This window comes from Bacillus sp. ISL-34 (assembly GCF_018613325.1).
In the GTDB taxonomy this organism is placed as follows: Bacteria; Bacillota; Bacilli; order Bacillales; family DSM-1321; genus Peribacillus.
Genome location: NZ_JAGGQJ010000005.1, coordinates 1 through 57,671, shown reverse-complemented (window position 1 = coordinate 57,671; position 57,671 = coordinate 1). Strand labels below are relative to the sequence as shown.

Genomic DNA, 57,671 nt, shown 5'->3' with positions numbered 1-57,671 from the left:
ACGTCCTGATGATTACAGTTGCCAGTCTAGTTGTGTTCATACTTGCTGTGCTTGGTACACGTAAGCTTGCAATGAAGCCAACTGGCATGCAGAATTTCATGGAATGGATTATGGATTTCGTTAAGGGTATTATTAATAGTAACATGGACTGGAGAACAGGTGGTCAGTTTCAACTGCTTGGTATGACTTTGCTGATGTACATTTTTGTGTCCAATATGCTAGGTCTTCCGTTTGCAATTAGTTACGATGGAGTGCTTTGGTGGAAATCGCCAACAGCCGACCCAGTTATCACATTGACTCTTGCAGTCATGGTTTTAGGTTTAACGCATTATTATGCTATAAAAATGAAAGGCGCCAAGGGTTACTTTAAAGCTTATAAAAACCCAATGACACTTGTAGAGGAATTTACAAACTCCTTGACACTTGGTCTGCGTCTATATGGTAACATTTATGCTGGTGAAGTTTTGCTGAGTCTATTAGCGGGATCTCTAGCATTTAGTGGAGCTGCCGGATTTATTGGTGCAATTGTGCCTACATTAGTATGGCAAGGCTATAGTATTTTCGTCGGTAGTATCCAAGCGTTTATCTTTGTCACGTTAACAATGGTTTATCTGTCTCATAAAGTCAGTGACGACCATTAATTATAAGTTCATTTAGAACTAAAAAAATAAATTTTGATACAATCTAAGGAGGATATTTATAATGACAGGTTCAGTAGGTCTTCTTGCAGCAGCAATTGCAATTGGTTTAGCAGCACTAGGTGCAGGTATTGGTAATGGTCTTATCGTTTCAAGAACAGTAGAAGGTATCGCTCGTCAACCAGAAGCTCGCGGTATGCTTCAAACAACAATGTTCATCGGGGTAGGTTTAGTTGAGGCGATGCCTATCATCGCGGTAGTAATTGCGTTTATGGTATATGGTGGTTAATAGAACCTTCAAAAAGTTCAAAAATGGCGAAGTTCGTTCCATGTGAACCTTCGCCTTTCCTTTATGTCCACAATCCTGTTTTTATACAGTTTAAGAGCATAGTTTTCTAAAGTTCATATATAATGAACGCTTTAAGAAGTGAAACTCGTGAAGGGAGTGAACCAAGCGTGTTAACAAGCAGCTTTGTACTTGGATCAACGTCTCATGGCTTTAATGGCGGAGACATGTTATACCAATTAGTAATGTTTATCATTTTGTTAGCGTTGCTGAAGAAATTTGCATGGGGTCCTCTAATGGGCATCATGACTCAACGTGAAGAACATGTTGCAAATGAAATTCAAGCAGCTGAAGCTAGCAGACAAGAAGCACTTAAATATTTAGAAGAACAACGTGAAATCGTAAAACAATCTCGCACTGAAGCGGGACAACTTATAGAAAACGCAAAACTTCAAGGTGAAGCACAGCGTGAAGAGATCGTGAATCAAGCACGCCTTGAAGCTGAACGCGTCAAAGAAACGGCTAAGCGTGAAATCGTACAGGAAAAAGAAAAAGCCATTACGGCATTACGCGAGCAAGTGGCATCTTTATCCGTACTTATTGCTTCTAAAGTAATAGAAAAAGAACTATCCGAAGCAGATCAAGAGCAATTGATCAATGACTACATTCAAGAGGCAGGAGAAGGGAAATGAGCGATATAACAGTAGCAAAGCGTTATGCCGTTGCCCTTTTCCAAATTGCGAAAGAGCAAAATCTCATTAACCAACTTGAAGAAGAGCTTCGCATAGTGAATGAAGTTTTTACAAATGATAATGAGCTATTAAGCTTCCTGGCTCATCCTAAAATGACTAAAGATGCAAAAGCCGCTTTGATTGCAAATGCATTTGCAAGCCTTTCTTCTTCCGTTCAAAACACTTTGATGTTGATGGTGGAGCGTCATCGTACAGATGAAGTGACAGCAATGGCACAAGAGTTCATTGAACTTGCGAATGAAGAAAACTCAGTAGCTGATGCAACGGTCTATACAGTGCGTCCATTGACTGAAACGGAAGTGGAAGCTGTGTCTTCATCTTTTGCAGCGAAAATTGGCAAAAGAAATTTACGCATTACTAATATTACGGATAGCAATATCCTTGGCGGCATCAAATTACAAATCGGTAACCGTATATATGACGGGACGATTAGCGGTAAGTTAGATCGCCTTAGCAAACAACTATTAGGTTAATATTCACAGATAGGGGTGAAATTCATGAGCATCAAAGCTGAAGAAATCAGTGCGCTGATTAAAAAGCAGATTGAAAACTATCAGTCGGAAATTAAAGTAAGCGATGTTGGTACGGTTATCACTGTTGGTGATGGTATCGCACGCGTTCATGGTTTAGATAATGCAATGTCTGGGGAGCTCTTAGAATTTTCCAATGGGTCAATGGGATTAGCACAAAACCTTGAGCAAAATAACGTAGGTGTTGTTATTCTTGGACCATTCAGAGACATTAAAGAAGGCAGTGAAGTACGTCGTACTGGCCGTATCATGGAAGTGCCAGTTGGAGAAGAATTAATCGGACGTGTCGTGAATCCGCTTGGACAGCCATTAGATGGCCTGGGCCCGATCGCTACGACAAAAACTCGTCCAATCGAAAGCCCTGCAACAGGCGTAATGGACCGTAAATCAGTACATGAACCTTTACAAACAGGTATTAAAGCAATCGATGCATTAGTTCCAATCGGTCGTGGACAACGTGAGTTGATCATTGGTGACCGTCAAACTGGTAAAACATCAGTTGCGATCGATACAATTCTTAACCAAGCTGACCAAGATATGATCTGTATCTATGTAGCTATCGGTCAAAAAGAATCAACGGTTCGTGGAACTGTTGAAACACTACGTAAAAATGGTGCTTTGGATTACACAATCGTTGTATCTGCATCAGCTTCTCAACCAGCACCACTTTTATACCTAGCTCCATATGCTGGTGTGACTATGGGTGAAGAGTTCATGTTCGCAGGCAAGCACGTTCTTGTGGTGTATGATGATCTTTCTAAACAAGCATCTGCATACCGTGAACTTTCCTTGCTACTTCGCCGTCCTCCAGGTCGTGAAGCATTCCCAGGGGATGTATTCTACTTGCACTCCCGTTTACTTGAGCGTGCAGCAAAGTTGAATGACACTTTAGGTGCCGGTTCAATCACTGCGCTTCCGTTTGTTGAAACACAAGCAGGCGACATCTCTGCTTACATCCCAACAAACGTAATTTCCATCACTGATGGACAAATCTTCTTGCAATCCGATTTGTTCTTCTCAGGTGTACGTCCTGCGATTAACGCTGGTCTATCCGTATCCCGTGTTGGTGGATCTGCACAAATTAAAGCGATGAAAAAAGTTGCCGGTACATTACGTCTTGACTTGGCTTCATACCGTGAATTGGAAGCATTCTCTCAATTCGGTTCTGATCTGGATGCTGCAACACAAGCAAAACTTAACCGTGGTGCTCGTACAGTTGAAGTTCTAAAACAGGACCTAAACAAACCGATCAAAGTTGAAAAACAAGTCATGATTTTCTATGCTTTGACTAAAGGTCATTTAGATGATATTCCTGTATCGGATATCCTTCGTTTTGAAGAAGAATACTATGTGTTCCTAGATCGTTCTCATCCGGAATTATTAGATCACATTCGCACAACTAAAGGTCTTCCTGAAGACGCTGCTATCGTTGCTGCAATTAACGAATTCAAAAAGAACTTCGTTATTTCTGAATAATAAAGGTCTAACTAATTTATAAAAGGGTGGTGAGAATGAATGGCCTCTTTACGCGATATTAAGTCTCGGATTACTTCAACGAAAAAGACGAGTCAAATTACAAAAGCGATGCAGATGGTATCTGCTTCTAAAATGAACCGTGCAGAAGCTAATGCTAAAGCATACGTTCCATATATGGAAAAAATTCAAGAAGTGGTATCCAGCATTGCGAACGGAAGCACGGATGCATCACATCCAATGCTTACTTCACGTCCAGTTAAGAAAACCGGTTACTTGGTAATCACATCGGACCGTGGATTGGCTGGGGCATACAATAGTAGTATCCTTCGCCACGTTCATAAAACCATTCTTGAACGCCATAAATCCAATGATGAGTTCGTCATTATCGCAATCGGAAGGGTTGGCCGTGATTTCTTTGTCAGCCGTAATATGCACGTAGAGCTTGAAGTAATTGGGGTTCCCGATCAGCCGTCTTTCGCTGACATTAGCTCCCTTGCAAAATCAACAGTGAATTTATATCTGAATGAGCTGTGTGATGAGCTTTATATGTACTATAACCATTATGTCAGCCCAATCCAGCAGGAGGTAACGGAAAAGCAAGTCCTTCCGTTAGCTGACTTCAATACTTCCAATGCAACATTGACTTCTTATGAATTTGAACCGAATGCAGAAGAAATCCTTGAGGTATTATTGCCTCAGTACGCAGAAAGTTTGATTTATGGTGCTTTGTTAGATGGTAAAGCAAGTGAGCACTCTGCACGTATGACTGCAATGAAAAGTGCAACCGATAATGCAAAAGAATTGATCGACTCACTTTCATTACAATATAACCGTGCACGTCAGGCAGCGATTACTCAAGAAATTACAGAGATCGTCGGCGGTGCAGCAGCTTTAGAATAAAAACATTAAAGGGGACGGTCGGCCCGGACGAAGCTTGGCCGTTCCATAAACTCGATAGTCGTTATAAGCAACGTTAGGAGGGAAAACAATGAATATAGGACGCGTTACTCAAGTTATGGGTCCGGTTGTTGACGTGAAATTCGAAGACGGACAACTTCCTAAGATCTATAACGCGTTAAGAATCGAAAATACAGCGTCTGGTACAGGACTAACTCTTGAAGTAGCCCTTCAACTAGGTGATAATACAGTTCGTACTGTAGCAATGTCTTCCACTGATGGTTTAACCCGTGGTGCAGAGACTGTTGATACAGGAGCTCCAATTTCCGTTCCTGTAGGTGAAGTTACTCTAGGTCGTGTTTTCAACGTATTAGGGGAAAACATTGATCTATTCGAACCACTTACAGCAGAGGTGCGTCGTGATCCAATTCACAGACAAGCGCCGTCATTCGAGGAATTATCAACGTCTGTTGAAATCCTTGAAACGGGTATTAAAGTAGTAGATTTACTTGCTCCTTACATCAAAGGTGGTAAAATCGGTCTCTTCGGTGGAGCCGGTGTTGGTAAAACTGTACTTATCCAAGAACTTATCAATAACATCGCACAAGAGCACGGCGGTATCTCGGTATTCGCTGGTGTAGGTGAGCGTACTCGTGAAGGTAATGACCTTTTCTACGAGATGACTGATTCTGGTGTTATCAAGAAAACTGCGATGGTATTCGGACAAATGAACGAGCCACCAGGTGCACGTATGCGTGTCGCTCTAAGCGGTTTGACAATGGCTGAATATTTCCGTGACGAACAAGGACAAGACGTTCTTTTCTTCATCGATAACATTTTCCGTTTCACACAAGCAGGTTCTGAGGTTTCTGCCCTACTAGGCCGTATGCCTTCAGCGGTAGGTTACCAACCAACTCTGGCTACTGAAATGGGACAATTGCAAGAACGTATCACTTCAACAAATAAAGGTTCGGTTACATCCATTCAAGCGATCTATGTACCTGCCGATGACTATACGGATCCGGCTCCAGCTACAACTTTCGCTCACTTGGATGCAACAACTAACCTTGAGCGTAAACTTTCTGAAATGGGTATCTACCCTGCAGTTGATCCATTGGCGTCTTCTTCTCGTGCCCTTAGCCCAGAGATCGTTGGAGCTGAGCACTATAAAGTGGCTCGTCAAGTGCAATCGACTTTACAGAAGTATAAAGAACTTCAAGATATTATTGCCATCTTGGGTATGGACGAATTAAGCGAAGACGAAAAAGTAATCGTTGCCCGTGCTCGTAGAATTCAAAACTTCTTGTCACAAAACTTCCACGTGGCTGAACAATTCACTGGTCAAAAAGGATCTTATGTACCAGTTAAAGAAACAGTCCAAGGATTCAAGGATATCCTAGCTGGAAAATATGACGAACTTCCAGAAGATGCTTTCCGTCTAGTTGGCCGCATCGAAGAAGTTATTGCTAAAGCAAAAGAAATGGCTTAATTAAAGGGACCTAGGAGGGAATGAAATGAAGACCATTAAAGTCAATGTTGTTACTCCCGATGGCCCAGTATATGATGCAGAAGTTGAAATGGTAAGCACTAAAGCTAAAAGCGGTGAGCTGGGAATCATGGCTGGACACGTTCCAACTGTAGCCCCGCTTACCATTGGTGCTGTCCGTCTTAAAAATGGAAGCAACACAGACTATGTAGCTGTAAATGGTGGCTTCTTAGAAGTTCGCCCTGATGTGGTAACCATTTTGGCTCAATCTGCTGAAAGAGCTGAAACTATCGATCTTGCACGTGCTCAAGCAGCAAAAGCCCGTGCTGAACAAAGATTGCAGAACAATGATGGATCAAATGATGCCAAAAGAGCTAATTTAGCGCTTAAACGTGCCATCAACCGAATCCAAATTGCAGAAATGCGATAACATTAATTGATGAAAACACCTGATTAAGCCATTCGTGGTAAGATCAGGTGTTTTTTTTATCCAAAAGGTTGATTAGTGACATTGAATATCGAAATTAAAAGGTTGTGGATTGAAAAAAAAAGTCGAATTATAGTGTAAAGTATTTTCCATTTTAAACCTTAACTCGTCGACATGCTTTTATCCTAATGTTATAATGTATACGCTTACATTTATTGCTTCATACCCCCTCCTAGTCACGTTGCTTCTAAAAGAATGTCACCCTGCATAATATTTATAAGGTATCCAAAAAGAAGACAAGCAAATTTAAATTGTACCCATTTAACATGATTTATCCATAAAGGGAGATGAACATGGGACAGCTGCATATTTACCAAAATAATTATTTAATTGTATTTGTTTTCCTTTGTCTCGGCATTTTATTACCTGTGATCGCTTTATTTCTTGGTAGACTGCTAAGGCCTTATAAACCGACAGATATGAAATATACGACTTATGAAAGCGGAATCGAGCCTTTTCAGGATTCAAGGGTTCAATTCAATGTCAGGTATTATCTATTCGGATTGATGTTCGTCATATTTGACGTAGAAACCGTTTTTCTTTACCCATGGGCGGTTGCCTATGATGAACTCGGACTGTTTGCATTGATTGAAATGCTATTTTTTGTCCTGATCCTTATGCTAGGGCTAATCTACGCTTGGAAAAAGAAGGTGTTAAAGTGGAATTGAAATTGGATGAACTTACCCCTGAAGAAATGGAAGAAATGCGACACAGTATTTTTTTATCAACACTAGAACAAATAAAAGGCTGGGCTAGAAGTAACTCACTCTGGCCAATGACATTCGGTTTGGCATGTTGTGCAATTGAAATGATGGGTGTCGGCTCCTCTCATTATGATTTGGACCGATTTGGTTCATTTTTTCGGACATCACCCAGACAATCGGATGTCATGATTGTTTCAGGAACTGTAACGAAAAAAATGGCTCCAATAATAAGTAGATTATATGAACAAATGCCCGAACCGAAATGGGTCATTGCAATGGGATCCTGTGCAACTGCTGGCGGGCCTTATGTTCACTCTTACTCAGTGGTCAAAGGGGTAGATCAAATTGTACCTGTGGATGTATATATACCGGGTTGTCCTCCAAACCCAGCTGCACTTATTTATGGGATCAATAAATTAAAAGAAAAAATCCGTTACGAGGCGAAAACCGGAAAGCGGGTGATATAGATGAGTGAAAAGGAAGACTTAGCGAAACAAAAAGCAGCGGCAGCGGCCAAGGCGAAGGCTGTAGCACTGGCCCGAAAACAGGCGAAGGCTGAGAGTACGGAAAAGCCGGAAGAAGAAACGGAAATAGCGAAACAAAAGGCGGCGGCAGCGGCTAAGGCGAAGGCTGTAGCACTTGCCCGAAAACAGGCGAAAGCTGAAAGTGCGGAAAAGCCGGAAGAAGAAACGGATATAGCGAAACAAAAGGCGGCGGCAGCGGCCAAGGCGAAGGCGGCAGCACTTGCCCGAAAACAGGCGAAAGCTGAAAGTGCGGAAAAGCCGGAAGAAGAAACGGAAATAGCGAAACAAAAAGCGGCAGCCGCGGCCAAGGCGAAGGCGGCAGCACTTGCCCGAAAACAGGCGAAAGCTGAAAGTGCGGAAAAGCCGGAAGAAGAAACGGAAATAGCGAAACAAAAAGCGGCAGCCGCGTCCAAGGCGAAGGCGGCAGCACTGGCTCGAAAACGGGCGAAAGAAGAAGCGGCGGAAAAGCCGGAAGAAATGGATGCAGCGAAGCAAAAGGCGGCGGCAGCGGCCAAGGCAAAGGCAGCAGCCGCTGCCAAGGCAAAAGCGACTGCTGCTGCGAAGAACAGGACTGCCGTAAAGGAAAGCGAGGAAGTTAACGTCTCTAGCGAACCTCCTCCAAATCAGTCTAAACTCGATCAAATTGTTTCTGCTATTGAAAGCCATTTAGGACAAGGGGCATTATTAGAGCACTATATTAATAGGTTATCAAAAGATGTACCCACTTTAGTGGCTGATCCAGATACATATTTCTCAATAGCAAAATTTCTGCGATACGATGAACAGCTTAACTTTTCGTATTTATCGGAACTTCATGGTACGGATTTTGAATCCCATATGGAAATCTATGTGCATGTACATTCATTCAAAATGAACCAATCAGTTGCCTTGAAGGTGAAGCTTGATAGGGATTCTCCCGTTATTCATTCATTGGTCCCATTATGGTCAGGAGCAAATTGGCCAGAATGTGAGGCATATGATTTATTAGGTATTAACTTTTATGAACACCCTGATTTAAAGCGAATTTTACTAGGTGATGATTGGAAAGGGTATCCCCTTAGAAAAGATTATCAGCCTTATGATGTGGAGGTGTAAGCCCAATGTTAAGGACGGAAGAAATGCTTCTAAATGTCGGGCCGCAGCATCCGAGTACACATGGTGTTTTTCGGCTTGTCATCAAGATTGACGGTGAAATTATAAAAGAGGCTACACCTGTCATTGGGTATCTGCATCGCGGTACGGAAAAACTAGCGGAAAATCTGCAATATACACAAATAATCCCATATACCGATCGGCTCGATTATCTAGCGGCAATGACAAATAATTATGTGCTTTGCCATGCTGTTGAGACAATGATGGGGGTGGAGATTCCCGAAAGGGCAGAATATTTGCGGGTTATTGCAATGGAATTGGGCAGAGTTGCAAGCCACCTTGTCTGGTGGGGTACTTACTTGCTGGATATAGGTGCGACGAGCCCTTTCCTATACGCCTTTCGAGAACGTGAAATGATCGTTAATTTATTGACTGAATTGTCAGGGGCACGCCTTACATTCAATTATATGCGTGTCGGAGGTGTGAAATGGGATGCTCCTGAAGACTGGATTGCGAAGGTTGCCGAGTTTGTCCCTTATATGAGGGAGCAGCTTGCCGGTTACCATGAGCTTGTGACAGGGAATGAAATCTTTGTGAATCGGGTTAAAGGGGTGGGCATCTATACGAAGGAAGAAGCGTTGCAGTATTCACTTAGCGGTGCCAACTTAAGGTGTACAGGTGTGAAATGGGATTTACGAAAAAATGAACCATATTCGATTTATGACAGATTCACATTTGATGTTCCTACAAGGGAAGAGGGTGATGCCTTTTCACGCTATCACTGTAGAATGGAAGAAATCGAAGAATCACTGAAAATCATCGAGCAGGCGGTTGAGCAATTTCCAGAAGGGCCGGTCCTAGCTAAGGTTCCTAAAATAATAAAGGTTCCTAAGGGTGAAGCATTTGTCCGAATTGAGTCACCAAGAGGGGAAATCGGCTGTTATATCGCGAGTGAAGGGAAAAAGGAGCCATACCGTTTGAAATTTCGCAGGCCTTCATTTTATAACCTGCAAATACTACCGAAATTATTGGAAGGGGAAAATATGGCGAACTTGATAACGATATTAGGTGCAATCGATATCGTTTTAGGGGAGGTGGATGGATAAATGATCAAGGACCTTCTCCACTCCGCTCCAAGCCTGCTGAATTTTGGCATTTTTTTTGGTTTGGCAGTCCTGCTCCTGTTCGTCGTATTAGGGTTTGTAACCTATGGAATCCTTTCTGAGCGAAAAATAATGGGGTTCATGCAGATGCGTGTCGGCCCAAATCAAATTGGGGGGAAATGGGGTCTCTTGCAGACCGTTGCCGATGTTTTGAAACTTCTGATCAAGGAAGATACGATACCGAAAAAAGCTGATAAGCCGTTATATATTTTAGCTCCCGTAATTGCTTTTGCTCCTGCTTTCATGGTCCTTGCCACCTTGCCGTTCACCGAGGCCTTCCAATTTGCTGATATAGGTGTCGGACTGCTTTATTATATGGCGATTTCCGGCATATCGACCATCGGCATCGTCACTGCAGGTTGGGCATCCAATAATAAATATTCTTTGATTGGCGGAATGAGGGCAGCCGCGCAAATGATATCTTATGAGATTCCTTTGGTGATGTCGCTAGTGGGAATCGTCCTTATAACAGGCAGTTTAAACTTGAATGATATAGTTGCGGCCCAGGAAAGGGTTTGGTTCATTTTTCTTCAGCCGATTGCGTTTATCGTATTTTTTATTGCATCGGTTGCCGAGTTGAACAGGGTTCCTTTTGACCTTCCGGAAGCGGAATCCGAACTTGTTGCAGGCTATCATGTTGAATACTCTGGATTTCGCTGGGCCTTCTTTATGTTATCCGAATATGTGTATATGTTTGCAATGGCAACGCTAACCACTGTATTATTTTTAGGGGGATGGAATTCTATTCCGTTTTTGGATTTTATTCCGGCAGCCATCTGGTTCGGTCTGAAGTTCAGTGCCGTATTCTATGTATTGGTCTGGATTCGTGTAACCTTTCCTCGTATAAGGGCCGATCAATTAATGGAATTCGGATGGAAGGTGCTGCTTCCGGTTGCATTAGCCAATATATTTTTGACGGCATTAATAAAAGAATTGATTAACCTTTTTTAGAAACTTAAGCTGGTCGGAAAGCGAGGGATTTATATGCTTGGTTTAGCAAAAGGTTTAACCTATACATTAAAGAACTTGACGAGGAAAAAAGTGACCTATGACTACCCGAATGAGCCGCTTCCACTTCCTGACCGATTCCGCGGAATCCAGAAATTCTATCCTGAAAAGTGTATTGTATGCAATCAATGCGTGACGATTTGCCCAACGGATTGCATTCAATTAACTGGTAAGAAACATCCGGACCCGTCGAAAAAAGGGAAAATCATCGATACGTATGACATCAATTTCGAGATTTGTATTTTATGTGATTTATGTACGGAGGTCTGCCCTACAGAAGCAATCGTGATGACGAATCAATTCGAGCTGGCCGAGTATAGCCGTGATCATCTATTTAAAAATCTGGAGTGGCTGGATGAAAATGATCAAAATATCCGGAAGGTGAATAAAGTATGAGTTTGTCGGGTGAATTAATTGCCTTTATTGGTTTGGCACTCGTCGCGATATTGGGCGGGGTGCTGCTGATTACCTTAACAAAAGTGGTGCACATGGTAATCGCACTTGTTTTTACTTTCTTGGGCATTGCAGGGATTTATATGTTGCTTTCGGCCGAGTTTGTCGCCATTGTCCAAATCCTTATTTATTCAGGGGCAATTACGATCGTAATGCTATTCGGGATTATGCTGACAAAACACCAAGAAAATGATGCACCCGCTAAAGGGGGCTGGGGGAAATTCTCCTTGCTGGCAGCGATTGCTGGATTCGCCGTAGCGGTTTATCTGGGGATTTATAATCTGGATATACCTGTTCAGCCAACGGTCTTGCATGAGGAAAATACAAAACAAATAGGAATCGAACTTTTTTCAAAATATGTGATTCCATTTGAAGTGATGTCGGTACTCCTGCTTGTTGCTTTAGTCGGTGCCATCGTATTGGCTAAAAAAGATGATGAGGAGGGAGATCGATCATGACGGGAGTTCCCTTGTCGGCTTACCTTGTATTGGCACTCGTTTTATTTTGCATAGGGCTGTATGGAGCCTTGACGAAAAGAAATGCGGTCATTGTTTTAATTTCAATCGAGCTGATGCTGAACGCAGCGAATATCAATTTAGTTGCCTTCAGTAAATTCGGGGTAACGCCTTCCATTACGGGTCAAGTTTTTTCCTTATTCACGATTACGATCGCTGCGGCCGAGGCAGCTGTAGGGCTGGCCATATTAATGTCCCTTTACCGCAATCGGAAGACGGTCAATGTCGATGAAATGGAAATTATGAAGCATTGAAGGTTTATATAAATGAAGAAGGGGATTTGATACGATGATGGAGTACGCATGGCTCATACCGGTCTTTCCACTCGTCACGTTTCTGGTTCTGCTTCTATCAGGCGGGCGGTTGCGGGAACGAGGAGCTTTTATAGGAATAATATGTACGTTGGCTTCGTTTGTTTTATCGTTGCTTGTCCTGATGGAACGATTTAAAGAACCTACTTATAATATATCGATAGATTGGCTTTCCTTCGGAGGGACGCAACTTACAGCAGGATTCGAAATCAATCAGCTTAATGCCTTGATGCTTGTGGTCGTTTCCCTTGTCAGCCTGCTTGTCCAGATATATTCGAAGGGGTATATGAAGGGTGAAGTGCGATTCTCCATTTTTTATGCTTATCTGGGCTTCTTCACCTTTGCCATGCTTGGACTTGTCATGGCACCAAATTTATTACAACTTTATATCTTCTGGGAATTGGTCGGGGTGGGTTCTTTCCTGCTCATTGGGTTTTACTTTTATAAACTTGAAGCTAAAGCTGCAGCGAAGAAGGCATTCATCATGACCAGGATTGGGGATGTAGGGCTCTTAATCGGCATCATTCTGCTATTCTGGGAAACAGGCAGCTTTGAATATGGAGAGATCTTTCAAGCCGTTCAATCAGGCATGATATCAAGTGAAAAACTGACTTTAATCGCTATTTTGATTTTTATCGGTGCTGTTGGGAAGTCTGGACAATTTCCACTTCACACATGGCTTCCGGATGCAATGGAAGGCCCGACTCCGGTTTCCGCATTGATACACGCTGCAACCATGGTTGCTGCAGGGGTTTACCTGGTCGCGGCCATGTTTCCGTTATTCATGGCTAGTTTTGCTGCGATGCAGGTCGTAGCGATAACAGGTGGAATTACAGCCATATTTGCCGCTAGCATTGCCATAGTGCAAAAGGATGTTAAGCGTATATTGGCCTATTCGACAATCTCTCAGCTTGGCTTTATGATGCTTGCTTTGGGTACTTCGGGATATGTGGCCGGGGTGTTTCATTTAATGACCCATGCCTTTTTTAAAGCATTGCTGTTTTTGGCAGCAGGCAGTGTTATTCACGCTATACATACACAGGATATGGAAAAGATGGGCGGCCTATGGGGGAAGTTGAATTGGACTGGGCCGCTGTTCTTGACTGGCACTTTGGCGATATCGGGGTTTCCATTGCTCTCGGGCTTTTTCAGTAAAGATGAAATTCTAATGGCAGCCTGGGAGAATAATAGTTATCTATTGTTTGGTCTAGCGGTGGTTACCTCCTTTTTAACTGCGTTTTATATGTTCCGGCTGTTTTTCATGATGTTTGCAGGGGAATCGCGCAGTCAAGTAAAACAGGTCAAGGAATCACCTTCAATCATGTTAATTCCCATGATGGCATTGGCATTACTCGCTGTAATCAGCGGGTATATCCAAACACCGTGGTTTGGAACTTTCCTTGGGGAGTGGCTTGTGGAGGGAAATGAAACACTTCTAGGCGCCAGCCATAGTGAGGGGCCCGTTTGGATAATGTTGATGGCCGTGCTTGTATCGCTGGCAGGGATATACCTTGCTTATATGATATACGCTAAAAAGAAGTTACCTCGGGAATGGCTTGTCAAAGAAAACTCCGAGGTATATCGGGTTTTGGAAAATAAGTATTACATTGATGAAATTTACCGTTTTACTGCAGGCTATGCAGTCAAAGGCTTTAGTATATTCCTTTCTTATATTGAAAGGTTCATTGTCGGTGGCCTGGTTTCCACTCTAACAAGTTCGATAGAAGGGTTGGGGAAAATAGGGTCTAAACTGCAAACGGGACAGGTACAGCAATATGGCATGATAGCCTTTCTGGGACTTGCGGTACTGTTGGTGATTTTTGCAGTAACTGGGGGGTATCTAAGATGAATGTCTATTTGCTCTCGCTTTTAGTGTTCTCACCGCTGTTGGGCATAGTGATGATTGCCCTTATGCCGAAAAAAGAGGAAAGGACGATTAAACAATTTGGCTTTTTCGGAACACTGCCTCCCCTTTTCCTATCGTTCTTTCTATTCAGCCAATATTATTCGGGTGTGGCCCTTTCAATATTTGACATTAAGTTAAATTGGATCAGGTTTGGGAATTTGGAGATGTATGATCCCAAGCTCTTCACGGTTGACTTTGAGTTGGGGCTGGATGGATTAAGTCTTATCTTCATTTTACTGACGACAATCATTTCATCACTGGCCGCAATCGCATCCATTTATATAAAAAAAGAGTGGAAAGGGTATTATTTGTTATTTTTGATCCTGGAGATTGGAATGCTCGGTGTCTTCACGGCAGAAAATTTGATCCTTTTTTTCATCTTTTTTGAAATGACTTTGATTCCTGCTTTCTTTTTAATTGGTAGATGGGGTTTTCTGGAGAGGGAGAAAGCTTCTTATATTTTTCTGATTTATAATGGCATTGGTTCGGCTGTTTTATTGGTGGCTATTTTGATTTTGTTTGCCAGGACTGGTACGACCAACATTGCTGCATTGACACAGATGATGACAATGGGGGGTGTTTCGCTTTTTGCACCGATATCCGGTTCGATGAAATATGGTTTATGTCTCGCCTTTCTCGTTGCATTTGCGATAAAGCTGCCCGTCTTTCCCTTTCACAGCTGGATGGTGCGGGTACATGCAGAAGCACCTCCATCCATAGTCATGATACATGCGGGTGTCCTATTGAAAATAGGGGCATATGGAATCATCCGGTTTGGAATGGGGATATTTCCTGAACAATATAAAAGCTTGGCCTTTACCATTGTCCTATTTGGGGTCCTAAGTTTTTTATATGGTGCATTTCTAGCGTTGGTACAAACGGATTTCAAGCTCGTTTTAGCCTATTCATCGATCTCACATATGGGCATCGTCATGATGGGGCTGGGAGCCTTGAATGAAGCGGGCATTCAGGGAGCTATCTTTCAAGTCATCTCACATGGGCTAATTGCTGCTTTGTTGTTTTTCTTGGTGGGTGTTTTGTATGAGCGGACGGGAACCACCATGCTTCCTAAGCTTGGGGGATTGGCCAAGTCGATGCCGATTTTTTCAGGGTTTATGCTAGCTTGCGGGATGGCTTCACTCGGTTTGCCTGGCATGTCCGGCTTCATCAGTGAATTCATGGTATTTCTTGGCTTATTCAAGAGTCAGCCGTTGCTTGCGGCAATAGGCGTGATCGGGCTCGTATTAACCGCTGTCTATGTACTGAGGGCGGTCATGCAGATGACTTTCGGGAAAAATGATAGCTTGGTAGAAAAAGAGAGACGAGACCTTGGAAGCTGGGAGTTTGTGCCGGCATTGGTTCTTCTAGGTTTGATAATATCTGTTGGGGTATACCCCAATTTGTTAGGCGGGCCTCTTCAAGGAACGATTGAAGCCATGATGCTAGCTCTAGGGGGGCGATGAAGGATGGATTGGAACACGATGCTTTCTTATGATTGGGGAGCGATGATGCCGGAATTCATCATCCTTGGAACGACCATGATTCTTTCGATATTGGATTTATTCTGGCCGAAGCACTTTAATCGGAGAAAACTGGCATGGCTCGCGCTAACCGGAATCATTTTGGCCTGTTTGTCACTGATTAGCCTGCTATCCTTTGAGACAGTCAGTATCTTATCCGATACGTTTCGTTTAGATTCATTTGCAAAAGCTTTTAAGCTGCTACTATTATTAGGAGCGGCCCTGATCATCCTTCTGGCTGAAGGATATGAACCACAGGAGGGGATGCGGGAGCACCGGGGGGAATTTTATTATCTGTTCCTGACCGCTTTGCTTGGAGCGATGGTCATGTCCTCAAGCGGTGATTTGATAACCCTATTCGTTGGACTGGAACTTCTTTCACTTTCATCTTATATATTGGTCGGAATACGCAAGCATGATCGGAAGTCCAACGAAGCGTCCATGAAGTATGTGATAAACGGGGGCATTTCCACTGCGATCACTTTATTCGGGATGAGCTATTTATATGGAGTGACCGGTTCCGTCAATCTAGGCGAAATGAGCCGGACGATGGCTGCGATGACGGACGGCCAGCTGCAATACATCATGGGCATCGCTTTCTTCATGGTGTTTGTCGGTGTAGCCTTCAAGATAGCTGCCGCTCCATTTCATATGTGGGCGCCGGATGTGTATGAGGGGGCACCGACACCGGTCGCAGCCTTCTTGAGTGTAATTTCGAAAATGGCGGGTTTCGTCATCATCCTGCGCATTTTTCTCTCGTTGTTCCTAACAGCTTCCGGTGATACGTTCGGAGCGCTTGACTTTTTGGAAAAAAATAATATCTATATAGCTTCGTTAGCGGGGCTGACGATCATCATTGGAAATGTAGTTGCGTTAAGGCAGCAAAATTTAAAACGATTGTTCGCCTATTCAAGCATCGCCCATGCGGGCTACCTGCTTGTAGCGGTGGCTACATTGGGCGGGGGATATTTCCTCCTGGATACTGTCTGGTTTTACCTAATGGCTTATGTATTAATGAATATCGGTGCATTCGCAGTCATTCAGCTGCTATCCAGTCAAAGTGGTTCAGAAGATATTAGCATTCTTGCAGGACTGGGGAGGAAATCACCGTATCTTGCCATGGCCTTCACCGTATTTATCCTGTCGCTTGCTGGAATTCCCGGAACGACAGGTTTCATTGGAAAACTCAATATTTTTCTTGGAACATTCATAACGGAGCCTGGTCATTTTGTCCTTGCGGGAATCATGATTGCTGGTACCATTGTGTCCTATGTGTATTATTTCGGATTATTGGTGCAGGTTTTTTTCCGACCCATTCATTCAGAGAAGGTCATTAAAATTCGTCCGGGTCTTTACACCGTGTTGATCATTTGCGTAATAGGCACCATACTTTTCGGGGTGGCGCCAAATATTGCCTTTGATTTTATTCATGATCAATTTGGCGAATTTACAGACTTTATTTCAAGTAAATGATATAATGCCTGTATCAGAGGCTTGTTCCATTGGATCAAGCCTCTATTTACAGTTTTAAAAAGATATTTTGCAATTCTTCCTTTTAAATTCCAAATATGAAGGGGTTTTGTGTTAGAATAGAATTCGGGTGTCTTTTAGGAGGTATGTACATGTTTTCAGCAATGGGACAGCAGGCTTTAACAGGAATAATTGCACACTTGTTTTTCATCGCAGTTACCTGGTGGGCTCTACAGGCATTACATTTTGATAAAATGTTAAGATCCAATTCGGTCATCAAGGCCAGGGTTTTATATATTTTATTAACGGTTGCCATCGGTTCAGTTGTAAGTAATTTCTTCCTCGACTACCTGGGATTTGCAAACCAACTTCCGTATATGTTTAGTAATGACTGATAAGCTGTAAGAATTTTCTTATAGCAAAATATGATTCTACTCTTGTATTCGCTTTTGCTTCCTGCCAGTTTAAGGGGAAGTTGTCACCAATTGTCGGAAAACTCGAAGTATGATCTCTCTCCTTATGGAAAGAATGTGTAAAAGGGGAGGGGTTTAACATGTTTAATTTAAACAAGAAAATGTTAACATACATAGTATTTCTCGGTTTGATGGTGATTTTAATTGGGAATAGTACGATTGTGGCAGAAAGTAAACCAGATATAGTTAAATTGGTGGGACTGTTACAAAAAGATAAAGATTTAGACATAGGGGATTGGTCTGTACTCACTAGAGAAATAAATAAAGAGATTACAACTAAACAAGAGTTTGAAAGCGAAGTTACAGCTTTAAAAAGAAAATACCCTCAATTTCAATGGCACCTGAAAGATGATGCTTCCGGCTGGAAGGCTGAGGCGTTAACTTACAATGTCGATTCAGGTCTGACCGAGTCTATCAAAATAATGACAACGGAAGAGAACTTTGATAGAGTTACCTATGTTATTTACGAAGTGAAGGGGAATAAGTGGAAGAAAGCCAATGCGGCATTTTTTACCGCTACGTTCCAAAACAGGGTGAATGACCTATTTATAGGAACTCCTTCAATTTTTTCTTGTATTAAAGGGTCTATCAATGATAATATGGATTCGGTTTTAAACTCTAAAACTGAAGACCTGTTAGATATGTTCCAAGCAAGGGAAATTGAGGGTGTGCACGAAACAAACTTTACATCTATATCTGCACATTCAACATTGTTTAAACAACCTTTGACAAAAGAAAAATTAAATTTGCAGTTTGGGCTACGGACAGAAGGATTGGGTGACAGAACGAACTTTGTAGTTGGCACACCAATCATAACGTTTGAATATTAATATAGAGAAAATGGACGCGGAGGGGAATACTTTTGGAAAAAATCATCGTCCGCGGCGGAAAAAGGCTTAGCGGGACAGTTAAAGTAGAAGGTGCTAAAAACGCCGTTTTGCCAGTTATCGCTGCAACATTATTAGCAAGTGATGGGAAAAGTATCATTAAAGATGTTCCTACGCTCTCCGATGTATATACAATCAATGAAGTATTGCGCAACTTAAATGCAGACGTTGCCTTTCATGACAATCAAGTAACTGTAGATGCATCAAGAGAGTTATTAGAAGAAGCACCATTTGAATATGTACGTAAAATGAGAGCTTCCGTTTTAGTGATGGGCTCATTACTAGCAAGGAATGGCCGGGCCCGCGTTGCTCTTCCTGGTGGCTGTGCCATCGGATCACGTCCTATCGACCAGCATTTAAAGGGCTTTGAAGCGATGGGAGCAAAAGTGAAGGTCGGTAATGGTTTCATTGATGCCGAGGTAGAAGGCAGACTTAAGGGTGCAAGAGTGTATCTTGACTTCCCGAGTGTGGGTGCCACTGAAAACATCATGATGGCAGCAACACTTGCTGAAGGTATAACTATTCTTGAAAATGTGGCCAAAGAGCCTGAAATTGTAGATCTTGCGAATCTCCTTAATAAAATGGGTGCCAAAGTCAGAGGTGCCGGTACTGGTACGATGAGAATCGAAGGTGTCGATAAATTATATGGCACTGAACATACGATTATACCTGACCGTATCGAAGCTGGTACATTCATGACAGCGGCCGCTCTTACTGGCGGCAATGTTCTTGTTCAAGGAGCTGTACCTGAACACCTTACTTCCCTTATTGCCAAAATGGAGGAAATGGGTGTTGAAATTCTTGAAGAAGAAGATGGATTACGCGTTATCGGTCCAAAAACCTTGAAGGCCATTGATATCAAAACAATGCCGCATCCTGGTTTCCCGACTGATATGCAATCGCAAATGATGGCATTATTACTTCGTGCTGAAGGAACAAGCATGATTACGGAGACCGTTTTCGAAAACCGTTTTATGCATGTTGAAGAATTCCGTCGCATGAATGCCAATATTAAAATAGAAGGTCGTTCCGTTATCGTTAATGGACCAACTAACATTCAAGGTGCTGAAGTAGCTGCAACAGATTTACGTGCCGCGGCAGCGCTCATCCTGACTGGATTGGTTGCAGATGGCATTACACGTGTTACAGAATTGAAGCATCTTGACAGAGGGTACGTGAATTTCCATGGTAAATTGGCCTCTCTAGGCGCTGATGTGGAACGTATTAACGAAGATGTGCCTGCTGAAACAAAAAAAATTGCAGATTTAAACGCATAAGTTAGCTTATAAAACCATTCACGTTCGAGTCAATGAACCGTGAATGGTTTTTTTCTTGTTCGTGATTCATCCTACAGTTAAATAGTTGTCGTTTTTCTATTCATAAAAGCTTGTCCTTCAACATACATTTGTTATGTAAAGATACCTGCTGGATACGATTTACGGCAGAGAAAACAAGTGTAGGGAGGCTCAGGAATTTGAAAGCAATCAAACCGATGATCGTACTATTCATAGCAGTAGCATTCGTAATTATCATGATTCCAGCAGTGCTTGTGCTTCCATTTTCAAATGATAAGACAAGTGGGCAATTGACCGAGCAATTGGAAAAAAAAGAGAAGAATGAGGGTAAAGAGGTAGCTGCAAATGAAATGAGTTCCGTAGAAGTTGCCGTTTACCGCACATCTGCAAAAAAGATTGAAAAACTGCCGCTTGAATCGTACTTAACTGGTGTGGTTGCAGCTGAAATGCCAGCTGATTTCGAAGAAGAAGCGCTGAAGGCACAAGCATTGACAGCGAGAACCTACATTGTCAATCAGCTCATAAGCGAAAGTCGATTAGGCTTGCCGGATGGTGCCGATGTAAGCGATACGGTCATGCACCAAGTTTATAAGAATAATGATGAGCTGAAAAAACAGTGGGGCTCTGATTATAAATCGAAGATGCAAAAAATCAACAAAGCTATACAGGAAACGGCGGGTCAAATCTTAACCTATGAAGGAAAACCGATTACTGCCACTTTTTTTTCGACCAGCAATGGCTATACGGAGAATTCCGAAGACTATTGGCAAGCTGAATTCCCCTACTTAAAAAGTGTATCCAGTCCGTGGGATAAAGAAGAATCACCAAAATTTTATAATAAAGTTGTTGTCGATACTGCAGATTTTGAAAAAAAGCTGGGTGTAAGTCTTTCTTCGGGAACATCAATAGGGACTGTCATTGAAAGGACATCGGGTAATCGCGTAGGTGTAGTGGAAATCGGAGGAAAGAAAATGACAGGAAAACAGATTCGTGAGAAGCTCGGGCTGACATCATCTGATTTTGACTGGGAGCGACAAGGCAACCAGATTGTCATCACGACAAAAGGATCCGGACACGGAGTCGGAATGAGCCAGTACGGTGCTAATGGCATGGCCAGGGAAGGGAAAACCTATGAAGACATCGTTAAATATTATTATAAAGGCGTCAAAGTTCAGTCTTCAAGTAAGTGGCTGAATACGATGACGGCAAAAAAATGAGAGATGGGGATTCCTATCTCTCATTTTTTTTCGTTTAATTTTTCTATAATCGTCAAAAAGCCCCGTTTACGCTTGAAATAATGAAATTGGACATGAAAATAGACTGCAGCTACTCCGATGATATCTTTAATGACATCTATTAAGGTAGAGGAGCGGTATGGGACGAAAGATTGGTGGTACTCATCAATAACTCCGTAAAGGCAAGCTACAAGGGCCGCTATCAAGCTTAAACCAGGTTTCAGTTTTTGGTTAGCGGCAAGGGCCGAAACTAATAATATATACAAAAGGGCAAATTCGACCAGATGAAGTGCCTCTTTGATAAATCGGTCAATTGAGGATGAGGGAAGATCAAGAATCATATCATCGGGGTTGCTCGACATTATCCAAATGGCAATCATATATAGGAAAGGCAATAACGTTAACACAAGTTTAAAAGCTTTTTTCATGATTTAAACATCCTTCAACAGTAAGATACCAAACATTTTACCATTCTGCGAATAAAATCGGTTTCATTTCCACAAAATAAATCTAAAAAAATTTTTTCCCGAATGTATATAATCTTAACAAAATGTTCAGAATGATTGCTGAGGTGATTAATATGAGAGAGGAAGAAAAGAAACCAACTTCCACAATCCGACGTATACTAAAACAACGTTGGGCATTATCAGCAATCTATATCGCAAGTGCAGCCATAATCTTAGCCGCGGCCTTCTTATTACAAAATAGTTTTGATGATTCAGCTAAAGATGGCAAAGAGGAATCAGCTGAAACAGGAAAAAACTATGATCAGCCTTCTGTAGAGGTTAATAGTAATCTTGAGACAATCAAGATGCCTGTAGCCGATGCAGACAAAACGGTTATCAAGAAACAGTTTTATGATGTGAATGCGGATGAAAAGGCACAAGAAGAAGCATTGGTTTTCTACAACAATAGATATGAGCAAAATAAAGGTATAGACATTGCAATGGAAGATGGAAAGTCTTTCGATGTAAAAGCTTCCTTAAGTGGAAATGTAACGAAAGTTCAAGATGATGCGTTACTCGGAAATTTAGTTGAAGTTGAGCATGAAGATGGCGTCGTTACTCGTTATCAATCTGTTAAAGACATTAAGGTTGCAGTCGGTGACAAAGTGAAACAAGGACAAGCAATTGCTACAGCTGGAAAAAGCCAAATCAATGAAGAGGCTGGCGTACATGTCCACTTCGAAATCAGAAAAGATAACATTGCGTTAAACCCACTTGATTTTGTTGATAAACAAGCTTCTGCGATCCAATCGGCAACTGAAGCCGAAGGCAGCGAACTTGAAGATTCAGCTAATAAAGAAGAAACGCCTGCAGTCGAAGGATCTGAAGCTGATAAAGAAGAAACACCAGCAGTCGAAGAATCTGAAACTGGCACGGAAGAAGCGCCTGCAGTTGACGAAACTGACGAGGGCACTGATTTAGAGAATGGCACTGATGAGGAAGGCTCTGTCCCTGGTGAAGATACAACTGAAGAAAGCGATTCCTTAAAAGATTCGTTAAATCAATCTAATTAAGATTAAGATTTTTAATAAAATCAAAACAAAAACCTAGAGCGTTACGAATGACAACAACTGAAAATTTGGTAAAAGGAAGCCGTTCACTTTGAACGGCTTTCTTTTTTTTCTTTCGAGGAAATATTGGACAATATGCTGAAACCTTCGAATTTCTGACAAATTTCTTGGGAAATAATTTGATCTTAAGGAAAAGAAACAGATGAAAATCAGAAATAAACCCAAACCTCCTGTCCCATTAGGCATATATTCTTAACCAAGCTAATAAGATGTTATAAACCATGCAAAGAGAGTGTTTGAGGTGAGGAATCGTTTATTACAAATTATCTAATAGGTGAATAATTCTATCTTTCATTGTTTATAGGGCAGCGGTATTCGATTCGAAAAATACGAATCTCATTTCACACTTCTCACATCCAATTTGGGGAGGTCGAGTGGTGTGCACGATTACATCAAAGAAAGAACTATCAAGATAGGAAAGTATATCGTGGAAACTAGAAAAACAGTCCGCGTCATTGCAAAAGAGTTCGGAGTCTCTAAAAGCACAGTGCATAAAGACTTAACTGAGAGGCTGCCAGAAATTAATCCTGATTTGGCTAACGAAGTGAAGGATATATTGGATTATCATAAATCCATTCGTCACCTTAGAGGTGGAGAAGCGACAAAATTAAAATATAAACGTTCTGAAAGAGAAGAAGAAATCGTTAAATGATACTTGGATCATACCGGCAATTGGAAGTGAATCGGGCAATCGGGGAATGAATAAGGGGACATGAAAGTGAGTGTCAGCTTTTTTTTAACCTTGATTGCGGTTCCATGCCGGGATTTTTTTTATGGGAAAATGAGGAAGTGTAGTGCATATAGCACTTAATTTTATTACATATTGGCAAAATAGGAAATAATAGTCTGTATTAGCGTTTATTTATAATTCATACTTACTTGTGTCAATGCAATATGGTAAAATAAACAATTAGGACAGAAGTAGGTTATATGTGAGGATATTCAAGGAGGATTTAAGAAATGTTTGCTAGAGATATTGGGATAGATCTTGGAACAGCCAATGTTCTTATACATGTCAAAGGTAAAGGAATTGTGTTAAATGAGCCTTCGGTAGTTGCGATTGATAAGAATACGAACCGTGTTCTTGCCGTCGGGGAGGAAGCTCGTAAAATGGTAGGCCGTACTCCAGGAAACATCATCGCAATCCGTCCTTTAAAAGACGGTGTCATTGCGGATTTTGATGTAACGGAATCGATGCTTAAGCATTTTATCAATACATTGAATGTGAAAGGTTTCCTTTCAAAGCCTAGAATTTTAATCTGCTGCCCGACCAATATAACAAGTGTCGAACAAAAGGCGATTAAAGAAGCTGCTGAAAAAAGCGGCGGGAAAAAAGTATTTCTTGAAGAAGAACCAAAAGTTGCTGCAATCGGTGCCGGCATGGATATTTTTCAACCAAGCGGCAATATGGTCGTAGACATTGGCGGGGGTACAACGGATATTGCCGTTCTTTCAATGGGGGATATCGTTACATCTTCTTCTATCAAAATGGCCGGTGACAAATTCGATAATGAAATTTTACATTATATCAAGCGGAAGTATAAGCTCCTGATTGGTGAACGTACTGCGGAAAACATTAAAATCCAGGTTGCAACCGTCTTCCCTGGATCGCGTAATGAAGTCATCGATATCCGTGGGCGCGATATGGTATCGGGCTTGCCTAGAACCATTTCGGTCAATTCCGAAGAAATTGAGGAGGCTCTTCGCGAGCAGGTTTCCATCATTGTACAAGCTGCAAAAAGCGTACTTGAGCGGACGCCCCCAGAACTTTCTGCTGATATCATCGACCGCGGCGTCATTTTAACAGGTGGGGGAGCATTGCTTCACGGGATTGATTTACTCCTTGCTGAAGAACTTAAGGTCCCAGTACTCGTTGCCGAGCAGCCAATGGATTGTGTAGCAATCGGAACAGGCATCATGCTTGATAATATGGATAAATTGCCACGGCACAAATTCAACTAAAAAGCGGCTGGAAATCCGCATCATAAGATAGGGGTCTAAGGTTCAGACAAACGTGAGGCATAGTGAAAGTGCGTGCAGTTCTAGTACTGATGAGCATAGGCCCTCTTCTTATAGTCGAAAATTTAACACCATTCCTTTAAATCTGACCTAGCCTACGATACAGACAAATTCTTCTGCCTAATGCTTTTCCTTTTCCTTAAGATACTGATGTTCATGTCCGATAAGATAGATATGGGAAATTGAACGGGATAAGTTATGTAGATTGAGGAGTGAAGAAGATGTTAAGAGGTTTTTATACGGCTGCTTCCGGAATGCTTACACAGCAAAGGCGCACAGAATTGCTCACAAACAATATGTCCAATGCGAATACAACAGGGTATAAAGCGGATCAAATGAGTGTAAGGTCTTTTCCGGAAATGCTCATAAGCAACATGGGCGGTAAAACGGTTCCTACGGAGAACAAATTGAGCATGTTTAACGTATCCCAGGTTGGAGGGCTCAGTACGGGTGTTTACGTACAGGAGGCGAATCCTTTATTTACCCAGGGTACATTGGAGGAAACTCAGCTTAATACGGATATTTCCTTGGTTGATGAAAATCTTCCGGTCAATGAAGAAACGGGTCGGCAAGGATCGGTGTTTTTTACTGTCCAGGATGGTGATGGTGCTATCCGTTATACGCGTAACGGCAGTTTCACCCTGGATGGGCAAGGTTATCTGACCACGCCTTCGGGTCATTATGTATTGAACGAAAATAATGAAAAGATCAAGCTTGATAGCGATCAGTTCACAGTAGCGGAAAACGGTGTTATTTTAGAAGGAAATGTTCAAACCGCACGTATGGGCATCGGTTATTCGGATGATCCGTCATTACAGCTCATGAAGGATGGGGAAGGCCTATATAAGGCTGTGAATGATGGGGGTTTACCTAGCGCATACGCGGCTGCAGATGTCGGTTTTTCTACTAAGCAAGGCTTTCTTGAAGGCTCCAATGTTGACCAATCGAGGACGATGACAGAAATGATGTCGGCATACCGCTCTTTTGAAGCGAGTCAGAAGGTTCTTCAAGCCTATGATAAAAGTTTGGATAAAGCAGTCAATGAGGTTGGCAGGCTTTAATTGAACAGTAGGGAAAAATGATCTTGGAAATTTGAACATGTAAGGGGAAAAACCATGAATCGGACGATGATGACGGCGACGAATACGCTGAACCAACTTCAAAGTAAAATCGATCAAATAAGTAATAATATCGCGAATGTGGACACGACTGCCTACAAAAAGACCCAAACGAGTTTCAATGACTTATTGACACAGAGTTTCAATAATCAACCGAGTGAGACCAAGGAAAAAGGAAGGTTGACCACACCTGGCATCCGTCAGGGAACAGGTGCCATGATAAGCCAATCTCAATTGGCGCTTTCACAGGGAGCCTTAAAGACGACGGACCGCAATCTTGATGCTGCATTCACCCGGGAGGACCAATTCTTCACCGTAAGCGTTCAGGACGGCAATGGGATCAATACAAGGCTTACAAGGGATGGGGCCTTTTATTTATCTCCTAATGCTAACGACCAAATGATGCTCGTTACCTCTGCTGGACATAAAGTCCTTGATGAAAATGGTGAACCGATCCTCATAGAGGGAAATATTAAAGACATTAAGATTTCGGAAAATGGCTTATTGATAGTGGATACGGAAGAATATGGTGAAAAGAGTTTTGGGCTCGGGATCGTTTCGGTAAAGAAACCGCAATTTCTTGACCGGCTAGGCGGAAATTTACTTGGCCTGCCCAAAAACTTCAATGCCTTGGGTGTTACTGAAGAAGATATCATGACCGCACTAACAGGGGATTCCCGCAACCAGGCAGCAGTCCGTCAAGGCACTCTGGAGTCCTCAAATGTCGATCTTTCCAAAGAAATGACGGATCTAATCAATGTTCAGCGGTCTTACCAATTTCAGTCCCGGGCGGTAACGATGGCCGATCAAATGAGCGGATTAGTCAATGGAATCCGTTAAGGTATCTGGTAAATAAAATGTCTCCCTGCGGAATTAGAGCAAATCGGTTATAATGAATTCATAACAAAGGGAATCGTTCGTGCCGATCATTTTGCATAGCTGCTGAATTTCTGGTTTATAGGGAAAATCAGCCGGCGAGTTTTCTTAAAAGGAGCTTTCACATTCTATATGGAACAAAATCGTGTAATGAGACAACAAATTGAAGAAGAGATAAAGGAAGTTGAGGCGAAACCGAATCGTAGAATCAAGGTCCGTCTTTTGCCGATTTGGCTTCGTTTACTCATTGTTATCGGATTGATTTTCATTGCTGTATTATCCGGGGCACTATTAGGATACAGTGTGATTGGTGGAGGACATGCAATGGATGTTTTCCAAAAATCCACATGGACCCATATTATTGATATAGTGAACAAGGGCGCGTAGTTCCATGTTTTTTTGAAGTAGTTGCTGTCGTTAGCGGATTTATATTACATGGCAACTACGCCTCTGTCATCATGACAGGGGCGAGTTTACGTTATGTTTGAAATATTTAAGTCATAGGAGGAACAAGTATGCTTGATATCACACAAATAAAGGAAATTATTCCGCATCGTTACCCATTCTTATTAGTCGACAGGATCATTGAAATAGATGAAGGGAAAAGAGCGGTTGGATTGAAGAATGTCTCAGCAAATGAAGAATTCTTTAATGGCCATTTCCCCGATTATCCAGTTATGCCTGGTGTTTTAATTGTAGAGGCATTAGCGCAAGTTGGCGCTGTAGCCGTCTTGAAACAGGAAGAATACAAAGGACGGCTTGCATTTTTTGCTGGGATTGATAATTGCCGTTTTAAAAAGCAAGTAAAACCAGGTGATCAGCTGCGTCTGGAAGTGGAAATAGTACGTATGAGAGGGTCAATGGGTAAAGGGAAAGCAGTGGCAACGGTTGATGGAGAAACAGCATGTGAAGCCGATATCATGTTTGCTTTTGGTGACAAATAAGAAATTCATTCATTTTCGTAAGGGAAATGGACTAATTTAACTGTATTTTTCAAAAAAATGGTTTAAGAAGTCGTGAAGCGGTGTATATAAATAGCACTGCATTGCTTTTTTAAAGCAAGCGGTTTTACGAACTATCTATTCTCCCTTTGAATGCCGGACATTTTTATGTCCGGCATTTTTTATTGATTAAATTCCAAGCGGATTTTCTTTTTAAATTTAAAATAGGACGCAAGTTATTTTCACATTCGGGCAAAATAGCTAATGATAAAGAAAGAAGGGAGGTTGCCAAAAATGATGAAGAAAATTTTTGCACTAATTGGGGGATCTTTATTATCTATTATGTTCCTTGCTGGATGTGGAACGGATAATAATGACAACAACAATCCCGCACCAGAAGAAGATAACAACATCATGGAAGATGATAACAATGGTGGAAATGATAACAACGGTACAAATGATAACAACGGCACGGATGATAACGGCATGAACGGTAATGATGATGGATTGCTTGAAAACGACGATAATAACGTCGATAATGATGCCGATGACTTGATTGAAGACGCTGATAAAAATGGCGACAACAATAAGTAATTAGCACAGAATGACAAAGACTGGCTTAGGTAAGAAGGGGATCGATATCCTTCTTCATCTAAGTCAGTCTTTTTTATGTGCATTCGATTAGGGGATGGGAATTAAGGGAAGGGTTTTTTATTTATTGGTTGCTAATTTAGGCTTTGAGCGGATTTTTTGCTTGAATTCTTTTATTAATTCATCGCCGACGAGACCTTTTTGGACCAAATCTTCAAGAAGGAGTTCTGCATATTTGCTCCGTGTTTTTTGGATGTGACCAACGAATAGAAGGCTATAATGGCTGCCTACCTTTCTTATTGTGCGTAGTACAGTGTGAAACAAAGCCGGTTCATTATCCTTGTTGGTAATGATGGCCTGGATATACACCTCTCCGTCTATATCGGGAAGTGAAGGTTCAAGCTCTTTGAACTGATTTTCTTCCACAAAGGCTTCCAGTAACCATGATCTAGCATCGTTTTCTTTATTTATAATCAATCCATCTGTTAATGCAATATCAATCAAGTTAAAATTTTCAGTTACAATTTGCAACGAGATTAATTTAAATGATTTCATCTAATTCCTCCGTTTCTTGCAAGAAAGAGCGGTAATTACCTCTCTTAAACGTAAATTTTGAAATGGTACATATCGATTAATCCTTTTAAAGGTAATTATATCATACTAAAAAAAAGTCCCTTAATGAAATGAATACCCAACATTTGTCTAAATTATGAAGGATAGAATAAAAATTTGCAAAATATTTAATTTTGTTAACTTTTCGCTTTTCAACTGATTTTAACCAATAAAAAATGATTTTGCATCGATTCAAACGGTTTTTTATGAAGAAAATTGGTGTAATCAGACCATTTCCTCCATTTTTTAATCGAAGGAAGAAGGAGTATGATTAAAGCATATTAAAGAGGAAGGAGTGAAAATATGATTAACCAAGTTACCCTCGTCGGCAGGCTTACGAAGGATCCCGAATTAAGATACACACCCGATGGCAAGGCTGTTTCCAATATCACGTTAGCGGTAAACCGGAACTTTCGTAATACTGTCGGTAACTATGAGGCAGACTTTGTACAGTGTATCATATGGAAAAAGTCGGCTGAAAATACTGCTCAGTATTGTAAAAAAGGTGCCATAATTGGCATAACTGGCAGGATACAAACAAGGAGATACGAAAATCAGGAGGGTAAATATGTATATGTAACTGAAGTGGTCGCCGAGAGGGTTCAATTCATTGGGTCTAAACAAAATGATGTCAAGCCGAAGGATTTTGAACATATTGGTTTATAGTTTTACGTAGAGTCGGGCATGATGGCTCGCCTCAGGACAGAAGCATGGTTGTTATTAAGAAAAAGTAGTAGCGGAAAAACCATTAGTGATCATTCCGTCAATATTAGGATTGCTCAATTTGATGCTTACTACATTGGAAACAAAAAAAGTATTTATATGACCATAATGAAAAATAAGTGAACAGAATTTCAGCACTAATTAGTAAAACATGACAGTAGTATATAGAATTCATTTTCATCCATTCATTCCCCAAAGCTAATATAGCTTCTTCCTCGCTGGAAACCCCGATTTACCCTTAATAAAATCGATTTATCTGTTTCCCCTTTTGTAATGACTGCAAATTTGCAGTCTTTTTTTTGTGCCAAAAAGTGTGTGAATAGAAAAAAATAAAAAATAATTCTGTTAAATTAGAATTTTTAGAAAATATATTGTAATATCTTAATTTTGATGCAATAATAAACCCAATAATATAAATGGAAAAAAAGTTATATATAGGAAGTGATTTGATGGACGAACCAATTATTAAGGTGAATGGGCTGCGAACCAGTTTTCGTACTGACGATGGGGTGATTCCTGTCGTGAATTCAATCGATTTTCATGTCAATCCTGGTGAGGTTTTAGGGATTGTAGGAGAATCGGGATGCGGAAAAAGCGTAACTTCTTTGTCCATCATGGGTCTGGTTTCTTCACCTGCTGGTAAGGTGGAGGGAGAAATCCTTTTTAAAGGGGAGAACATCGCAAATGCCTCTGAAGCGAAAATGAGAAAAATTCGCGGAAATGATATAGCGATGATATTTCAGGAACCGATGACAAGCTTGAATCCTGTGTTCACTATTGGCGAGCAGTTGGTGGAGACGCTTCGGATACATAAAAAGTGGAACAAAAAACAGGCCCGCCAAAGAGCGGTGGAAATGTTGAAGCTGGTTGGGCTTGGCCGTGCCGAGGAATTGCTCAATGAATATCCGCATCAGCTTTCCGGTGGAATGAGACAAAGGGTCATGATAGCAATGGCCATGATTTGTGAGCCGAAACTCCTTATAGCCGATGAACCGACAACGGCTTTGGATGTGACGATCCAGGCACAAATCCTGGAATTAATGAAGAATTTAAATAAAGAAACAGACACGGCAATCATGATGATTACACATGATCTTGGAGTAGTGGCGCAAATGTGTGAACGTGTCATTGTTATGTATGCCGGCAAGGTAATAGAGGAAGGAAATGTGCAAACGATTTTCCAAAATCCTAAGCACCCTTATACGGTCGGTTTACTTCAGTCGATTCCGGATATGCGAATAAAGAAAGAGCGCCTTTACTCGATACCGGGTAATGTGCCAAAACCTGGGACAAGCAACCTCGGGTGCCAGTTTGCCCCTCGGTGCTCCCATGCCATGGAGCAATGTATAAATGAGACCCCGTCTCTTTTGAAATTCGATGAGGGTCAGCATGTTCGTTGCTGGCTTTATGAAGATGGGAAAGGAGCTGCCTTGCATGAGTCAAACATTGGTTAAGGTAGAAAACCTAAAGAAGCATTTTCCGATTAAAGGAGGGGTTCTGGGAAAGACCATTGGCGAGGTCAAGGCAGTTGATGGTTTATCTTTTTCCATTTATAAAGGGGAAACCTTAGGACTTGTCGGTGAAAGCGGTTGCGGAAAGTCGACGACGGGAAGATTATTGCTTCGATTGCTTGAGCCAAGTGAGGGTAATGTTTATTTCGAAGGAAAGGACCTGACGGCTTTATCTGCCGGTGAAATGAGAAAGATGCGCCGTGAAATGCAGATGGTCTTCCAGGACCCATTCGCTTCCCTCAATCCCAGGCATACTATTGAAAAAATATTGGAAGAACCGCTCATCGTTCATGGGGTTAAAGATAAAAGGGCGCGAAAGGCCCGTGTACAGGAACTTCTTAAGGTTGTTGGCTTAAGCAGTTACCATGCTAAAAGGTATCCGCACCAATTCAGCGGGGGCCAGCGGCAGCGTATTGGCATCGCGAGGGCACTTGCAGTCAACCCCAAACTGATCATTGCCGATGAGCCGGTATCTGCACTGGATGTGTCGATTCAGGCCCAGGTCTTGAATCTGTTACAGGATTTGCAGGAAGATTTTGATTTGACCTACTTGTTCATTGCCCATGATCTTGGAGTGGTAAGGCATATCTCCGACCGTGTCGGTGTCATGTATCTTGGACATATAGTTGAATTGACGGAAAGTGAAGGACTTTATGAAGAGCCGCTTCACCCATATACGCAGGCTTTATTATCAGCCGTGCCGATCCCGGATGTTGAATACAAGGGGGATAGGGTAATCCTGCAGGGAGATGTTCCAAGCCCATCAAAACCGCCCGGAGGCTGTCCATTCCATACGAGGTGTCCGAAGGCGATGGCAGAATGTAAAACGGAAAAGCCAATCCTGAATGAACATAAACCTGGTCACTACGTTGCTTGTCATTTATACAATTGACACGACGTATACATAAATTCGCAAATAATAAGGGGGAAGAATATGAAGAAAACATTGGCATTATTGCTGACTGGTATCCTGGCTCTTTCGCTGGCGCTTGCGGGATGCTCCTCGTCTACATCAAATGAGAAAGATGATGGTAAAGGGGGATCGAGTGAAGCGAAGGGCGGCGTATTGATATACGGTAAAGGCGGAGATGCTGTAGGCCTTGACCCAGCCATCGTGACCGATGGGGAATCATTCATCGTCACACAGCAGATTTTTGAAACGCTTGTGAAATATGGGGAAGATAATACGGAAATCAAATCGGGTCTTGCAGAATCATGGGAAGTGTCAGATGATGCAAAAACATACACATTCAAATTGAAAAACGGAATCAAGTTCCATGATGGTACGGATTTCAATGCAGATGCGGTCGTAAAAAACTTTCAACGTTGGGCACAAAGTAAGGATGAGGGGAAATTTGCTTACTATGCCTCCATGTTCGGAGGATTTGAAGGTGATGAAGGCCATGTTATCAAAGAAGTAAAAGCGATCGATGCCAGCACGGTGGAATTCACTTTGAACCGTCCGCAGGCGCCGTTCCTGAAAAACCTTGCCATGCCTACATTTGCAATAGCCAGTCCGGCTGGAATTGAAAAAGAAGGAGACGGCTTCACTAAAAATCCATCTGGAACAGGTCCTTTCAAATTTAAATCATGGAAGCCTGGCGATACGATTGAAGTGGTGAAAAACGATGACTATTGGCAAGATGGACTGCCGAAACTTGATGGAATCACGTTTAAGGTCATTAAAGATAACTCTGCGCGTTTAAATGCTGTAATCAAAGGTGAAATCGACCTGATGGACGGGTTGAACCCAAGTGATATCAGTAAGGTTACAGGAGATGAAAACCTGCAAATATTCGAACGTGCATCCATGAATGTCGGGTACTTTGCTTTCAATGTTGAGAAAGCACCATTCGACAAGAAAGAAGTGCGTCAAGCCATCTCACATTTGATCAACAAAAAGGAAATCATTGATAATTTTTATGAAGGTACAGCAGAGCCTGCCAAGAATCCTATGCCGCCATCGGTTTCTGGCTACAATGATAAAGTCGAAGACTATGATTACGATGTGGAAAAAGCGAAAGAACTGCTGAAAAAAGCTGGACTTGAAGATGGATTTAAAATGGACCTTTGGGCAATGCCGGTACCGCGCCCATATATGCCGGATGGTCAAAAAGTGGCTGAAGCCATTCAAGCAAGCCTAAAACAAGTCGGCATCGAAGCGAATATCGTTTCGTACGAATGGGCTGCATATTTAGAGAAAGTGCAGGCTGGTGAAGCCCAATCCTTCATGATGGGCTGGACAGGCGATAATGGGGATGCGGATAACTTCCTTTATACATTATTGGATAAAGATAATATCGGCTCCAACAACTATGCCCGTTATGCAAACGATGAAGTCCATAAACTGCTGATCGAAGCTCAGTCCACGGCAGAAGAGGCCAAGCGTAATGAGTTGTATGGAAAAGCGCAGGAAATCATCCATGATGAAGCTCCGTGGGTACCGCTTGTCCACTCTTTACCTCAGTTAGCCGGATCTAAGACGGTCAAAGGGTTTGTTCCACATCCAACTGGTTCACAATCCCTTGTTAATGTTTCTTTAGAAAATTAACCGTACGAACCGGGTAGTATGGAATCTTGCATGCTTCCCGGTTTTGTTATGGAATGCATTTCAAAATGATCGAGGGCGCTTCGAGGACCCTTATTTAAAAGGCGGGTGGTTGTTTTGTTTTCCTATACCGTACGACGTTTAGGATCTCTCATTCCAGTGTTACTCGGAATGGCGTTTATTGTATTCATGATGATTCGGGCGATTCCTGGAAATCCAGCACAGGTGATTTTAGGGCAGCAAGCAACGGAAGAGGCAGTCGCTGCAATGACAAAGGAACTTGGTCTGGATAAACCTTGGTTCATTCAATTTTGGGATTACTTATCAGGCCTGTTAAAGGGAGACCTGGGAGTTTCGTTAAAAACGAATAGTCCGGTTTCTGAAGAAATTGGGCCATACCTAATGGCTACGATAGAACTGGCCTTGATCGCCATGATCATCGCCGTGGTCATAGGCGTTAATGCAGGGATAATATCAGCTTGGTTCCAAAACTCATGGTTTGATTATATCGCCATGGTGATTGCGTTGATTGGTTTGTCGATGCCTATTTTCTGGCTGGGATTAATGGAGCAATATATCATTTCAATTCAATGGGATCTACTTCCGACGACAGGGCGGGACAATATCAGGGATCCCGTTGAGGCCATAACCGGCCTGTATTTGATAGATACACTCATGGCTGGCAGGGTTGATCAGTTTTTCGAAGTGATCAAACATCTCATTTTGCCGGGAATTGCGCTGGCGACCATTCCGATGGCCATTATTGCAAGGATGACACGTTCGTCCATGCTGGAAGTTATGAGATCGGATTTCATTCGTACGGCTCGTGCTAAAGGAATGAGAATGTTTTGGGTTGTTTACAAGCATTCCTTTAAGAATGCCCTGATTCCAGTGGTGACGGTTATCGGACTGCAAACAGGATTACTTTTAGGCGGCGCCATATTGACGGAAAACATTTTTGGGTGGCCAGGTATCGGTACATATATTTATGATGCAATACTATCTCGGGATTATCCGGTGATACAGTCCGGAATTCTCGTCATCGCCTTTTTGTTTGTCATGATAAATCTAGTTGTGGACTTGTTGTATGCAGCTATCGATCCTAGGATTAAGTATAAATAGGGAGGGAAACCCATGCCTGAAATAGCAACGAATACTTCGCCAATCCTTCCTCCAAAAGAGGCAGAGGAAAAAGTCATCTCTCCCTGGAAGGAAGGCTGGAAAAGCTTTAGGAAAAACAAGGTAGCCATTGTGGGTCTGGGGATTGTTTCATTTTTCATCCTAATCGCCATCTTCGCGCCCCTAATAGCACCTTATTCATTTGATGGGCAAAAGCTAAGTGATAAACATTTAGCCCCGTCTGCGGAGCATTGGTTCGGAACGGATGAATTTGGCCGTGATATTTTGAGCAGGGTCATTTATGGCTCGCGCATATCAATAGGGGTCGGCTTCTTATCTGTTGCCGGATCTGTTGTGGTCGGGTCTTTTTTGGGAATCATTGCAGGTTATTACGGCAGATGGATAGATACGATCATATCGAGGGTATTTGACATCATTCTGGCCTTTCCAAGTATCTTGCTTGCCATTGCTGTCGTAGCCGTTTTGGGACCCTCCCTTCGCAACGCTCTTATTGCCATTGCCATCGTCAATGTCCCGATATTCGGCAGGCTTTTACGTTCACGGGTCTTAACGGTGAAAGAAGAGGAATATGTAACGGCTGCGAAGGCAATTGGAATGGGGGATGGACGGATTCTCCTACACCACGTCCTTCCGAATAGCTTTGCCCCGATTATCGTTCAAGGCACCTTGGCGATTGCAACTGCCATAATTGAGTGTGCAGCACTTGGATTTCTCGGTCTCGGTGCACAGCCGCCAGCACCAGAGTGGGGGAAAATGCTCGCCGATTCCAGGTCGTTCATCATTCAAGCACCATGGACGGTTCTTTTCCCTGGCCTTGCAATCATGCTAACGGTACTCGGCTTTAATCTTATGGGGGATGGGCTGCGCGATGCAATGGATCCAAGAATGAAAAACTAGGTGTAAAGGGTGATGTTAGTTTAACATCACCATCTTTTTGTCTTTTATCTTGTAATCTATTAAAATATGAAAAATAATAACAAAATCCTAGTTCGGAATAGGAAAATAGTGACTATTACCTCTTAAAATCACCCCAAAAGTTGTGATACTTTTATACTCAGTGAGAATATTCCAAAAATTGCTTATTTTAGAGGAGGAAAGTTCATTGATTAAACGTAGCTTGTCCATTCTAGCAATCTTTCTATTAGTATTTACTGCAAGCGTTTCCGCAGCCAAGCTCCCAGATCCCCCGACAGGTTCGGGCGGTGCAGGTAAGAAGAATCAGGAAAGTATTATAAAGCTGAAGAAAAATGATTTGAGTAAGGAATACAAAAGCAACGAGAAGGTCAGGGTCATCGTAGAGATGAAGGAAGCCCCGGCAATAGAAACAGCTTCGAAAGAAGGGAAACTTTTTAAACAGCTATCGAAAAATAAGAAACAACAATTAAAGTCCGAAAAGCTAGCTAATCAGAAGAAATTGAAAAAAAAGGTGAAAGAGAAAAAAATAGCTTTCAAGGAACTTGAAAGTTTTACGACAGTCGTCAATGGGTTCAGCGGTGAACTTCAGTATGGTGAAATCAAAAAGGTGGAAGCCATGCCTGAAGTTGCTGAAGTACATATAGCGAATGAATATGAACGTCCTGTTGAAAAACCCGAGATGCTTTATAGTAAAGAACTAGTCCAAGCCCAGGAAGCTTGGCGGGAATATGGATATAAAGGGGAAGGGATGGTCGTCGGGATTATCGATACTGGAATCGACCCATCTCACCGTGATATGGTCCTGAATAATGAGAATAAGGCAGAACTGACTGAAAGTGAAATTAGCGGGATGAAGGAATCTAACCATCTATTAGGCAATTATTATACGGCGAAGGTTCCTTATGGATACAATTACATGGATGAAAATGAAGAAATCCTTGATCTTGGTGAAGGTGCATCCATGCATGGAATGCATGTAGCAGGTACGGCTGGTGCCAATGGAGATGAAGAGAATGGCGGCATTAAAGGGGTTGCTCCAGAAGCCCAGCTTCTTGCTTTAAAGGTCTTCGGGAATGATCCCGACATGCAGACAACATGGGGCGATATATATATCAAGGCGATTGACGATGCTATCATCCTTGGGGCGGATGTGTTGAATATGAGCCTTGGCTCCACTGCAGGTTTTGTATCTGCAGAAGATCCGGAGCAGCAGGCGGTATCCAGGGCTGTTGATAATGGGATCCTCATGTCGATTTCAGCAGGAAACTCGGCACACTTTGGAAATGGGTTTGCAAACCCATCAGCCTCGAACCCGGACATTGGCGTTTCAGGTTCACCTGGACTTGCTTACGATTCCGTACAAGTGGCATCGGTAGAGAATAACTATATGGATTTGGATGCAGCGACTTATGATATAAACGGACAAGCAGGAAAAGCTCCGTTCATGTCGGCTTCAAGCGTACATCCCAATGCTTTAAAGGAAAAAACGCATGACTTGGTGGCTGCAGGTCTTGGGACGCCAGAGGAGCTTTCCAAAGTGGATGTTAAAGGCAAGTTCGCCCTCATCGAGCGTGGCACGCTTTCTTTTATAGAAAAGGCGCAAAATGCCCAGGCAGCAGGAGCGACAGGAGTCATTATTTACAATAATGCTGACGGATATATTTCCATGGCCACAGATCCAAGCATCACCATTCCTCAGCTGTTCATGTTGAAATCGGATGGTGCAATGCTGAAAAGTGCCTTAACGGACGGAGAAAAGGTGAAGATTACCTTTAATGGTGATAAAACAAAAGCTGTAAATCCAGAAGCAGGGAAAATGAGCTCATTCAGTTCATGGGGAGTTGCACCGAACCTGGATTTCAAACCGGAAATCACTGCTCCGGGCGGACAAATTTATTCGACGCTGAACAACGATGAATATGGTATGATGAGCGGTACTTCGATGGCGGCACCACATGTTTCCGGCGGCTCGGCGCTGGTTCTTGAAAGAGTGGATAAAGAATTTAAATTAGACGGATCTGCCCGGGCAAATTTAGCGAAGAACCTGATGATGAATACTTCAAAACCATTAACGGATCAGGGTGTCGTCAATAAAGCCTTTGACTGGGAAAACCCTTATTCGCCTCGCAGGCAGGGAGCCGGGGTCATGCAGCTGAATTCCGCATTGTCCACACCTGCTGTCGTGACCGAGGCATTCACGAAAGAAGCGAAGGTTGCAATGAAGGAGATCGGCAATAAGTTCGCCTTCACTTTGAAGGTTGAAAACTTCAGCAATAAAGCAGTTAAGTATGATGTAAAAGGAAATATCCAAACAGACTATGCAATCCAGGGACAACTCGGTTATTCCGCTAACGAGCTGGAAGCACAGGAAATTAAGAACGCTTCGATTAAAATCAATAATAAAAGTACAAATAAGATTACCGTTCCTGCAAAAAAATCGGTTACATTCGAAGTGAAAGTGGACATATCCGATGCAAAGGTACTTGGTGATGACCTTCAGACTCTTGTAGACATTGACAAGGTCTTTCCAAACGGATATTTCGTCGAAGGGTTCATTTCATTGAAGGATCCAGCGGATACGAATCCAGAACTGAATGTACCGTATGTAGGATTTAAAGGGGAGTGGGACAAAGCCCCGATTCTGGATGGCACTAAATATGATAAAGAGTCCTTCTATGGCATGGCAGGAGGAGTATCGACAGCAGGTGAAGATTTCACTTATCTTGGCTATGACCCTGCGGGGAAAACATTCAATGGCAAAAATATTGCAATTTCCCCAAATGGCGATGGTGCCCAGGATGACTTCGTGCCTGTCCTATCATTCTTAAGGAATGCGAAAAAGGTAGAATATAATATATTGAATGGTGAAAACAAATCAGTCCGGAAACTTCGTACAGAGAATAATGTACGTAAGGACTATTATGATGGCGGACAAGGGACCGCATACACTCTTGATCCGGCCCGTAAATGGGACGGTAAAATCAATAATGAACTCGCTAAGGATGGGGTCTATTATTTTGAAATCAAAGCGATGATAGATTACGAGGGTGTAAAATGGCAGACGTTTAAAATGCCTATCAAAATCGATACGGTAAAGCCAACAGTCAAGATTTCGAAAAAAGGCAATGTATTAACCATCCAAGGCAAGGATAATTTGAATGGTTCAGGACTTGCTTATTACGATGTACAAGTCGATGGGGCATCCATCATGGAAGAGCCGCTCCCGGCGAATGCGAAGCAATTCACCCTACCTGATGTAAAAGGGGAAAAGGTTCAGGTTGTTGCAATTGACTATGCAGGTAATGAAAAAACGGCGGAAACTGAATTAGCCAGTGATTCAGCTCCAATCGATAATCATGCACCAGCTGTAAAGATCAAGAGTCCTGAAGCTTTGAGTGTGAACAATAAAAATAAAATCAAAATAACAGGAGAAATTGAAGAAGCGTCGGAAATAAAGGAATTTAAAATCGACAATAAAACGGTACCTGTAACGTATAACAAGACGAATAACAAATATGAATTCTCATATGAAACGAAATTTGAAGAAGGTGTTCAAAGCTTTACGGTTAAAGCAACAGATAAATGGGATAACAAGGTTTCCTTTAAACGGACGATTATGGTCGATGCAACAAAGCCAGGTTTGAAAGTTAAAGGTGTACCGAAAATTGTGGGAGTCAAAGGCAAAAATCCAAAAGTGGACGTGACGGTAGAAGATAATTTCGATGAAATCCGCCTTTACCTTAACGGAAGCGAAGTATTCTATCATGAATTCAAGGAACCATACAAAATGCGTGCCTATAAGAAGAAGATAGAGGATTTGGAGCTGCCGCTTAAAACAGGCAACAACAAGATTGAATTTAAGGTGACCGATCTTGCGGGAAATGAATCGAAGAAATCCTTTAACATCAATAAAGCAAAAAAATAACGAAAGGCAGCCCTCTTATCGAAGAGGGCTGTTTTTTGTAGACATATTTGATTTTATACCTACAGTTTTTTTATGAGTTAAGTACTATTCGGAACGTTGATTGGAACGTAGGACACTCGCTTTTCCCGCAGTAGTCTTGAACACCCGCTCCAATCAACTGGAATGTTTTTAAAAAAAATGCATACTGGGGTTCGGAATATACTACCCCGAACCATGATTATAAAAAGAAGACTTGTTTATTCTTCATGAATTTTTTCTAATATGGAAAGAAACCCTCATTGGATTGAAGAAATTTGCGACACTCCTGCCGAATAACTGGCTAGCCGAGACCCCGCAGGCGCTTGCGGCGAGGAGGATCGGCTGACAGTTGGCGGAAAGGGAGCGGATTTCTGAAATCAACAGGAACGTTTTTTAAAGAAAAAACTGTTGGCAAACTTGCTCTTTATGGTTTTATATTGTTTTATGAAACCCCTAATAGATTGAAGAAATTTGCGACACTCCTGCCGAATAACTGGCTAGTCGAGACCCCACAGCCGCTTGTGGCGAGGACTTGGCAGACAGTCGGCGGAAAGGGAGCGGGTTTCTGAAATCAACAGGAACGTTTTTCAAAGAAAAAAATTGTTGGCAAAATCAATTATTATCGAGTTTGTCTATAGTTTGTGCCTCTTATCGAAGAGGGCTGTTTTACGTAATAGGATTTGCGATTATGGATTTTAAGTATGAATTCTTTCGATGGATTTTGGAGTAATTTGCTGCGTTTTCACCATGCTAATATGGAAATCTAGTAGTGAGGAAGTATTTTCATTATCCGGCAGGTATATCGGACGCGATAAAAGAATTAGGTATAAAGAACCTATTAAAGGAGGGTATCTATGAATTTTAAGAAGAAATCTAGCAATAAAGTAAGTAGTCTTGGAATTACAGTGAAATTTGAAAGGAGAGGAAGCGATAGGTCATATCTTAAAAAACCGAGTTTCTTTGATGCACTTCAGCACGTCCATTCTCCCTTTGAAAAGAATCCCCGCTCAGATTCACCCTATCAGGATTTTCCTCTATGTCAGGAGGTAACCCTTTCTTTTTTTGAAGAAGGTGCTAAAACATCTATTAATTATGACCCCCACCAAGAAAAAATCATAATTGAGGAAACTTCAGAGACATATCGGACGAATAAGGGTGAGGCGCTTACCGCAATCCTCGATCATATCATGATCAATCATGGCCATCACCATTCTTTTTTCATCATCCAGCATATAGAGCGGAACGTAAAAATGAAAGCCGCAGCTCCGTGAAATCACCCATTAAAACCTTCATAGGCAGGAAATTGTAAGGTATGAAACTTCAGTGAAAGGTAATCCGAAAGTTACTTTACTCAATAAGGATGGGGCTGCCACGGCAGCTCCATTAATGTTTTGACATGATGGTCTCCAAACCTTCAAGAAGTCAAACCAACCGCCGAATGATTCTTGAAAGGGTTTGGATGCCATAAGCCAATTGTTCCTCCGAGGCGTATGAATATGAAAGCCGTAGATGTGTATGGTTATTTGGTTCGTATATGTACCCCGGATTAATAAGTATGTTCTCCTTTATCGCCTGCTTGAAAAGGTTTGGATTCACGATGGGCTTGCATAATTTTAACCATATATAAAATCCCCCTTGAGGTATTTGCCATTCAGCCAGTCCCTTAAAATATTGATTGAGAAGAGTTAATGTAAAATCTCTGCGTTCTATCAACTCATGCCTTAGCCACTCTAAATGCTTTGAATATTGACCATTTGCTAACCATTCTGCCACAAGGTGTTGGGAAAGTGCACTGGAACCGTAATCCATTTGCATTTTTATGTCCGCTAAACGTTCAATCACAGTTACCGGGCCAGCAATCCATCCAATACGCAATCCGGGGCTTAATGTTTTTGACATACTGCCAATGTGCAATACAAGGCCATCTGCATCAAGGGATTTTAAAGGTGGCGGCGGTTCCTTTTCAAACCATAGATCACTATATACGTCATCTTCAATAATCGGGATCTGTTCTTTTTTGCATAGTGATAAGAGGTTTAGTCTTTCTTCTTTTGTCCATGTAGTATTTGTTGGATTGTTAAACGTTGGAACAGTATACAAAAGTGACGCTTTCTTCCTTCCGTTGATGCGCTTTATTTGTACCGGGATACTTTCCCGGCCTTGTATGGATAAACCTACTAAATGCATACCCGCAGATTGAAAAGGGTGAACGGAATTTAAATAGGAAGGGGATTCATGTAAAATCATCGATCCCTTTTGAAGTAAACCAACTGAAATCAACTGGAGTGCCTGAAGCCCGCCGGAAACGATCATGAGGGAGCCGGGACTTGCGTTGATCCCTTTTGCTGCTAAATAATCACTTATGCAATGGCGAAGCCTCCTATCACCCTTGGGTTCGGAATAACCTAATGAATGGGCATCAAAAGAAGTGGATTGCAACGTCTTTTCGATTTGTTTTGCAGGCAATAGAGATGGAGATAGTTCGCCTGTGCCTAATCTGATGATGGAAGTGTCCGTTTCATACTGATTAATGTCCTGAATCGTTTTTAAATTAGGTTCATGAAGGCCATTCAGGATATAGTTATTCCAGTCGGGCTGTTTGCTGGAGACGAGCACATTCCATGTGTTATTCGAAACGAATGTGCCGGACCCAACCTTTGTTTCCAATAATCCTACTGCAATCAACTCATCGATGGCGGTGATGATGGTACTTCGGTTTACGCCAAAAGAATCGGACAATGAGCGTTGTGATGGAAGCTTAGTACCTACTGGCCATTCTCCTCGGGTAATTTGTTGTTTGATCCAATCTACTATTTGCAGGTGAAGTGATTGGTTGGAAGTTCGGTTTGGTCTCCATTCGATAAACATACGAAAACCACTCCTTTCATGTTCTATATTCATTACAGATTGGTTGGTTTGAAAACCAACCAATTGGATGGTACATTCGTTTGTATTTTTAATTATACTGAATATGAGGGGAGGGGGTATTCGCATGGGACCATTTTTTCATGGATTATTATTGGCATTAGGGCTGATACTTCCATTGGGAGTGCAAAATGTATTCATTTTTAATCAAGGAGCAATCCAACCTACCATAAAAAAAGCATTGCCAGCAACGATTACAGCTGCCATTTGTGATACAGTGCTCATTCTGTTAGCTATATTAGGTGTTTCGTTGATTGTCATGCAATATGATTGGTTGCGCCTTACATTAATCATAATCGGAGTTATATTTTTATTGTATATGGGTTTTCAGATTTGGTTTGCCAAATCGAACTCGCAGTCAGGTGCCCAATCTATGCAGATGTCCACCAAAAAACAAATTGTATTTGCTCTATCCGTATCATTACCCACATGCAATCTTGGATACGATAGGTGTAATCGGTTCGAGCTCACTTGTTTATTCAGGAAAAGATAAAATGATTTTCACCGTAACGTGCATCTTTGTGTCATGGTGCTGGTTCCATGGATTATGTTTTGCGGGACGATTGCTGAAAAAGGTTGATACATCTGGAAAATTCCTTGGTATATTAAATAAAATTTCTGCAATCATCATCTGGATCACAGCTCTTTATATGGTTAAATCAATTTTTTAATCAGATAAAAATTCATCTGTAATCGGACCTGGCTATGCCAGGTATTCAAGAAAGTTACAGGACGCTTATGTATAAAAAAGGGGAATGCATATCGAATATGCATTCCCCCTTTTTTTCCTTATAAGTTAACAACCTGCACTCATTCATCTTCATATCGTGAGAGCGGGCTATTGAAGAGCAACCAAGTCCTTGATTTCCTCTGTGGAAAGTTCGGTGATCCAGTTGTCACTGCTGATGATCTCGTCGTTCAGGGCTTGCTTTTTATCAAGCATCTGGTCGATTTTTTCTTCCAGGGTCCCTGTGCAGATTAGCTTATGAACGTGAACGAAACGCTGTTGCCCAATTCGGTAAGCACGGTCGGTGGCTTGATTTTCAACAGCTGGGTTCCACCAGCGGTCATAGTGAATCACGTGGTTTGCTTCTGTAAGATTAAGACCAGTGCCGCCTGCTTTCAAAGAGAGTATGAAAATAGGGAATTCCCCATCTTGGAATCGGGTGATCATTTCATCACGCTGCTTCTTGTTCGCACTCCCGTTCAGGAATGGCACTTCAAAGCCATATCGTTTTTCCAGCAATTCTTTAATCATATTGCCCATCCCGATATATTGTGTGAAAATGAGACAGCTTTCCTCCTGTTCTCGGACAGCATCGATAAGCTCGGTCAGCTTCTCGAGTTTGCCTGATCGGTTAGGCGCCTTCATGATGTTTTCCTTTTCCGTCTCTTTTAAGTAAAGAGCTGGATGATTGCAAAGTTGCTTGAGCTTATTCAGCATCTGAAGGATGATGCCTTTTCTTTCAAAGGCAGACAGTTGTTCGATATCAGTGAATGTATCTTTTATCAGTTGTTCATACAACGATGCTTGCTCGGTGGTAAGCGGTACGAATTCCTTTTGTTCTTGCTTATCCGGAAGATTAAGAGCGACTTCTTTATCGCGCTTAGTACGGCGAAGCAAAAATGGCTGTATCAAACGCTGCAATTCCTTGATTTTATCCTTCTGTTCATCACGCTCGATGGTCGCCACATATTTTTCCTGAAACTGACCTAGCGTTCCGAGATAACCTTTATTGATGAAGTCGAAAATCGCCCATAGCTCACTTAAACGGTTTTCCATCGGCGTACCCGATAAGGCGATATGATGTCTGCCATTTAGCTTGCGTACCGCTTTGGATTGCTTCGTTTGGGCATTCTTGATGTTTTGTGCTTCATCAAGGATTACGCTGCTCCAATGGATGGAGGCCAGTTCAGCCACATCTTGGTGAGTCAGGCCATATGATGTTAAGACAATATCATGATCTGCTGCCAGTTTAGTAAATGCTTCACCTTTAGCACGATTCGATCCGTAATGAAGGTGAACTTTAAGTGATGGTGCGAATTTTTCCAATTCCTTTTGCCAGTTGCCTAGGACCGATGTCGGGCAGACGATGAGCGCTGATTGTACAGAGACGGATTCCGGGGCAGAGGTAATGACCTCAGCCTCATCACTGCTCTCAACGTTACTTTCCTCTTCGACGATGATCGGTTCACTCTTTTGTTCGTCCCTGAGGGCAGTGGGCAGCTCTTTACCGGCTCCTTCTTTGCCTTTCACATGAAGTAGGTAGGCAATCATCTGGACGGTTTTTCCAAGTCCCATGTCGTCGGCTAGACAGGCACCAAAACCATGCTCCCTTAAAAAAAGGAGCCAGCTCATGCCCAGTTTTTGGTAGGGGCGTAAATCACCTTGAAGTGCATTAGGGACGGGCAGGATGGATATATTTTTGGTTTCCCGGAGTCTTCCCACCATTTTACGGAGCTCCTGGTTCAATTCAAATTGAATCCGAAGCATATCGTCGTTTTCAGAATCGATATCGCCATCTTCATTTACGCCATTCAACAGTTCCTGCTGCAGCAAGTCAGTAAGTTGGATTCCTTTTTCATTAGCTGTTTCCATCAGATCCTGAATTTGCTTAATGAAAGCAGGGTCAAGCTTGACCCATTGGCCGCGGATGAAGACAAGCCGCCTTTTTTCATTGACGAGCTCCTCGAACTCCGCCTCAGTGAGCTCCTTGCCATTTAATGAGAATCGCCAATCAAAGTCCATTAAAGCTTTTAACCCGACATAAGAAGGGCCACGGTTCGATTGGCTCTTCACTTTCGCCTTGACCTTCAATGAGGACTCCTTCAAGGCAAGCCACCACGATGGAAGGAGAATTTCGACGCCAAGAAACAGGAGTTTTTCGCTTGCATCGGTCAAGAACTCCCAAGCATCCGTTTCTGAAATCTCCCTTTTCAGACGGCCATTCTCCCCAAGCCATGGCACGACGAGCTGCCAGCGTTTTGTAGCACGCACCACTTCACTTGCATACTTATTCCAGCCGCGCGGCAGTTTTTTTCCTGTATATGTTTCAATGATATTCTCATCCCTTTTAGAGCGAAGGGTAACATCGAGTATCCAAGGCCCATTGCCATCAGGAGGCTCAGTTAAACGGAGACCTATAGTGAATGGTTTGGGATCGGGCTGGACACCGAGCCATTCCTGCCAGCTGTCTTTGTCAAAAAAGGCCTGCAATTCTTCGGGAGAAAGTCGTGTATCCTTTAATGCCCCGACGGCTTCACTCCATTTATGCTGCATGGGTGAATATTTTTTTAAATACATATTAGCGGCACCGTTATACCACTTTTCGATGAAAGTACGATTTGTTTCCAGTTCAGGTGAAGGGAGATCCAAAGATATTTCTTCTTCCCAAAAAGAAGGGACGAATTCCTCTTCCACTTCTTCCGGAAGCTTCCAGCCGACGGAATCCAACTGAAGATTAGTGAAATCCGGTACAGGGATTCCCGCTTCAATGGATTCATGAAGAACGGGCGCTGCTGACAGGCAAAGGGAGGATATCTCGGACCATTCCCATTCTATGAAGGAGTTAAAGCTTTCCCTCGCAAAAAAGTTGAGAAGTCCCCAAGCATCAAGAATGAATACTTGATTTCCATCCACTATATCCGTAGTCATTTTCGTACCATAAAAGCTTGTGTCATCCCAGTTGAATAACAGTCTTCGTATATAATTCGTAGTGAGGAAGGTATTCTCTTCATTGACGACGCCAAGGGCGTAAGTTCCGTTTTCGAGAGCCGCTATTTTGATTTTTAATTTCCCTGGATTAAACATCGATAAGCTTACCCCTTTTTAGTTCTTCTTGGAAAGCGCGAAGCCGTTTAGTCGAATCTGCTACATAAAGTATATAACGTTCGAATACGTCTTCCTTTTTGCTCTTTTTATAGATGGTGCGCATCCTTTTCAAATAACGGACAGCTTGCTTATAAGCAGGCCGATTTTTCAAAGATACTTTTTCCTGGACTGCATGATAATAAAGGGGCAGGATTAGTTCCGGTTCTTTTGAGACCACTTCTTTGATGGATTCACTGCTGATTAAGTCAATGCTGATTTCTGAGTAAATATGCATCTCCACCCATTTTTTATATTGTCCTTGTTCAAAAAGGAAATTTGCATAGTTCCAATAGCTGTGCGGAAGGGTGGCCCTGTAAAATTTCTCAAGCAAATCTGTCCGTTTTAATTTATAACAGCAACTGTTAATTAATGTCGTAAATGTCCGGACGAAATCTACCCGCTTATAATAATCGGACAAACCGGCAAGGAACTCCTGGACATTATGATTGATGAATTCAATGAAAGGGATGGCCCGTGACCGGTTGTCAGATTCAGCCAGGAGATTCAGCCAATAAAAAATGTATGGACAGGCTTCCTTCTTCAATTCCTGAAGAAGCTCGATCGCTTGTTTATCATGATTCTCCAAAAGGGATAGGTGAATGGCCGCAAGGGAATAGGACGTTCTCTCAGTGGTGCCCATATACTTCTCGGGAAGTTCATTATTGATTCGTTCCAGTTCCTCTTTACGCCATGAGGAGTTGGAGAATAAGTAGCTCCATATCTCCCGGTAGAGGTCGACCTTTTCGTATTCAAGACCTTCTCCTCCATCGAGTAGTTTAGCTACATCTTCCTTGATGCTGAAAACGAAGGGATCAAAGGCGAAGGGCCTCGCTTGCCGGCTAAGCGGCTGTACCGTTTCATGCAGCTCTTCTGCCAGGTCGACGGCAAGTGCATAAAAGACCCTGATCGTTTGCGTCTCACTTTTATGCAGCTGAATCATTCTCAGTGTCTGCTGCATCGTGCAAAATTGCGTAACGAAATGATAAAGCAATTTCCATTCCCTTTCCATTGGAGCTTTTGAGCTTAGGCGTTTAAAGTAAGTTTGTATATGATTTTCAACCATATACGTAGGCTCGCCTATATGAGGCTCAACATGTTCCGCAAAGGCATCATTCACGAATTGCTTCCATGATGGATAGCTTTTATCTAAGGTGATGGGTTTCTCCGCCGCCTGTTTCAGTAATTCACTTGCCCGTTTCACTTGCTGCAGTGCTTGGGCGGTAGAGGTGTTTTTTGGTGCTTTCCATTCGCTCAGCCATTCGGAAACACTAGCGTGTTCTGAATACGCTGAAAAGAAAACGGCCATTTGATGCCGGCAAATGAACCTTGAATCACATGTACAGCTTCCATCCTGAGGGAAGAGCAGATTCAGCCTGGCCTTAAAGCGTGTCTCATCCTGTACCTCTGCCACAATCGTATCCACCGCTTCTTCTTTAATATCAACGAGCCCCTGACGGTATAACTGGAGCCCTTGATTCACCACATCCGAATCTTCCGGATCCCCGGCCTCCAAAAATTCCGCCAGCCGCTCCCCAACTAACAACAACTCCCGCTCCATACTCTCCTCCTTCAGGGACAAGCCCTGTTTAACAAAATTATATTTTTGTCTGATCATGAATCATCAGTTTTTTAACTTATCGTAATCCTGCCCCGGTTTACCGAGGATTTACATTCTTGGGCCGTGCAAATGTTACATCCCGAACTCAAATGCTGGATTATGGCCGTTCTTTGTCCGTTCTAATCCATGTAACCGAACAAACCATCACTGCTTCTAGCCGTATATTTATAAAAACCCTGTAAAAGTCAATATCGTCAAAAATCCCCTTGAATATAAGCGGTTCGGATATAAACAGGAATAACTGGCAATCACGTTAACATGCCTCAAATCCTTCATCCTCATCACGCTTCACAAAACCAAGTGATGAGGGCAGGAACCTTTTTTTAAATTGCTTTTTTGAAGCATCTCTTTATTATACTTCATTTTGGCTTGGAATTTAAAATGTAGATTAGAGGTTTTGGAAAAGATGAGTGTGAGATTTTATATACTCCCGGTGAATGACTCAGTTTGTAGACAAATGGGGTTCTATATAAAAAGTTAATACAAAGTAGATTGGAACAGGTGTGCAGGACTCCTGCGGAAAGAGAGTGCCTGGAGGCAATATTCAAATACAAACCTTAAAAAATTGTAGACAAACTCAATTTGCATCGGGTTTGTCTACAATCTGGAGCCATTCCCGTGGGGAATGGCTATAAAATATGGAATTAGTTTATTTTCAATCCGTTCTTCCAACTGTCCAGCTTTTTGTTGATGAATGAAACAAAGGTATGGTTTTTTTGTAAGTTGAATAGAAACGCAGATTTTTCCAAGTACTCCTTTGCCTCTTCGAAGTTACCTACGAGTTCAAAATTGTAACCTAAATGGTAATGTAAATCTGCTAAAGCATATAATTGGTCATGTTCGAGGCACCACTTTATGGCATCTTGACAGCAAGCAATGGAATCTTCGTATCGGCCCAGGCGTGTTAACACTCTACCAAAATTATAGGATAGGCGCGTCTTTAGCGTTTTATCCGTCAAAAAGGGCAGGGCTTTCAAGTGATCTAAAGCTTTCCTTAACAAGGCAAATGCATTTTCGTACTGTTCTTCGGCAACATACATTACACCAAGACTGCTTAAGATTTCAAGCTCCCGTTCCGAATAAATTTTATCGGTCGTATGAGTAATGGAGATGGCCTGATTGATGAATTCTATGGCTTTATCTAAATCTTTATTTTTTTCATATTCGTATATTCCCTTGTGCCAAAGAATCAATTGATGATTCTTTTTATTCTGAAGAAAGAGGGGACTGTTTTCCTCAGCCTTCACAATTTGCTGCATTTCCTCATAATTTCGGGTTCTTCTGGCTATTTTTAATTGATAAATCACTTCCTCCACGTAATCCAGCCTAGGGGTCATTCCAATATCGAAAAAATAGTTCACATCAACGCCTAAACGTTGGGAAATTAAGTAGAGAGTGGATGCATATGGATAGACATCGCCCTTTTCAATCTTACTGATCTGTGCTTGTGTACAAATACCGGTTGCCAACTCTTCCTGGGAAAGCCCGATTTGTTTACGTAGCTCTTTGATCTTTTGTCCAACTGCAAAAAAATCCATTTTGATTCTCCTTAAAATATGCCTAGAGTTATATTTTGTTATGAAAAATCGGTGAAAGCGGTATGTACAGGTCCTGAACGGTTTAAATAGATTCTTTAGTCGAAATATATGGTTTTAAGAATTGTGGTTAAATATAACTATAGAATTTTTTTCTATTTTAACCAATATTTTTTTAGAAGAAAAGGAGGAATGACCTATGAAAAAAAGTACTAAAGCATTAGTCGTATCTTTTCTTATCATCGCTGCTTTCGTTATTGTCCCAAGCGAATTACCAGGCCTTTACGCAGAACTTCCAGGTTTATATAAATAAGTAAATGAAGCTTCCTATTAATCATTCAAGCATCTTCAATTGAAGATGTTTTTTTATTAATATTAAATGAATATTCTTTTGCGCATATTCCTGTAGTTATAATTAGCTATGAATGGGGAGTGTAAGGTCCATTTGGTAGGTGTGGAAGAAACGTGAGCGTAGTTTGTAACGCCTATTTCCTTTTAATGATTTTGTTATAGTATAAATAACAAAACGGAGAGAGGTGTAAGGTTAATGATTGATATTAATATGAAAGTTCAACCCTCTTTTTACGATGATGAATGTGCCATTGTGTTTTCTTTTTATTTTGATAAGGCAACCAGGAGAATTGGTGAAGCTGTGGTGTACACATGCAAAAAATCAGATGAAAAAGAATCCAGCCAAGATCATATAGATACAGATGTACAAGAAAAAATCGCTTATCTTAAAGAGTTTTCCATTGTAGATGAATATCAGGCGACCTCGATGAAGAAAATTCAACATTTTTTGAATGTAATCGGTATCAAGAAATGTGTGAAGCACAACCTTCAGGGAAATGAAATCGCATTTTAAACGATAAAAACTCATGACATCCCATATGTTATGAGTTTTTACCATTTAAATGACTGTTTTGAGCATTCATTTTCTTTTTGATGAAATCGCTCATTTGTTTCCGTTCACTTGGTTTAGCGTTATTTGTTCTTTCAAAAAATTTAAAGTGTTGTTTATAGCTATCGGTTTTCATGCTGTCTCTCCTTTGCTTTTTTATTTACCCACTTTTTCTTAGTTAAAACGTGATTTTAATATAAAGTGATGAACAAAAAGATCTTGGGATTATTCCTATAGTTATATTTTCTTCTGTGAATTCCTGCATATAAGGGTTTATTGGATGATAATAAGAGGTAAAGCCCAAATATGGAGGAATTCCGTGTTTTATCTTACATAAAATAAATGCTAAAATGGTCCGAATATCGGATTTTTCATTAGAAACATCAGTTTCTAGTACCCTAAAGTGAAGAGGGTTGAAGAACTCTTTTCGATGGCCCCCGAGCATGTGCTTGGGGGATTTTTTTCTTTGGATAATTTGTCCACTTTATTTCTATAATATGTTTCGTTTTGTTTGTATATACATGGGTAAATATAAGAAACAAGATGAATAAATCCTGTGTTCATCGCAGTTTAATCGGAGGATATATTTTATGGATGTGAAAGTAAAGAATGATCCCACGAAGCGAGCTTTTCAACAGTACATTTTTCCATTTACGCTTGAAGGAAATAAGATTGAAAAATTTGTGGAAAAGTTGTTTGAGAACGATTTCGTTTTTTTGAATTTGAAAGATATGGAACAACAAAGCCAATATTATGGTGGCCATAAAGTTTCGCACCGTAAACTGGAAAAGTATTTCATGCCTTACATCGAGCCGATTTTATTTCCGGGTAATGCAAAACAGAAGGAAGGCTTACGGCGTTTTACAAAAAAACTGGATATTGATTGTACCTTCGAATCACCCTATCTAAATACCCCATTTATTATCAACTCTATAGATATCTTCATATGCCCATTTCATATTGGCATGATGAATCTTCGTGTCACTTTGCCTGAAGGGCTTTCGCATGATGATGTGCTCTATTTTAGCGATACATTCCGAATCCTCGAACCGATTGCTGATGATGAGGTAAAAACGAAAGTCGGCTATAGGAAAAATCAGTATGAACAAGTGAAGGATTTCATCTTCAATGAACTATTGCCGCCAATGGAAGAATATATGGATGAAGAACAAGCGGACCCGACATATTTTGGCAGTTTACCCTTCTTCATCGATGAAAGAATGTACGTGATCAGTTTTACTGCATTCCCTGAGAATCGTGATATTTCAAAAAATGACTTATTCAGGATCAGTGAGCTGAACGGTTATGACAATGATGGTGAGCCGTATATAGGCGCATTAAACCCTGATTATATCGAAAAGTACTATCAAGAAAGGGTATATGACAGGTGGGGCAAGGAAACCTATTATGTAACAAGCATGTATCATTTCGCATGTGTCACGAAAGCGACAGGTAAACTGGAACAGGAACTGGCAAGAGAAATGTACGGCCAGCATTTTTATACAGTGTTGCTTTTCTTTTATTATAAAATCGTACTGCTCAAATTGGCTCATGAACATTCACGGATAGATGTGGAAAAAGATCAATCGGATACGGAACAGCTGATTTTCATGATCACTGAGTTTTCTGCAAAGTACTTATTTACTGAAGTCAATAGTACGGCAGTCGGTAAGGAGTTATTCAAAAAAACGGATGAAACCTTCAGGATTGCGCCTCTCTATGGAGAAGTGAAGGAAACACTTTCCTACCTTTATCAAAATCAGGATAAACTGTCTGGGAAAAGCAGTAATTATCTCTTGCAAATACTAACGATTTATACGGTTGTCTCCGGGATATTCGGAATGAATCTATATATTGAAGATTGGAAAGGGAAGTTTCCGTGGAAAGCTTATATGAATTACACCTTATACGAATGGGTAGCTGTCATGGTGACGACAAGCGGCCTAATCATTTCGGGTATCATGGGCTTTTTCTTCTTGAAAAAATGGCTGCAAGAGAAAAAAAGCCGAAAAAAAAGAATGCTTTAGAGTCCAGTACATTATGTTCAGGACCCAGACTGCAGACCAACTCGATGAAAATCTAGTTGGTCTACGTTATTTTGGGGTTAGCACAATTTGAATGTTGCCTCCAGGCAGTCGCTTTCCGTTCGCGGGGTTTTCTTGTTAAAGAAATTTGCGACTCTCCTGCCTCCTCGCCGAGACCCGCTAGATCCCCGCGGCGAGGAGGCAGGCAGACCGGCGTAAAGGGAGCGGATTTCTGAAATCAACCGGATCTTTTTTGCAGACTGGTCCTTCTTCTAATTTTTCTAAAACAAAAGTTCTGTACACTATGTACAGGACTTTTGTTTTAGAAAAAACATGGTTAATTAGAAAAATGAAGAAATTCGGCATACAAAATCCCCCATTCCCCTAATATTTTGCTAAACTATAGGTATATCATTCTAACTATTCTTTAGGAGGAAATCATGAAGAAACTAGCTTTAGTTTCCAGCTTATTGTTGATGAGCGTATTGTTTCTGGCCGGATGCTCGGATGGGCCAAGTCCGGAAGATCGCTTTGCGGCATATACGAAGCTTTGGAATAAACAGGATTTTGCGAAGATGTACGAGTATCTGTCACCTGAGACAAAGAAGAAAATCAGTGCGGATGAATTTGCGGAGCGTTATGAAAAAATCTATACGGGCATAGAGGCCGACCAATTAAAGGTGGACTATAAACAGCCAAAAGAAGAGAAAGACCATAAAGATGGGGAAAAGGTAAGCCTTTCATATACCGTTGATATGTCCACTATGGCGGGTGCCGTCAGCTCCGACCATAAAGCGACACTTGTCAAGGAAGGGGAAGGCGAGGAAGAAAATTGGTACATAAACTGGGATGAAAGCTATATATTCCCTCAATTGGAAGCTGGAGAGAAGGTATCGGTTGAATCGTATCCAGCCATTCGCGGGGAAATTGTCGATCGAAATGAACGCGGCCTTGCCATGAATGGAACGGTAGCAGAAGTGGGAATCGTGCCAGAGAAAATGGCCAACGAATCCGAAACGGTTAAAAAAGTCGCTGGAATCCTCAATATGTCCACCGACGAAGTGAATCAGAAATTAAAACAATCATGGGTAAAGCCAAGTTATTTTGTGCCCATCAAGAAAATGTCAAATGATAATACGGCAACCTTGGAAAAGCTATTGAGCATTGCTGGTGTATCTGTCAATAATACGGAAGAACGTATATATCCATATAAGGAGTCAGCAGCCCATCTAATTGGATATGTCGGTGAGGCATCGGCCGAAGATCTGGAGAAATTGAAAGGAAAAGGTTATACCGCAAGTGACGTTATTGGCAAGCGAGGTCTTGAGCAAGTGTTGGAACCTCGGCTTAAAGGTGAACCTGGCGGTAAAATCTTTATTAAAACAGAAGATGGCGAAGAAAAGGTGATTGCTGAAAAGCCCGCTGAAGAGGGAGAAACAATTACATTGACCATCGACGCCGAGCTTCAAAAGGATATCTTCGAGCAATATAAGAACGAAGCAGGATCGGCATCCGCACTTGATCCGAAGACAGGCGAAACGCTTGCACTTGTTTCAAGTCCGTCATTCGATCCTAATAAATATATATTCGGGATAACAAAAGCGGAACAAAAAGCGCTTGAAGAAGACCCGAAAAAACCACTTTTGAACCGCTTCAGTTCGACGTTTGCACCTGGTTCAACCATTAAGGCCATCACTGCGGCAATCGCTTTGAAAAATGGTGTGGATCCGAAAGAGTCGATCAATATCCAAGGGAAAACGTGGGCCAAATCGACATGGAAAGATCATTCCATTACAAGGGTTTCGGACCCCGGTGTTCCAATCGATATGGAAAAGGCATTAATTTATTCAGACAATATTTACTTTGCCCAAAAAGCTTTGGGGCTAGGAAAGGAAAAATTCACAAATGGACTCAAGGCATTCGGATTTGATGAGTCTTTGAATTACGATTATCCGATCAAAGCATCGAGCATCGGTAAGGTCGACAGTGAGGGACGCTTGGCAGACGCTGGATATGGTCAGGCGCAAGTCCAAATGAGCACGCTCCATCTCGCCATGACCTATTCAGCCTTCTTGAATGAAGGAAACATCCTGGCACCTTCGTTAATAACTGGAGATAAAATAGAAAAGAAAATATGGAAAGAAAATGCGATATCAGCAGACCAAGCAAATCAGGTCACCAAGATGCTGACACAAGTAGTGGAACATCCTAAGGGAAGTGGACATGGAATAAATGATCTTGGCATCAAAATCGCTGCCAAAACGGGAACTGCTGAAATCAAGGCATCCAAAAATGCTGACGGAACAGAAAATGGCTGGTTTGTTGCCATGGACACAGAAGACCCGGAACTTCTGATGGCATGGATGATTGAAGATGTAAAAGGAAGAGGCGGCAGCCATGTCGTTGTCGATTATATGAAACCGGTGTTGAAGAAGTATTTGAAGTAAAGAAAAAAGTCACTACATCAGAAATGGGTCAGAAAGCAGGATATGGATTCTTCCATGTCCTGTTTTTATTTTCTTACACATGATGGATTCCAATTTGTTACGTCAATAAAGCTGGAAGAGAAGGATAATGAGTCGTACATACAGAATGTAAAAAGAGAGTTCAGTAACCTACAAGTAAACCCGCGATCCCAATGTCCTGAAATCATGATTTCTGCAGCAGTGACCTCATCCAGGCCGTTATGTTTTCTCATGCCAATGGATTCAACAGGATTAATTCAAAAATCTTTGAAAGATAAATAGAAAAGGAATGAGGATGAAAAGGAATGAGAAGTTTAAAGTATCTGTTTATCGCTTGCTTTATCATTTTTTTTACATTTCCTTCTCATGAAGAAACGGCAGCGGAAGAGAAAACAACGATGGAAGTGAAACTGAAGAATTATTTGGGGAATAGAACAAGCGTTAAAATAACGGCAACAGCGGACTACCGTACTTCAGGGGGAGAGATATTCATCAAGGCTGGTGAAAAGCTGGCTTTGAAAGTGGAGTCGGCTAAACTTGCCGTTTACAAAGGTTCTATGAAAACGGGGTCTTATGCTTCCCTTAAGGTAATGCCAGTTAAACCTGATGCTTCATTGTCCATAAACGGCCGTCCGTATCAAGGTTCATTTTCATTTAAAGCGGAGGACGGTTACATCAGGCCAATCAATACTGTTTACATTGAAGATTATCTAAAGGGCGTTGTCCCGCTGGAGATGCCCGCACTATGGCATGCCGAAGCCTTAAAAGCACAGGCGATTGCCGCCCGGACTTATGCACTTCGCCATCAATCGACAATAATTGATGACACGGTTTCTTACCAAGTATATGGCGGGGCTGCCGGCCACTATCGAACTAATTCAGCCATTGTACAGACAAAGGGCATGGTAATCAAACATGATGGCGAAATAATCGAAGCGTTCTTTTCCTCAAGCAATGGAGGAATGACCGAATCGAATTCAAATGTTTGGTCAAGTGGGAACCCCCTTGCATATTTATCTATAAAAGAAGATTTATATGATCCGAAAACCAATTGGGCGATAACGCTGGACAAGCAGCAAATCGACCTGTCAAAAATAGACTTATCCAAACCGGAAGAATGGTGGACAAGTGTAGAGGAAAAAGATAAAACGGTTGTGCCGAAGCTGAAGGCTTGGCTGAAGAATAATGGATATGCGAAGAAAGATATTAAAATAACGGAGATTCCCTTGTTAACATTTACAGATGAAAAAACGGGAGGCCGTGTTACGAAAGGCTCCATCCAACTGAATTTCTATGTAAGGGATCTCGTTGATGACAGGGGAAAACTTTTGCAGCAAACGGTTAAGCTTACAAATGTAGCGGCTTCCAAAATCAGGGGCATGGTGGGGCAAGAAGTGATGAAAAGCTATCTGGTTGACCATTCTTCTTCCGATTCTTCCAAAATTACTATCGAAGGATCAGGATATGGGCATGGGGTCGGGCTAAGTCAGTTTGGAGCGAAAAACAGAGCGGAAGCAGGACAATCATATCAAGATATTTTGGGGTTTTATTATCCTGACACAACTATAGAAAAGGAATATGGACCAGGTGCTGGATCTAAAACGGATCTTGTCGTAAAGGCGGAACCGAATTCAGTAAACTTGAAAGCGAAGACGGATCATTTAAATGATGAGGTTGGAATCACATACTCCCTAAAAGAAGATGCTGTGGTAACGCTCATGATTAAAGATAGTAAAGGTAAAGCCATAGCTACCCCAGTCCGTGATCAAACAATGAAAAAGGGTACCCATTCAGCAATCTGGAACACAAAAAATGTAAGTAACGGTACATATGAAGCAGAAATATCAGCAATGGACCGGGGCGGGAATGAAGGTTTGGCAACAATGGCGCTAAAGATCAGCAGAGATACGTCGGCACCGAAAATCACCGATGTCAACACATCGGGTGATTACAGTACCGAGAAAGCGAACATAACGTATACAATTAATGAAAACGCTAATGTAACCGTGGAAATCAGAAACAGTAAAGGAAAGGTTGTCGGCATACTTTCTGAAAGGCAGTTCAATAAAGGCAGGCAATCGGCAACCTGGGATTTCAAAAATATGTCCAACGGGATATTTATGGTGAAAATCTCCGCTAAGGATGAGAGTGAAAATCAGAAAACCTTTTCAACGAAAATCTCGATTAGGAAGACGACGGGAATAGTGACAGCAAGCGAATTATCTATTAAAGAAAGTAGAAATGAATCTTCTGAAACAGTCGGGAACCTATACAGGGACCAATCTGTAACGATTCTGGCTCAACAAGATGAATGGTATAAAGTGAAAAAGGGAAGCCCAATTGGGTATGTATTAAAAAAACATGTAAAAAAATGAAGGAGTAGGACGCCAATTATGGCGTCCTTTTTTGACCTTATAAAGAGTAAATGCATCTCACAGAAAACAGCACGAATTCACGACTAAATCGCAACTTACGAGTAAATGCACCAAACTCACGAGTAAACGGCGTGAATTCACGAGTAAAGCGCAAATTTAGTAAATGCACCAAACATACGAGTAAGGCGCAAACTCACGAGTAAAAGCACCAAATTCACGAGTAAAAGGGGCGAATTCACGAGTAAAAGCACCAAACATACGAGTAAACGGCGCAAACTCACGAGTAAACGCACCAAACTCACGAGTAAAAGGGGCAAATTCACGAGTAAACGGTTC

52 protein-coding genes and 1 pseudogene (1 of these 53 running past the window's edge) are annotated in these 57,671 nt (G+C 41.8%); 45 read left to right on the top strand and 8 right to left on the bottom strand.

Going from position 1 to position 57,671, the window contains the following annotated elements; translation table 11 throughout:
- From atpB to spoIID, 23 genes are all read left to right on the top strand, one after another.
- Positions 1–641, top strand: the 3' portion of a protein-coding gene (gene atpB, locus J7E52_RS06325; protein ID WP_137017338.1) for a F0F1 ATP synthase subunit A. 55 nt of this gene lie to the left of the window's left edge; only the last 641 of its 696 coding nucleotides appear in the window; its start codon lies beyond the left edge, outside the window; the stop codon is at positions 639–641.
- 61 nt (positions 642–702) lie between these two features.
- Complete coding sequence (gene atpE, locus J7E52_RS06320; protein WP_048685857.1) at positions 703–927, top strand: F0F1 ATP synthase subunit C; 225 nt, start codon at positions 703–705, stop codon at positions 925–927.
- 167 nt (positions 928–1,094) lie between these two features.
- Positions 1,095–1,616: a F0F1 ATP synthase subunit B gene (gene atpF, locus J7E52_RS06315; RefSeq protein ID WP_048685855.1), complete on the top strand. Its 522-nt coding sequence runs from the start codon at positions 1,095–1,097 to the stop codon at positions 1,614–1,616.
- On the top strand, positions 1,613–2,149 hold the full coding sequence (locus J7E52_RS06310) for a F0F1 ATP synthase subunit delta (RefSeq protein WP_214744212.1): 537 nt from the start codon (positions 1,613–1,615) through the stop codon (positions 2,147–2,149). The genes atpF and J7E52_RS06310 overlap by 4 nt, the downstream gene beginning before the upstream one ends.
- A 24-nt stretch (positions 2,150–2,173) precedes the next feature.
- Positions 2,174–3,682: a F0F1 ATP synthase subunit alpha gene (gene atpA, locus J7E52_RS06305; RefSeq protein WP_048685849.1), complete on the top strand. Its 1,509-nt coding sequence runs from the start codon at positions 2,174–2,176 to the stop codon at positions 3,680–3,682.
- 39 nt (positions 3,683–3,721) lie between these two features.
- Complete coding sequence (locus tag J7E52_RS06300; RefSeq protein WP_214744210.1) at positions 3,722–4,582, top strand: F0F1 ATP synthase subunit gamma; 861 nt, start codon at positions 3,722–3,724, stop codon at positions 4,580–4,582.
- Between the two features lie 88 nt (positions 4,583–4,670).
- Complete coding sequence (gene atpD, locus J7E52_RS06295; RefSeq protein WP_214744208.1) at positions 4,671–6,068, top strand: F0F1 ATP synthase subunit beta; 1,398 nt, start codon at positions 4,671–4,673, stop codon at positions 6,066–6,068.
- 25 nt (positions 6,069–6,093) lie between these two features.
- Positions 6,094–6,495: a F0F1 ATP synthase subunit epsilon gene (locus J7E52_RS06290; protein WP_048685840.1), complete on the top strand. Its 402-nt coding sequence runs from the start codon at positions 6,094–6,096 to the stop codon at positions 6,493–6,495.
- 350 nt (positions 6,496–6,845) lie between these two features.
- Positions 6,846–7,220 (top strand): NADH-quinone oxidoreductase subunit A, encoded by a 375-nt coding sequence (locus J7E52_RS06285; protein WP_076368347.1) that lies wholly within the window; start codon positions 6,846–6,848, stop codon positions 7,218–7,220.
- 26 nt (positions 7,221–7,246) lie between these two features.
- Positions 7,247–7,723 (top strand): NuoB/complex I 20 kDa subunit family protein, encoded by a 477-nt coding sequence (locus J7E52_RS06280; protein ID WP_170946902.1) that lies wholly within the window; start codon positions 7,247–7,249, stop codon positions 7,721–7,723.
- Positions 7,724–8,875, top strand: coding sequence for an NADH-quinone oxidoreductase subunit C (locus J7E52_RS06275; protein ID WP_214744206.1), 1,152 nt, complete (start codon positions 7,724–7,726; stop codon positions 8,873–8,875). It abuts the gene before it with no gap.
- A gap of 5 nt (positions 8,876–8,880) precedes the next feature.
- Positions 8,881–9,978, top strand: coding sequence for an NADH-quinone oxidoreductase subunit D (locus tag J7E52_RS06270; RefSeq protein WP_048685832.1), 1,098 nt, complete (start codon positions 8,881–8,883; stop codon positions 9,976–9,978).
- Positions 9,979–10,986 carry an NADH-quinone oxidoreductase subunit NuoH gene (nuoH, locus tag J7E52_RS06265; RefSeq protein ID WP_214744204.1) on the top strand — a complete coding sequence of 336 codons (1,008 nt, stop codon included), beginning with the start codon at positions 9,979–9,981 and terminating at the stop codon, positions 10,984–10,986.
- Between the two features lie 33 nt (positions 10,987–11,019).
- The gene (nuoI, locus tag J7E52_RS06260) at positions 11,020–11,439 is read left to right on the top strand and encodes an NADH-quinone oxidoreductase subunit NuoI (RefSeq protein WP_214744202.1); all 420 of its coding nucleotides are present in this window, start codon (positions 11,020–11,022) and stop codon (positions 11,437–11,439) included.
- Positions 11,436–11,954, top strand: a complete 519-nt coding sequence (locus tag J7E52_RS06255; RefSeq protein ID WP_214744199.1) for an NADH-quinone oxidoreductase subunit J — start codon at positions 11,436–11,438, stop codon at positions 11,952–11,954. Before nuoI ends, J7E52_RS06255 begins: the two co-directional genes overlap by 4 nt.
- Complete coding sequence (gene nuoK, locus J7E52_RS06250) at positions 11,951–12,265, top strand: NADH-quinone oxidoreductase subunit NuoK (RefSeq protein WP_063236468.1); 315 nt, start codon at positions 11,951–11,953, stop codon at positions 12,263–12,265. The genes J7E52_RS06255 and nuoK overlap by 4 nt, the downstream gene beginning before the upstream one ends.
- 34 nt (positions 12,266–12,299) lie before the next feature.
- Positions 12,300–14,171: an NADH-quinone oxidoreductase subunit L gene (gene nuoL / locus J7E52_RS06245; protein ID WP_214744197.1), complete on the top strand. Its 1,872-nt coding sequence runs from the start codon at positions 12,300–12,302 to the stop codon at positions 14,169–14,171.
- Positions 14,168–15,691: a complex I subunit 4 family protein gene (locus tag J7E52_RS06240; protein WP_214744195.1), complete on the top strand. Its 1,524-nt coding sequence runs from the start codon at positions 14,168–14,170 to the stop codon at positions 15,689–15,691. The genes nuoL and J7E52_RS06240 overlap by 4 nt, the downstream gene beginning before the upstream one ends.
- Positions 15,692–15,694: 3 nt before the next feature.
- Positions 15,695–17,221 (top strand): NADH-quinone oxidoreductase subunit NuoN, encoded by a 1,527-nt coding sequence (nuoN, locus tag J7E52_RS06235; RefSeq protein WP_214744193.1) that lies wholly within the window; start codon positions 15,695–15,697, stop codon positions 17,219–17,221.
- A gap of 149 nt (positions 17,222–17,370) precedes the next feature.
- Positions 17,371–17,613: a DUF1146 family protein gene (locus J7E52_RS06230; RefSeq protein ID WP_034315776.1), complete on the top strand. Its 243-nt coding sequence runs from the start codon at positions 17,371–17,373 to the stop codon at positions 17,611–17,613.
- A gap of 158 nt (positions 17,614–17,771) precedes the next feature.
- On the top strand, positions 17,772–18,521 hold the full coding sequence (locus J7E52_RS06225; protein WP_214744191.1) for a YwmB family TATA-box binding protein: 750 nt from the start codon (positions 17,772–17,774) through the stop codon (positions 18,519–18,521).
- A 32-nt stretch (positions 18,522–18,553) separates the two neighbouring features.
- Positions 18,554–19,855 carry a UDP-N-acetylglucosamine 1-carboxyvinyltransferase gene (gene murA / locus J7E52_RS06220; protein WP_098371638.1) on the top strand — a complete coding sequence of 434 codons (1,302 nt, stop codon included), beginning with the start codon at positions 18,554–18,556 and terminating at the stop codon, positions 19,853–19,855.
- A 197-nt stretch (positions 19,856–20,052) separates the two neighbouring features.
- The gene (gene spoIID / locus J7E52_RS06215; protein ID WP_286197497.1) at positions 20,053–21,090 is read left to right on the top strand and encodes a stage II sporulation protein D; all 1,038 of its coding nucleotides are present in this window, start codon (positions 20,053–20,055) and stop codon (positions 21,088–21,090) included.
- A 20-nt stretch (positions 21,091–21,110) separates the two neighbouring features.
- Here spoIID and J7E52_RS06210 read toward each other — a convergent pair whose 3' ends face one another.
- Complete coding sequence (locus J7E52_RS06210) at positions 21,111–21,536, bottom strand: VanZ family protein (protein WP_214744189.1); 426 nt, start codon at positions 21,534–21,536, stop codon at positions 21,111–21,113.
- A 152-nt stretch (positions 21,537–21,688) separates the two neighbouring features.
- Here J7E52_RS06210 and spoIIQ point away from each other — a divergent pair, with 152 nt between their 5' ends.
- The 8 genes from spoIIQ (at position 21,689) to J7E52_RS06170 (ending at position 28,232) form a co-directional block, all read left to right on the top strand.
- On the top strand, positions 21,689–22,627 hold the full coding sequence (gene spoIIQ, locus J7E52_RS06205; protein WP_214744187.1) for a stage II sporulation protein SpoIIQ: 939 nt from the start codon (positions 21,689–21,691) through the stop codon (positions 22,625–22,627).
- A 436-nt stretch (positions 22,628–23,063) separates the two neighbouring features.
- Positions 23,064–23,336 carry a sporulation transcriptional regulator SpoIIID gene (gene spoIIID / locus J7E52_RS06200; RefSeq protein WP_034315767.1) on the top strand — a complete coding sequence of 91 codons (273 nt, stop codon included), beginning with the start codon at positions 23,064–23,066 and terminating at the stop codon, positions 23,334–23,336.
- Positions 23,337–23,644: 308 nt separating this feature from the next.
- Positions 23,645–24,646, top strand: coding sequence for a rod shape-determining protein (mreB, locus tag J7E52_RS06195; protein ID WP_214744185.1), 1,002 nt, complete (start codon positions 23,645–23,647; stop codon positions 24,644–24,646).
- Between the two features lie 278 nt (positions 24,647–24,924).
- A complete protein-coding gene (locus tag J7E52_RS06190) occupies positions 24,925–25,764 on the top strand; it encodes a flagellar hook-basal body protein (RefSeq protein WP_214744183.1) in 840 nt (279 codons plus the stop codon).
- Positions 25,765–25,818: 54 nt separating this feature from the next.
- The gene (locus tag J7E52_RS06185) at positions 25,819–26,661 is read left to right on the top strand and encodes a flagellar hook-basal body protein (protein WP_214744181.1); all 843 of its coding nucleotides are present in this window, start codon (positions 25,819–25,821) and stop codon (positions 26,659–26,661) included.
- Between the two features lie 168 nt (positions 26,662–26,829).
- Positions 26,830–27,084, top strand: coding sequence for a DNA-directed RNA polymerase subunit beta (locus tag J7E52_RS06180; RefSeq protein ID WP_137016469.1), 255 nt, complete (start codon positions 26,830–26,832; stop codon positions 27,082–27,084).
- Positions 27,085–27,212: 128 nt separating this feature from the next.
- On the top strand, positions 27,213–27,641 hold the full coding sequence (gene fabZ, locus J7E52_RS06175; protein ID WP_034315755.1) for a 3-hydroxyacyl-ACP dehydratase FabZ: 429 nt from the start codon (positions 27,213–27,215) through the stop codon (positions 27,639–27,641).
- A gap of 291 nt (positions 27,642–27,932) precedes the next feature.
- Positions 27,933–28,232: a hypothetical protein gene (locus J7E52_RS06170; protein ID WP_214744179.1), complete on the top strand. Its 300-nt coding sequence runs from the start codon at positions 27,933–27,935 to the stop codon at positions 28,230–28,232.
- Positions 28,233–28,349: 117 nt separating this feature from the next.
- Here the strand turns inward: J7E52_RS06170 and J7E52_RS06165 are convergent, their stop codons facing one another.
- Positions 28,350–28,784, bottom strand: a complete 435-nt coding sequence (locus J7E52_RS06165) for a YwpF-like family protein (protein WP_214744177.1) — start codon at positions 28,782–28,784, stop codon at positions 28,350–28,352.
- A 360-nt stretch (positions 28,785–29,144) separates the two neighbouring features.
- Here J7E52_RS06165 and ssb point away from each other — a divergent pair, with 360 nt between their 5' ends.
- From ssb to J7E52_RS06120, 9 genes are all read left to right on the top strand, one after another.
- The gene (gene ssb, locus J7E52_RS06160) at positions 29,145–29,507 is read left to right on the top strand and encodes a single-stranded DNA-binding protein (RefSeq protein ID WP_214744175.1); all 363 of its coding nucleotides are present in this window, start codon (positions 29,145–29,147) and stop codon (positions 29,505–29,507) included.
- Between the two features lie 506 nt (positions 29,508–30,013).
- Positions 30,014–31,018, top strand: coding sequence for an ABC transporter ATP-binding protein (locus J7E52_RS06155; RefSeq protein WP_214744173.1), 1,005 nt, complete (start codon positions 30,014–30,016; stop codon positions 31,016–31,018).
- A complete protein-coding gene (locus J7E52_RS06150; RefSeq protein ID WP_214744171.1) occupies positions 30,999–31,967 on the top strand; it encodes an ABC transporter ATP-binding protein in 969 nt (322 codons plus the stop codon). The genes J7E52_RS06155 and J7E52_RS06150 overlap by 20 nt, the downstream gene beginning before the upstream one ends.
- A gap of 42 nt (positions 31,968–32,009) precedes the next feature.
- Complete coding sequence (locus J7E52_RS06145; RefSeq protein WP_214744169.1) at positions 32,010–33,626, top strand: ABC transporter substrate-binding protein; 1,617 nt, start codon at positions 32,010–32,012, stop codon at positions 33,624–33,626.
- Positions 33,627–33,740: 114 nt separating this feature from the next.
- Entirely contained in the window at positions 33,741–34,745 is a 1,005-nt protein-coding gene (locus J7E52_RS06140; RefSeq protein WP_214744167.1) for an ABC transporter permease, read from the top strand.
- Positions 34,746–34,757: 12 nt separating this feature from the next.
- A complete protein-coding gene (locus J7E52_RS06135) occupies positions 34,758–35,660 on the top strand; it encodes an ABC transporter permease (RefSeq protein ID WP_214744166.1) in 903 nt (300 codons plus the stop codon).
- Between the two features lie 205 nt (positions 35,661–35,865).
- Positions 35,866–39,603, top strand: coding sequence for a S8 family serine peptidase (locus tag J7E52_RS06130; protein ID WP_214744163.1), 3,738 nt, complete (start codon positions 35,866–35,868; stop codon positions 39,601–39,603).
- Between the two features lie 341 nt (positions 39,604–39,944).
- Positions 39,945–40,190 (top strand): hypothetical protein, encoded by a 246-nt coding sequence (locus J7E52_RS06125; protein ID WP_214744161.1) that lies wholly within the window; start codon positions 39,945–39,947, stop codon positions 40,188–40,190.
- Positions 40,191–40,475: 285 nt separating this feature from the next.
- Positions 40,476–40,892 carry a hypothetical protein gene (locus tag J7E52_RS06120; protein ID WP_214744159.1) on the top strand — a complete coding sequence of 139 codons (417 nt, stop codon included), beginning with the start codon at positions 40,476–40,478 and terminating at the stop codon, positions 40,890–40,892.
- Positions 40,893–41,043: 151 nt separating this feature from the next.
- On the opposite strand, the gene J7E52_RS06115 is transcribed toward J7E52_RS06120, so the two are convergent.
- On the bottom strand, positions 41,044–42,489 hold the full coding sequence (locus tag J7E52_RS06115; RefSeq protein ID WP_214744157.1) for an aminotransferase-like domain-containing protein: 1,446 nt from the start codon (positions 42,487–42,489) through the stop codon (positions 41,044–41,046).
- 124 nt (positions 42,490–42,613) lie between these two features.
- Between J7E52_RS06115 and J7E52_RS06110 the strand changes: the two are divergent.
- Positions 42,614–43,217 (top strand): annotated as a pseudogene (locus J7E52_RS06110) (LysE/ArgO family amino acid transporter).
- 167 nt (positions 43,218–43,384) lie between these two features.
- Here J7E52_RS06110 and J7E52_RS26810 read toward each other — a convergent pair.
- The 3 genes from J7E52_RS26810 to J7E52_RS06095 all read right to left on the bottom strand — a co-directional run bounded on the left by J7E52_RS26810 (position 43,385) and on the right by J7E52_RS06095 (position 49,573).
- The gene (locus J7E52_RS26810) at positions 43,385–46,357 is read right to left on the bottom strand and encodes a DEAD/DEAH box helicase (protein ID WP_286197493.1); all 2,973 of its coding nucleotides are present in this window, start codon (positions 46,355–46,357) and stop codon (positions 43,385–43,387) included.
- Positions 46,350–47,975 carry a hypothetical protein gene (locus J7E52_RS06100; RefSeq protein WP_214744155.1) on the bottom strand — a complete coding sequence of 542 codons (1,626 nt, stop codon included), beginning with the start codon at positions 47,973–47,975 and terminating at the stop codon, positions 46,350–46,352. Before J7E52_RS06100 ends, J7E52_RS26810 begins: the two co-directional genes overlap by 8 nt.
- Before the next feature lie 704 nt (positions 47,976–48,679).
- On the bottom strand, positions 48,680–49,573 hold the full coding sequence (locus tag J7E52_RS06095) for a helix-turn-helix domain-containing protein (protein WP_214744153.1): 894 nt from the start codon (positions 49,571–49,573) through the stop codon (positions 48,680–48,682).
- Positions 49,574–50,117: 544 nt separating this feature from the next.
- Here J7E52_RS06095 and J7E52_RS06090 point away from each other — a divergent pair.
- Positions 50,118–50,435, top strand: coding sequence for a hypothetical protein (locus tag J7E52_RS06090; protein WP_214744151.1), 318 nt, complete (start codon positions 50,118–50,120; stop codon positions 50,433–50,435).
- A 28-nt stretch (positions 50,436–50,463) separates the two neighbouring features.
- Here the strand turns inward: J7E52_RS06090 and J7E52_RS06085 are convergent, their stop codons facing one another.
- Entirely contained in the window at positions 50,464–50,607 is a 144-nt protein-coding gene (locus J7E52_RS06085) for a hypothetical protein (protein WP_214744149.1), read from the bottom strand.
- Between the two features lie 454 nt (positions 50,608–51,061).
- Between J7E52_RS06085 and J7E52_RS06080 the strand changes: the two genes are divergently transcribed.
- From J7E52_RS06080 to J7E52_RS06070, 3 genes are all read left to right on the top strand, one after another.
- Positions 51,062–52,498 carry a magnesium transporter CorA family protein gene (locus tag J7E52_RS06080; protein WP_214744148.1) on the top strand — a complete coding sequence of 479 codons (1,437 nt, stop codon included), beginning with the start codon at positions 51,062–51,064 and terminating at the stop codon, positions 52,496–52,498.
- Between the two features lie 437 nt (positions 52,499–52,935).
- Positions 52,936–54,942 (top strand): penicillin-binding transpeptidase domain-containing protein, encoded by a 2,007-nt coding sequence (locus J7E52_RS06075; protein WP_214744147.1) that lies wholly within the window; start codon positions 52,936–52,938, stop codon positions 54,940–54,942.
- A gap of 323 nt (positions 54,943–55,265) precedes the next feature.
- Positions 55,266–57,335 (top strand): SpoIID/LytB domain-containing protein, encoded by a 2,070-nt coding sequence (locus J7E52_RS06070; RefSeq protein ID WP_214744146.1) that lies wholly within the window; start codon positions 55,266–55,268, stop codon positions 57,333–57,335.
- Positions 57,336–57,491: 156 nt separating this feature from the next.
- On the opposite strand, the gene J7E52_RS06065 is transcribed toward J7E52_RS06070, so the two are convergent.
- Positions 57,492–57,671: hypothetical protein (locus J7E52_RS06065; protein ID WP_214744145.1), on the bottom strand; the 180-nt coding region annotated here is incomplete at its 5' end.

What these genes read in the sequence shown, in the direction of transcription:
- ssb (WP_214744175.1), top strand. Translation starts at nt 29,145, where the DNA reads ATGATTAACCAAGTTACCCTCGTCGGCAGGCTTACGAAGGATCCCGAA.
- J7E52_RS06170 (WP_214744179.1), top strand. Translation starts at nt 27,933, where the DNA reads ATGATGAAGAAAATTTTTGCACTAATTGGGGGATCTTTATTATCTATT.
- J7E52_RS06100 (WP_214744155.1), bottom strand. Translation starts at nt 47,975, where the DNA reads ATGGAGCGGGAGTTGTTGTTAGTTGGGGAGCGGCTGGCGGAATTTTTG.
- J7E52_RS06135 (WP_214744166.1), top strand. Translation starts at nt 34,758, where the DNA reads ATGCCTGAAATAGCAACGAATACTTCGCCAATCCTTCCTCCAAAAGAG.
- J7E52_RS06075 (WP_214744147.1), top strand. Translation starts at nt 52,936, where the DNA reads ATGAAGAAACTAGCTTTAGTTTCCAGCTTATTGTTGATGAGCGTATTG.
- J7E52_RS06115 (WP_214744157.1), bottom strand. Translation starts at nt 42,489, where the DNA reads ATGTTTATCGAATGGAGACCAAACCGAACTTCCAACCAATCACTTCAC.
- nuoI (WP_214744202.1), top strand. Translation starts at nt 11,020, where the DNA reads ATGCTTGGTTTAGCAAAAGGTTTAACCTATACATTAAAGAACTTGACG.
- J7E52_RS06285 (WP_076368347.1), top strand. Translation starts at nt 6,846, where the DNA reads ATGGGACAGCTGCATATTTACCAAAATAATTATTTAATTGTATTTGTT.
- J7E52_RS06240 (WP_214744195.1), top strand. Translation starts at nt 14,168, where the DNA reads ATGAATGTCTATTTGCTCTCGCTTTTAGTGTTCTCACCGCTGTTGGGC.
- nuoH (WP_214744204.1), top strand. Translation starts at nt 9,979, where the DNA reads ATGATCAAGGACCTTCTCCACTCCGCTCCAAGCCTGCTGAATTTTGGC.
- J7E52_RS26810 (WP_286197493.1), bottom strand. Translation starts at nt 46,357, where the DNA reads ATGTTTAATCCAGGGAAATTAAAAATCAAAATAGCGGCTCTCGAAAAC.
- J7E52_RS06290 (WP_048685840.1), top strand. Translation starts at nt 6,094, where the DNA reads ATGAAGACCATTAAAGTCAATGTTGTTACTCCCGATGGCCCAGTATAT.
- nuoL (WP_214744197.1), top strand. Translation starts at nt 12,300, where the DNA reads ATGATGGAGTACGCATGGCTCATACCGGTCTTTCCACTCGTCACGTTT.
- J7E52_RS06120 (WP_214744159.1), top strand. Translation starts at nt 40,476, where the DNA reads ATGAATTTTAAGAAGAAATCTAGCAATAAAGTAAGTAGTCTTGGAATT.
- J7E52_RS06145 (WP_214744169.1), top strand. Translation starts at nt 32,010, where the DNA reads ATGAAGAAAACATTGGCATTATTGCTGACTGGTATCCTGGCTCTTTCG.
- J7E52_RS06180 (WP_137016469.1), top strand. Translation starts at nt 26,830, where the DNA reads ATGGAACAAAATCGTGTAATGAGACAACAAATTGAAGAAGAGATAAAG.
- spoIIQ (WP_214744187.1), top strand. Translation starts at nt 21,689, where the DNA reads ATGAGAGAGGAAGAAAAGAAACCAACTTCCACAATCCGACGTATACTA.
- J7E52_RS06150 (WP_214744171.1), top strand. Translation starts at nt 30,999, where the DNA reads ATGAGTCAAACATTGGTTAAGGTAGAAAACCTAAAGAAGCATTTTCCG.
- J7E52_RS06190 (WP_214744183.1), top strand. Translation starts at nt 24,925, where the DNA reads ATGTTAAGAGGTTTTTATACGGCTGCTTCCGGAATGCTTACACAGCAA.
- fabZ (WP_034315755.1), top strand. Translation starts at nt 27,213, where the DNA reads ATGCTTGATATCACACAAATAAAGGAAATTATTCCGCATCGTTACCCA.
- J7E52_RS06280 (WP_170946902.1), top strand. Translation starts at nt 7,247, where the DNA reads ATGGAAGAAATGCGACACAGTATTTTTTTATCAACACTAGAACAAATA.
- J7E52_RS06210 (WP_214744189.1), bottom strand. Translation starts at nt 21,536, where the DNA reads ATGAAAAAAGCTTTTAAACTTGTGTTAACGTTATTGCCTTTCCTATAT.
- atpD (WP_214744208.1), top strand. Translation starts at nt 4,671, where the DNA reads ATGAATATAGGACGCGTTACTCAAGTTATGGGTCCGGTTGTTGACGTG.
- J7E52_RS06275 (WP_214744206.1), top strand. Translation starts at nt 7,724, where the DNA reads ATGAGTGAAAAGGAAGACTTAGCGAAACAAAAAGCAGCGGCAGCGGCC.
- J7E52_RS06090 (WP_214744151.1), top strand. Translation starts at nt 50,118, where the DNA reads ATGATTGATATTAATATGAAAGTTCAACCCTCTTTTTACGATGATGAA.
- J7E52_RS06165 (WP_214744177.1), bottom strand. Translation starts at nt 28,784, where the DNA reads ATGAAATCATTTAAATTAATCTCGTTGCAAATTGTAACTGAAAATTTT.
- J7E52_RS06310 (WP_214744212.1), top strand. Translation starts at nt 1,613, where the DNA reads ATGAGCGATATAACAGTAGCAAAGCGTTATGCCGTTGCCCTTTTCCAA.
- nuoN (WP_214744193.1), top strand. Translation starts at nt 15,695, where the DNA reads ATGGATTGGAACACGATGCTTTCTTATGATTGGGGAGCGATGATGCCG.
- J7E52_RS06225 (WP_214744191.1), top strand. Translation starts at nt 17,772, where the DNA reads ATGTTTAATTTAAACAAGAAAATGTTAACATACATAGTATTTCTCGGT.
- J7E52_RS06085 (WP_214744149.1), bottom strand. Translation starts at nt 50,607, where the DNA reads ATGAAAACCGATAGCTATAAACAACACTTTAAATTTTTTGAAAGAACA.
- J7E52_RS06080 (WP_214744148.1), top strand. Translation starts at nt 51,062, where the DNA reads ATGGATGTGAAAGTAAAGAATGATCCCACGAAGCGAGCTTTTCAACAG.
- nuoK (WP_063236468.1), top strand. Translation starts at nt 11,951, where the DNA reads ATGACGGGAGTTCCCTTGTCGGCTTACCTTGTATTGGCACTCGTTTTA.
- J7E52_RS06270 (WP_048685832.1), top strand. Translation starts at nt 8,881, where the DNA reads ATGTTAAGGACGGAAGAAATGCTTCTAAATGTCGGGCCGCAGCATCCG.
- J7E52_RS06300 (WP_214744210.1), top strand. Translation starts at nt 3,722, where the DNA reads ATGGCCTCTTTACGCGATATTAAGTCTCGGATTACTTCAACGAAAAAG.
- atpE (WP_048685857.1), top strand. Translation starts at nt 703, where the DNA reads ATGACAGGTTCAGTAGGTCTTCTTGCAGCAGCAATTGCAATTGGTTTA.
- J7E52_RS06185 (WP_214744181.1), top strand. Translation starts at nt 25,819, where the DNA reads ATGAATCGGACGATGATGACGGCGACGAATACGCTGAACCAACTTCAA.
- mreB (WP_214744185.1), top strand. Translation starts at nt 23,645, where the DNA reads ATGTTTGCTAGAGATATTGGGATAGATCTTGGAACAGCCAATGTTCTT.
- J7E52_RS06070 (WP_214744146.1), top strand. Translation starts at nt 55,266, where the DNA reads ATGAGAAGTTTAAAGTATCTGTTTATCGCTTGCTTTATCATTTTTTTT.
- J7E52_RS06095 (WP_214744153.1), bottom strand. Translation starts at nt 49,573, where the DNA reads ATGGATTTTTTTGCAGTTGGACAAAAGATCAAAGAGCTACGTAAACAA.
- atpA (WP_048685849.1), top strand. Translation starts at nt 2,174, where the DNA reads ATGAGCATCAAAGCTGAAGAAATCAGTGCGCTGATTAAAAAGCAGATT.
- J7E52_RS06230 (WP_034315776.1), top strand. Translation starts at nt 17,371, where the DNA reads ATGTTTTCAGCAATGGGACAGCAGGCTTTAACAGGAATAATTGCACAC.
- J7E52_RS06255 (WP_214744199.1), top strand. Translation starts at nt 11,436, where the DNA reads ATGAGTTTGTCGGGTGAATTAATTGCCTTTATTGGTTTGGCACTCGTC.
- J7E52_RS06155 (WP_214744173.1), top strand. Translation starts at nt 30,014, where the DNA reads ATGGACGAACCAATTATTAAGGTGAATGGGCTGCGAACCAGTTTTCGT.